Origin of the sequence: Nocardioides sp. NPDC006303, from assembly GCF_040613175.1 — a bacterium.
GTDB lineage: Bacteria > Actinomycetota > Actinomycetes > Propionibacteriales > Nocardioidaceae > Nocardioides.
Map to the genome: position 1 here is coordinate 1 of NZ_JBEXRR010000022.1, position 54,852 is coordinate 54,852.

General features: G+C 69.3%; 54 protein-coding genes (1 of these 54 only partly in view). 17 read left to right on the top strand and 37 right to left on the bottom strand.

Translation table 11 applies throughout. From position 1 onward, the window contains the following. Positions 1 to 139 precede the first annotated feature (139 nt). The 7 genes from truB to rimP all read right to left on the bottom strand — a co-directional run bounded on the left by truB (position 140) and on the right by rimP (position 7,371). Positions 140 to 1,012 carry a tRNA pseudouridine(55) synthase TruB gene (gene truB, locus ABZY89_RS17280; RefSeq protein WP_355229127.1) on the bottom strand — a complete coding sequence of 291 codons (873 nt, stop codon included), beginning with the start codon at positions 1,010 to 1,012 and terminating at the stop codon, positions 140 to 142. Further along, on the bottom strand, positions 1,009 to 1,470 hold the full coding sequence (rbfA, locus tag ABZY89_RS17285; RefSeq protein ID WP_355229129.1) for a 30S ribosome-binding factor RbfA: 462 nt from the start codon (positions 1,468 to 1,470) through the stop codon (positions 1,009 to 1,011). The genes truB and rbfA overlap by 4 nt, the downstream gene beginning before the upstream one ends. A 78-nt stretch (positions 1,471 to 1,548) precedes the next feature. Next, positions 1,549 to 4,485, bottom strand: a complete 2,937-nt coding sequence (gene infB, locus ABZY89_RS17290; protein WP_355229131.1) for a translation initiation factor IF-2 — start codon at positions 4,483 to 4,485, stop codon at positions 1,549 to 1,551. A 93-nt stretch (positions 4,486 to 4,578) separates the two neighbouring features. Next, entirely contained in the window at positions 4,579 to 4,926 is a 348-nt protein-coding gene (locus ABZY89_RS17295) for a YlxR family protein (protein WP_355229133.1), read from the bottom strand. Between the two features lie 94 nt (positions 4,927 to 5,020). Further along, the gene (locus tag ABZY89_RS17300; protein WP_355229134.1) at positions 5,021 to 5,854 is read right to left on the bottom strand and encodes an alpha/beta fold hydrolase; all 834 of its coding nucleotides are present in this window, start codon (positions 5,852 to 5,854) and stop codon (positions 5,021 to 5,023) included. A 35-nt stretch (positions 5,855 to 5,889) separates the two neighbouring features. Continuing rightward, positions 5,890 to 6,867 (bottom strand): transcription termination factor NusA, encoded by a 978-nt coding sequence (gene nusA / locus ABZY89_RS17305; protein ID WP_355229136.1) that lies wholly within the window; start codon positions 6,865 to 6,867, stop codon positions 5,890 to 5,892. A 3-nt stretch (positions 6,868 to 6,870) separates the two neighbouring features. Continuing rightward, positions 6,871 to 7,371, bottom strand: coding sequence for a ribosome maturation factor RimP (rimP, locus tag ABZY89_RS17310; RefSeq protein ID WP_355229137.1), 501 nt, complete (start codon positions 7,369 to 7,371; stop codon positions 6,871 to 6,873). Positions 7,372 to 7,520: 149 nt separating this feature from the next. Here rimP and ABZY89_RS17315 point away from each other — a divergent pair, with 149 nt between their 5' ends. After that, a complete protein-coding gene (locus ABZY89_RS17315) occupies positions 7,521 to 7,958 on the top strand; it encodes a hypothetical protein (RefSeq protein WP_355229139.1) in 438 nt (145 codons plus the stop codon). Then, complete coding sequence (locus ABZY89_RS17320; RefSeq protein ID WP_355229141.1) at positions 7,955 to 8,386, top strand: DUF4439 domain-containing protein; 432 nt, start codon at positions 7,955 to 7,957, stop codon at positions 8,384 to 8,386. Before ABZY89_RS17315 ends, ABZY89_RS17320 begins: the two co-directional genes overlap by 4 nt. Before the next feature lie 215 nt (positions 8,387 to 8,601). Here the strand turns inward: ABZY89_RS17320 and ABZY89_RS17325 are convergent, their stop codons facing one another. From ABZY89_RS17325 to ABZY89_RS17335, 3 genes are all read right to left on the bottom strand, one after another. Continuing rightward, positions 8,602 to 9,306, bottom strand: coding sequence for an HAD family hydrolase (locus ABZY89_RS17325; RefSeq protein ID WP_355229143.1), 705 nt, complete (start codon positions 9,304 to 9,306; stop codon positions 8,602 to 8,604). A gap of 45 nt (positions 9,307 to 9,351) precedes the next feature. After that, positions 9,352 to 10,596, bottom strand: coding sequence for an acetyl-CoA hydrolase/transferase C-terminal domain-containing protein (locus ABZY89_RS17330; RefSeq protein WP_355229145.1), 1,245 nt, complete (start codon positions 10,594 to 10,596; stop codon positions 9,352 to 9,354). A gap of 119 nt (positions 10,597 to 10,715) precedes the next feature. Then, a complete protein-coding gene (locus tag ABZY89_RS17335; RefSeq protein WP_355229146.1) occupies positions 10,716 to 12,476 on the bottom strand; it encodes a proline--tRNA ligase in 1,761 nt (586 codons plus the stop codon). Positions 12,477 to 12,567: 91 nt separating this feature from the next. Here ABZY89_RS17335 and ABZY89_RS17340 point away from each other — a divergent pair, with 91 nt between their 5' ends. Then, positions 12,568 to 13,575 (top strand): hypothetical protein, encoded by a 1,008-nt coding sequence (locus ABZY89_RS17340; protein WP_355229148.1) that lies wholly within the window; start codon positions 12,568 to 12,570, stop codon positions 13,573 to 13,575. A gap of 17 nt (positions 13,576 to 13,592) precedes the next feature. Here ABZY89_RS17340 and ABZY89_RS17345 read toward each other — a convergent pair whose 3' ends face one another. From ABZY89_RS17345 to ABZY89_RS17360, 4 genes are all read right to left on the bottom strand, one after another. Then, a complete protein-coding gene (locus ABZY89_RS17345) occupies positions 13,593 to 14,438 on the bottom strand; it encodes a GNAT family N-acetyltransferase (protein WP_355229150.1) in 846 nt (281 codons plus the stop codon). Positions 14,439 to 14,494: 56 nt separating this feature from the next. After that, entirely contained in the window at positions 14,495 to 15,154 is a 660-nt protein-coding gene (locus ABZY89_RS17350) for a hypothetical protein (RefSeq protein ID WP_355229152.1), read from the bottom strand. A gap of 117 nt (positions 15,155 to 15,271) precedes the next feature. Beyond that, positions 15,272 to 16,054, bottom strand: coding sequence for an SDR family oxidoreductase (locus ABZY89_RS17355; RefSeq protein WP_355229154.1), 783 nt, complete (start codon positions 16,052 to 16,054; stop codon positions 15,272 to 15,274). Then, positions 16,038 to 18,038: a hypothetical protein gene (locus ABZY89_RS17360; protein ID WP_355229156.1), complete on the bottom strand. Its 2,001-nt coding sequence runs from the start codon at positions 18,036 to 18,038 to the stop codon at positions 16,038 to 16,040. Before ABZY89_RS17360 ends, ABZY89_RS17355 begins: the two co-directional genes overlap by 17 nt. A gap of 220 nt (positions 18,039 to 18,258) precedes the next feature. Here ABZY89_RS17360 and ABZY89_RS17365 point away from each other — a divergent pair, with 220 nt between their 5' ends. The 3 genes from ABZY89_RS17365 (at position 18,259) to ABZY89_RS17375 (ending at position 20,012) form a co-directional block, all read left to right on the top strand. Beyond that, positions 18,259 to 18,411: a hypothetical protein gene (locus ABZY89_RS17365; protein ID WP_355229158.1), complete on the top strand. Its 153-nt coding sequence runs from the start codon at positions 18,259 to 18,261 to the stop codon at positions 18,409 to 18,411. Further along, positions 18,408 to 18,821, top strand: a complete 414-nt coding sequence (locus tag ABZY89_RS17370; RefSeq protein ID WP_355229160.1) for a hypothetical protein — start codon at positions 18,408 to 18,410, stop codon at positions 18,819 to 18,821. The genes ABZY89_RS17365 and ABZY89_RS17370 overlap by 4 nt, the downstream gene beginning before the upstream one ends. Before the next feature lie 624 nt (positions 18,822 to 19,445). Next, on the top strand, positions 19,446 to 20,012 hold the full coding sequence (locus ABZY89_RS17375; protein ID WP_355229162.1) for a hypothetical protein: 567 nt from the start codon (positions 19,446 to 19,448) through the stop codon (positions 20,010 to 20,012). Positions 20,013 to 20,020: 8 nt separating this feature from the next. Here the strand turns inward: ABZY89_RS17375 and ispG are convergent, their stop codons facing one another. The 5 genes from ispG to ABZY89_RS17400 form a co-directional block, all read right to left on the bottom strand. Beyond that, positions 20,021 to 21,175, bottom strand: a complete 1,155-nt coding sequence (gene ispG / locus ABZY89_RS17380; RefSeq protein ID WP_355229163.1) for a flavodoxin-dependent (E)-4-hydroxy-3-methylbut-2-enyl-diphosphate synthase — start codon at positions 21,173 to 21,175, stop codon at positions 20,021 to 20,023. 22 nt (positions 21,176 to 21,197) lie between these two features. Further along, positions 21,198 to 22,556 carry a site-2 protease family protein gene (locus ABZY89_RS17385; RefSeq protein WP_355229165.1) on the bottom strand — a complete coding sequence of 453 codons (1,359 nt, stop codon included), beginning with the start codon at positions 22,554 to 22,556 and terminating at the stop codon, positions 21,198 to 21,200. After that, positions 22,553 to 23,662: a 1-deoxy-D-xylulose-5-phosphate reductoisomerase gene (dxr, locus tag ABZY89_RS17390; RefSeq protein ID WP_355229167.1), complete on the bottom strand. Its 1,110-nt coding sequence runs from the start codon at positions 23,660 to 23,662 to the stop codon at positions 22,553 to 22,555. Before dxr ends, ABZY89_RS17385 begins: the two co-directional genes overlap by 4 nt. Before the next feature lie 193 nt (positions 23,663 to 23,855). Further along, on the bottom strand, positions 23,856 to 25,892 hold the full coding sequence (locus tag ABZY89_RS17395) for an acyltransferase family protein (RefSeq protein WP_355229169.1): 2,037 nt from the start codon (positions 25,890 to 25,892) through the stop codon (positions 23,856 to 23,858). A gap of 141 nt (positions 25,893 to 26,033) precedes the next feature. Continuing rightward, positions 26,034 to 27,476: a gamma-aminobutyraldehyde dehydrogenase gene (locus ABZY89_RS17400; protein WP_355229171.1), complete on the bottom strand. Its 1,443-nt coding sequence runs from the start codon at positions 27,474 to 27,476 to the stop codon at positions 26,034 to 26,036. A gap of 117 nt (positions 27,477 to 27,593) precedes the next feature. Between ABZY89_RS17400 and ABZY89_RS17405 the strand changes: the two genes are divergently transcribed. Beyond that, positions 27,594 to 28,982, top strand: coding sequence for an aspartate aminotransferase family protein (locus ABZY89_RS17405; protein WP_355229173.1), 1,389 nt, complete (start codon positions 27,594 to 27,596; stop codon positions 28,980 to 28,982). On the opposite strand, the gene ABZY89_RS17410 is transcribed toward ABZY89_RS17405, so the two are convergent. After that, a complete protein-coding gene (locus ABZY89_RS17410; RefSeq protein ID WP_355229175.1) occupies positions 28,969 to 30,396 on the bottom strand; it encodes an amidase in 1,428 nt (475 codons plus the stop codon). The genes ABZY89_RS17405 and ABZY89_RS17410 overlap by 14 nt on opposite strands. An 82-nt stretch (positions 30,397 to 30,478) precedes the next feature. Here ABZY89_RS17410 and ABZY89_RS17415 point away from each other — a divergent pair, with 82 nt between their 5' ends. Next, positions 30,479 to 31,123 (top strand): TetR family transcriptional regulator, encoded by a 645-nt coding sequence (locus tag ABZY89_RS17415; RefSeq protein ID WP_355229176.1) that lies wholly within the window; start codon positions 30,479 to 30,481, stop codon positions 31,121 to 31,123. On the opposite strand, the gene ABZY89_RS17420 is transcribed toward ABZY89_RS17415, so the two are convergent. Then, positions 31,094 to 31,708: a hypothetical protein gene (locus tag ABZY89_RS17420; RefSeq protein ID WP_091049772.1), complete on the bottom strand. Its 615-nt coding sequence runs from the start codon at positions 31,706 to 31,708 to the stop codon at positions 31,094 to 31,096. The genes ABZY89_RS17415 and ABZY89_RS17420 overlap by 30 nt on opposite strands. 17 nt (positions 31,709 to 31,725) lie before the next feature. Between ABZY89_RS17420 and ABZY89_RS17425 the strand changes: the two genes are divergently transcribed. Beyond that, positions 31,726 to 31,899: a hypothetical protein gene (locus tag ABZY89_RS17425; protein ID WP_168381104.1), complete on the top strand. Its 174-nt coding sequence runs from the start codon at positions 31,726 to 31,728 to the stop codon at positions 31,897 to 31,899. Between the two features lie 118 nt (positions 31,900 to 32,017). Here the strand turns inward: ABZY89_RS17425 and ABZY89_RS17430 are convergent, their stop codons facing one another. Then, positions 32,018 to 33,406: an FAD-dependent oxidoreductase gene (locus ABZY89_RS17430; protein WP_355229179.1), complete on the bottom strand. Its 1,389-nt coding sequence runs from the start codon at positions 33,404 to 33,406 to the stop codon at positions 32,018 to 32,020. 124 nt (positions 33,407 to 33,530) lie between these two features. Between ABZY89_RS17430 and ABZY89_RS17435 the strand changes: the two genes are divergently transcribed. From ABZY89_RS17435 to ABZY89_RS17450, 4 genes are all read left to right on the top strand, one after another. After that, a complete protein-coding gene (locus ABZY89_RS17435) occupies positions 33,531 to 34,004 on the top strand; it encodes an Lrp/AsnC family transcriptional regulator (RefSeq protein ID WP_008363265.1) in 474 nt (157 codons plus the stop codon). Beyond that, positions 34,001 to 35,380 carry an FAD-dependent oxidoreductase gene (locus ABZY89_RS17440; RefSeq protein ID WP_355229181.1) on the top strand — a complete coding sequence of 460 codons (1,380 nt, stop codon included), beginning with the start codon at positions 34,001 to 34,003 and terminating at the stop codon, positions 35,378 to 35,380. The genes ABZY89_RS17435 and ABZY89_RS17440 overlap by 4 nt, the downstream gene beginning before the upstream one ends. A gap of 49 nt (positions 35,381 to 35,429) precedes the next feature. Then, the gene (locus ABZY89_RS17445) at positions 35,430 to 36,737 is read left to right on the top strand and encodes a hypothetical protein (protein WP_355229183.1); all 1,308 of its coding nucleotides are present in this window, start codon (positions 35,430 to 35,432) and stop codon (positions 36,735 to 36,737) included. Positions 36,738 to 36,899: 162 nt separating this feature from the next. Then, entirely contained in the window at positions 36,900 to 37,772 is an 873-nt protein-coding gene (locus ABZY89_RS17450) for an RIO1 family regulatory kinase/ATPase (RefSeq protein WP_355229185.1), read from the top strand. A 60-nt stretch (positions 37,773 to 37,832) separates the two neighbouring features. Here the strand turns inward: ABZY89_RS17450 and ABZY89_RS17455 are convergent, their stop codons facing one another. Beyond that, positions 37,833 to 38,423 (bottom strand): hypothetical protein, encoded by a 591-nt coding sequence (locus ABZY89_RS17455; protein WP_355229187.1) that lies wholly within the window; start codon positions 38,421 to 38,423, stop codon positions 37,833 to 37,835. Beyond that, on the bottom strand, positions 38,424 to 39,017 hold the full coding sequence (locus tag ABZY89_RS17460) for a TetR/AcrR family transcriptional regulator (protein WP_355229189.1): 594 nt from the start codon (positions 39,015 to 39,017) through the stop codon (positions 38,424 to 38,426). A 71-nt stretch (positions 39,018 to 39,088) separates the two neighbouring features. Here ABZY89_RS17460 and ABZY89_RS17465 point away from each other — a divergent pair, with 71 nt between their 5' ends. Both ABZY89_RS17465 and ABZY89_RS17470 read left to right on the top strand, forming a co-directional pair. Further along, positions 39,089 to 39,967, top strand: a complete 879-nt coding sequence (locus ABZY89_RS17465; RefSeq protein ID WP_355229190.1) for an oxidoreductase — start codon at positions 39,089 to 39,091, stop codon at positions 39,965 to 39,967. Between the two features lie 18 nt (positions 39,968 to 39,985). Next, positions 39,986 to 41,098 (top strand): Rossmann fold nucleotide-binding protein, encoded by a 1,113-nt coding sequence (locus ABZY89_RS17470; protein ID WP_355229192.1) that lies wholly within the window; start codon positions 39,986 to 39,988, stop codon positions 41,096 to 41,098. Here ABZY89_RS17470 and ABZY89_RS17475 read toward each other — a convergent pair. Beyond that, positions 41,073 to 42,233 carry a glycosyltransferase family 1 protein gene (locus tag ABZY89_RS17475; protein WP_355229194.1) on the bottom strand — a complete coding sequence of 387 codons (1,161 nt, stop codon included), beginning with the start codon at positions 42,231 to 42,233 and terminating at the stop codon, positions 41,073 to 41,075. The genes ABZY89_RS17470 and ABZY89_RS17475 overlap by 26 nt on opposite strands. 187 nt (positions 42,234 to 42,420) lie before the next feature. Between ABZY89_RS17475 and ABZY89_RS17480 the strand changes: the two genes are divergently transcribed. Continuing rightward, complete coding sequence (locus ABZY89_RS17480; protein WP_355229196.1) at positions 42,421 to 42,855, top strand: hypothetical protein; 435 nt, start codon at positions 42,421 to 42,423, stop codon at positions 42,853 to 42,855. Between the two features lie 21 nt (positions 42,856 to 42,876). Here ABZY89_RS17480 and rlmN read toward each other — a convergent pair whose 3' ends face one another. From rlmN to rpsB, 8 genes are all read right to left on the bottom strand, one after another. After that, on the bottom strand, positions 42,877 to 44,001 hold the full coding sequence (gene rlmN, locus ABZY89_RS17485) for a 23S rRNA (adenine(2503)-C(2))-methyltransferase RlmN (RefSeq protein ID WP_355229282.1): 1,125 nt from the start codon (positions 43,999 to 44,001) through the stop codon (positions 42,877 to 42,879). A gap of 121 nt (positions 44,002 to 44,122) precedes the next feature. Beyond that, the gene (locus ABZY89_RS17490; protein ID WP_355229198.1) at positions 44,123 to 44,521 is read right to left on the bottom strand and encodes a hypothetical protein; all 399 of its coding nucleotides are present in this window, start codon (positions 44,519 to 44,521) and stop codon (positions 44,123 to 44,125) included. Positions 44,522 to 44,600: 79 nt separating this feature from the next. Then, positions 44,601 to 45,104 carry a histidine phosphatase family protein gene (locus tag ABZY89_RS17495; RefSeq protein ID WP_355229200.1) on the bottom strand — a complete coding sequence of 168 codons (504 nt, stop codon included), beginning with the start codon at positions 45,102 to 45,104 and terminating at the stop codon, positions 44,601 to 44,603. Between the two features lie 14 nt (positions 45,105 to 45,118). Further along, positions 45,119 to 46,027, bottom strand: a complete 909-nt coding sequence (locus ABZY89_RS17500; RefSeq protein WP_355229202.1) for a phosphatidate cytidylyltransferase — start codon at positions 46,025 to 46,027, stop codon at positions 45,119 to 45,121. Positions 46,028 to 46,173: 146 nt separating this feature from the next. Further along, positions 46,174 to 46,728, bottom strand: a complete 555-nt coding sequence (gene frr, locus ABZY89_RS17505) for a ribosome recycling factor (protein ID WP_355229283.1) — start codon at positions 46,726 to 46,728, stop codon at positions 46,174 to 46,176. Between the two features lie 62 nt (positions 46,729 to 46,790). Continuing rightward, a complete protein-coding gene (gene pyrH, locus ABZY89_RS17510; protein WP_355018075.1) occupies positions 46,791 to 47,504 on the bottom strand; it encodes a UMP kinase in 714 nt (237 codons plus the stop codon). Between the two features lie 168 nt (positions 47,505 to 47,672). After that, positions 47,673 to 48,482, bottom strand: a complete 810-nt coding sequence (tsf, locus tag ABZY89_RS17515; protein ID WP_355229204.1) for a translation elongation factor Ts — start codon at positions 48,480 to 48,482, stop codon at positions 47,673 to 47,675. 48 nt (positions 48,483 to 48,530) lie between these two features. Further along, positions 48,531 to 49,445: a 30S ribosomal protein S2 gene (gene rpsB, locus ABZY89_RS17520; RefSeq protein WP_355229205.1), complete on the bottom strand. Its 915-nt coding sequence runs from the start codon at positions 49,443 to 49,445 to the stop codon at positions 48,531 to 48,533. A 422-nt stretch (positions 49,446 to 49,867) separates the two neighbouring features. Between rpsB and ABZY89_RS17525 the strand changes: the two genes are divergently transcribed. Then, entirely contained in the window at positions 49,868 to 50,491 is a 624-nt protein-coding gene (locus ABZY89_RS17525) for a peptidoglycan DD-metalloendopeptidase family protein (RefSeq protein ID WP_355229207.1), read from the top strand. Here ABZY89_RS17525 and ABZY89_RS17530 read toward each other — a convergent pair. The 4 genes from ABZY89_RS17530 to ABZY89_RS17545 form a co-directional block, all read right to left on the bottom strand. Next, entirely contained in the window at positions 50,410 to 51,015 is a 606-nt protein-coding gene (locus tag ABZY89_RS17530) for a hypothetical protein (protein ID WP_355229209.1), read from the bottom strand. The two genes, ABZY89_RS17525 and ABZY89_RS17530, sit on opposite strands and share 82 nt — an antisense overlap. A gap of 209 nt (positions 51,016 to 51,224) precedes the next feature. Continuing rightward, positions 51,225 to 52,187, bottom strand: a complete 963-nt coding sequence (locus ABZY89_RS17535) for a tyrosine recombinase XerC (RefSeq protein WP_355229211.1) — start codon at positions 52,185 to 52,187, stop codon at positions 51,225 to 51,227. A 29-nt stretch (positions 52,188 to 52,216) separates the two neighbouring features. Continuing rightward, the gene (dprA, locus tag ABZY89_RS17540; RefSeq protein WP_355229213.1) at positions 52,217 to 53,389 is read right to left on the bottom strand and encodes a DNA-processing protein DprA; all 1,173 of its coding nucleotides are present in this window, start codon (positions 53,387 to 53,389) and stop codon (positions 52,217 to 52,219) included. Further along, positions 53,386 to 54,852 carry the 3' portion of a YifB family Mg chelatase-like AAA ATPase gene (locus tag ABZY89_RS17545; protein WP_355229215.1) on the bottom strand. Its footprint extends 117 nt past the window's final position, so 1,467 of the gene's 1,584 nt are visible here — the last part of the coding sequence; the start codon falls outside the window, past its right edge; the stop codon is at positions 53,386 to 53,388. The genes dprA and ABZY89_RS17545 overlap by 4 nt, the downstream gene beginning before the upstream one ends.

The following is a 54,852-nucleotide window of genomic DNA, read 5'->3' on the forward strand; positions in this document are numbered from 1 at the left end:
GAGATCCGGAGCGTTGCGATGTCGTCCGCCTCCGGGTCGTGTTCCTGGATCACGCCCCACGGCCCTCGTCGGATCAGCGGGTCGAGTTGGCACGGCTATGCCTACTCGACCGACCGGAGTGACGTCTCGGCGTGGGGTGTCAGCCGACGAAGACGGCGGACGCCTTGGCGGTCTCGGGTCCGACCGGCTCGTAGAGCGCGAGGAACTCGCCGTCGGGGGCGAAGACGGCGGTGAGCCCGTCGACGGCGATCTTCAGCTTCCGGCCGAAGCGGACGTCCTGCGCCTGCTCCTCGGAGAGGTCGTAAGGGGCGAACGCGGCGCGGGCAGCCTCTGCCAGGGGCAGCGCGGCGAACTCGTCGCTGAGCTCGTCGAGCGTCTTGGCGACGTCGAGACCGTAGGGCCCGACCGCGGTGCGGCGCAGCATCGTCAAGTGGCCACCGACCCCGAGCGCCTCGCCGACGTCGCGGGCGATCGCCCGGATGTAGGTGCCCGAGGAGCAGCGGACGGAGATGTCGACGTCGACCACGTCTGCCTCGCTCCGGACCTCGCCGACGGTGAGCTCGTGCACCGTGACCGGCCGGGCCTTGAGCTCGACCTGCTCCCCGTCGCGTACGCGCTGGTAGGCGCGCTTCCCGTCGACCTTGATCGCCGAGACCGCGGTGGGCACCTGGAGGATGTCGCCGACCTGGGTGGCGAAGGCGCTGCGTACGCGCTCCTCGTCGATGCCTGCGGCCGAGCGGGTCTCCACTACCTCGCCCTCGGCGTCATCCGTGGTCGTCGAGACGCCCAGCCGCACCGTCGCCGAGTAGGACTTCTCGGTCAGCATCAGGTGGCCGAGGAGCCGGGTGGCACGCTCGATCCCCAGAACGAGTACGCCGGTGGCCATCGGATCCAGGGTGCCGGCATGCCCGACCTTGCGGGTGCCGGCAAGCCGCCGTACGCGCGCGACGACGTCGTGGGAGGTGACTCCGGGGGGCTTGTCGACGATGACCAGGCCTGAGGGAGTGCTCACTCCTCGTCGTCCTCGTCCCACTCGTCCTCGGCCTCGCGCGGCTTCTTGTAGGGGTCGGGCTCGCCTGCGTAGTTCTCGACGCGCGCAGCGGCGACGGCGTCGTCCTGTGCCTTGGCGCGCGCGAGCACGTCGTCGAGGTGGCGGGCGGTCTCCGGCAGCGCGTCGTGGATGAACTCCAGCGTCGGCGCGGTGCGGGTGCCGAGCTGCTTGGCGACCTCGGAGCGGATCAGCCCCTTGGCCGACTCCAGCGCGGCGGCCGTGCCGGCCAGCTCCGCCTCCGAGTCGGCGCCCAGCACCGTGTAGAAGATCGTCGCGTTCTGGCTGTCACCGGTCACCCGCACATCGGTGATGGTGACGAAGCCGATCCGGGGATCCTTGATCCGCCGCTCCAGCATCTGAGCGACAACGACCTTGATCCGGTCAGCGATCCGACGCACCCGTGGGCTACTCATGTTCACACTCTCTCAAATAATCGAAGCAAATCGAGACGTTGGCCGGGCCGCGACTGCGACCCGGCCAACGTCAGAGGCTCATCTTCAGCCTCGGGGAATCTCCACCATCTCGAAGGCTTCGATGATGTCGCCTTCCTTGATGTCCTGGAAGTTCTTCAGGACCAGACCGCACTCGAAGCCCTCGCGGACCTCGGAGGCGTCGTCCTTCTCGCGGCGCAGCGAGGCCAGGTCGAGGTTGTCGGCCGCCACGGCGCCGTCGCGCAGGACGCGAACCTTGGCGTTGCGGCGAATGAGGCCCTCGGTGACCATACAACCGGCGATGTTTCCGGTCTTCGACGAGCGGAAGATCGCACGGATCTCCGCCTTGCCGAGGACCTTCTCCTCGTACTCCGGCTTGAGCATGCCCTTGAGGGCCGCCTCGATCTCCTCGATCGCCTGGTAGATGACCGAGTAGTAGCGGATCTCGACACCCTCGCGATCGGCCAGCTCCGTCGCCTTGCCCTGCGGGCGGACGTTGAAGCCGATGATGATCGCGTCGGAGGCAGCAGCCAGGTCGACGTTGGTCTCGGTGATCGCACCGACACCGCGGTCGATGACCCGGATGGAGACCTCGTCGCCACCCACGTCGATCTTGGCCAGTGCGTCCTCGAGCGCCTCGACCGAACCGGACACGTCGCCCTTGAGGATGAGGTTGAGCTCCTGGCTCTCGCCCTTCTCCATGGAGGCCATGAAGTCCTCCAGCGTGCGGCGTACGCGGCGCTTGGCCTGCTGCGCGGCACGCTCGCGTGCCTCGCGCTTCTCGGCGATCTGGCGAGCCATCCGGTCGTCCTCGACGACCAGGAAGCTCTGACCGGCACCCGGCACCGCCGAGAGACCCAGGACCATCGCCGGACGCGACGGGGTCGCCTCGGTGATCTCGTGGCCGTACTCGTCGATCATCGCGCGGACACGGCCGTGGGCCGGACCGGCGACGATGGACTCACCCACGCGCAGCGTGCCGCGCTGGACCAGGATGGTCGCGACGGGGCCGCGACCGCGGTCGAGGTGAGCCTCGATCACGATGCCCTGCGCGTCCTGGCTGGCGTTGGCCTGCAGGTCGAGCGAGGCGTCGGCGGTCAGCACGACGGCCTCGAGAAGGCCCTCGATGTTGATCCGCGACTTCGCCGAGATCTCGACGAACATCGTGTCGCCGCCGTACTCCTCGGGGATGAGGCCGTACTCGGTCAGCTGGCCACGGACCTTGGTCGGGTCCGCCTCCGGCTTGTCGATCTTGTTGATCGCGACCACGATCGGGACACCGGCCGCCTTGGCGTGGTTGAGGGCCTCGATGGTCTGCGGCATCACACCGTCATCGGCCGCGACCACGAGGATCGCGAGGTCCGAGGACTGCGAACCACGGGCACGCATGGCGGTGAACGCCTCGTGACCCGGGGTGTCGATGAAGGTGATCTTGCGCTCGTTGCCGTCGACCTCGGTCGAGACCTGGTAGGCACCGATGTGCTGGGTGATGCCACCGGCCTCGCCCTCGATGACGTTGGCGTCACGGATGGCGTCGAGCAGCTTGGTCTTACCGTGGTCGACGTGACCCATGACGGTGACGACCGGCGGTCGGACCGTCCAGTCGGACTCGTCGCCCTCGTCGCCGAGCTCGATGTCGAAGGACTCCAGCAGCTCGCGGTCCTCGTCCTCGGGGGAGACGACCTGGACGATGTAGTTGAGCTCCTCACCGAGCAGCTCGAGGGTCTCGTCGTTGACGGACTCGGTCGCGGTGACCATCTCACCGAGGCCGAACAGCATCTGCACCAGCTGAGCCGGGTCGACGCTGATCTTCTCGGCGAAGTCGGTCAGCGAGGCGCCACGGGCGAGACGCACGGTCTCGCCGTTGCCCTTGCGTACGCGGATGCCGCCGATGGTCGGGGCCTCCATGGCCTCGAACTCCTGGCGACGCGCCCGCTTCGACTTCCGGCCACGGCGCGAGGGACCACCCGGGCGACCGAAGGCACCCTGGGTCGTTCCGCGACCACCGGGACGACCGGCACCGGGGCGACCGCCACCGGGACCGCCGCCGAAGCCGCCGCCACCGGGACGACCGGCACCGCCGCCGCCACCGGGACGACCCGGAGCACCAGCACGGCCACCGCCGCCACCGGGACGACCCGGAGCACCGGCACGACCACCGGGACCGCCACCAGGACGGGCACCGAACGCGGCCGGGGACTTCGGCATCATCGCCGGGTTGGGACGCGGCATGCCGGGACGGCCACCTGCCTGGCCACCCTCACGGGCAGCAGCAGGACGCGGCGGACGCTGGTCGCCGCCGGCCGGGGCACCGCCCTGGCCACCTTGACCCTGGCCTCCACCCTGGCCGCCGGGACGCGGACGCCCCATGCCCTGGTTGGAGGAGAACGGGTTGTTGCCCGGGCGCGGAGCGCCGGGCTTGCCGACCGGACGCGGTCCGGGACGACCGGCACCAGCGCCGCCAGTGCCACCCGCGCCACCGCGAGCCGCAGGGGTCTGCGGACGAGCGCCGGGCTTCGGGGCACCAGGCCTGGGCGCACCCGGCTTGGGAGCGGCCGAGCGGCGGTCACCGGAGGGCGCCGCGTTCGGGCTGGGCTTGGGAGCGGCCGGAGCAGCGGACGCCGCGGGGGCGACCGGCGGGGCCTCGGCCTTCTTGGCCGGGGGCTTCGGGCCGGGCTTGGGCGCAGCCGGCTTGGACGCCGCGGGCGCCTCGGCAGGCTTCTCGGGCGCAGTGTCCGCAGCCTTCTTGGGGGCCGCGGGCCTGGGAGCTGCCGGCTTGGGGCCGGGCTTGGGGGCGGCCTTCTCGTCCGAGGACGCGGAACCACCCTTGCCGCCGGCCTTCAGGCCGGGGCCGATCTCCTTGCGGAAACGCATCTCCGCGGGGAGCTCGACGGTCGAGCTCGCCGACTTGACGAACTCACCCATCTCCTTGAACTTCTCGAGAACGAACTTGCTCTCGACTCCGAACTCTTTGGCGAGTTCGTGGACTCGGGTCTTAGCCACGTTTCTCCTTCTGGCCACAGACCCAAATCCGGGTTGAAACTGTGACCACTAATGGTTGTAGAACACGCTCATCGCGAAGTACTCATCGAGTGCTCATGAGCTTTTGCTCCAGTTCCTGGTCAGTTGACCGTCGGCGACGGTCGTGGATGTGTGGCGCGTGTCGAGGTAGTCCTCAACCGGTGCGCTGGAAAGCCCGCCCGGGGCCCGTAGGGCCCGGGTGAACGCCTTCCGGCGCACCGCGAGTTCGTAACACTCACGCGTGGGGTGCACATGCGCCCCTCGCCCGGGTGCGGTGGCTGTCGGATCGGGCACCACGGCCGGCTGGCCGTTGCGGTCCGAGCCGGCGGTCACCCGCAACAACTCGCGCTTGGCGGCTCGCTTCCGGCAACCCACGCACGTACGGACAGGTCCGTTCTGCGTAGTTTCTTCGAGGCGTGCCACCGATCCTTAACACTACCGCTTCCGGGGTTCGGTAGACGAAACCGGGGCACAGGTCGTTCTTATTCCGTGACCCGTCCTCACCAGATGGCGGCGATCACAGGATCGCGGCGATCTCCGGCCAGGCCCGCAGGCCGAGCTCGCGGTCGGCCGTCTCCGAACCACCCCACGCGAGCCGCCGGCTGAGCGGGAGCACCGGCTCGCCGGGCAGCACGACCCGGTGGCCGGCGTCGGGATGGGTTACCACGACCGTCTCCAGGTCGTGGGCCGTACGCCGCCGCCGGACCGCCTCGGCGGCGAGGACCGAGGGCCACAGCGCGTCGCCTCCCCCGGCGACCAGGACGACCTCACCGGCGATGCGCTCGACCGGGATTGTCGCGGCGGGCACACGGTCGGCGTACTTCTCCAGGGCCGAGAGGTAGGCCTCGCAGAACGACGGGAGCTCCCCGCCTGCCTCCTTCACCGCGTCATCGATCGCCTCGTCGTCGAACGGCACGAACGGCACCTGCTCGCCGCGCAGCGTCCAGGAGGACCGCTGCGGTCGCTCGTCGCTGAGGCCAGCCCAGGAGACGTACGTCGGGGAGATCCCGACCACCGCGTCGATCTCGGGGTGCAGGGTGCCGAGCAGGAGCGCGGCCTGGGCGCCCCAGGACGTCCCGAGCACCACCAGCCGCTGGTAGCGGGAGTGGAGGTCGGCGAGGACGTCGTCGAACGTCTCCAACGGGATCAGCCGAGCCTCGTCCGGCTGTCCGGGACCGCCGAAGTAGCGGATCGACGCCGCAGCCACCCCGTGCGAGGCGAGCATCCGGCACCGGTCGGTCTCGATCCGCCCCGACGACCCCGACAGCACGAGTACGCCGGTGGTGGCCCCGTCCGGCTCCAGCAGGACGCCCTCGGAGTCGGTCAGAGTGGTCTCACGCACGCTCGCCATGCCGCACAGGCTAGCGACCTGGCGAGCCGTGAAGGTCAGGCGACCGGGGTCTCCTCGTCGGAGCGGATGTCGATGCGCCAGCCGGTCAGACGGGCGGCCAGGCGGGCGTTCTGCCCTTCCTTGCCGATGGCCAGCGAGAGCTGGTAGTCGGGCACCACGACACGGGCCGATTTGGTCGCCTCGTCGATGATCTGCACCGAGGAGACCCGGGCCGGCGAGAGCGCGGAGGCGACGAGCACCTTCGGGTCCTCGGACCAGTCGACGATGTCGATCTTCTCGCCCTGCAGCTCGGACATGACCTGGCGGACCCGCTGGCCCATCGGGCCGATGCAGGCGCCCTTGGCGTTGACGCCGGGGACGGTCGACTTGACCGCGATCTTGGTGCGGTGGCCGGCCTCGCGGGCGATCGCGGAGATCTCGACGGTGCCGTCGGCGATCTCGGGCACCTCGAAGGAGAAGAGCTTCTTGACCAGGTTGGGGTGGGAGCGCGAGAGGGTGATCTGCGGTCCGCGCATGCCCTTGCGCACGCTGACCACGAGGGCCTTGATCCGGGTGCCGTGGCTGTAGTCCTCGCCCGGCACTCGCTCGGAGAGCGGGATGACGCCCTCGAGCCGGCCCAGGTCGACGAGCACGTCGTCGGGGTTGCGGCCCTGCTGGATGACGCCGGAGAGGATGTCGCCCTCCTTGCCGGAGAACTCACCGAACTTCACGTCGTCCTCGGCGTCGCGCAGCCGCTGCAGCACGATCTGCTTGGCGGTGGTGGCGGCGATCCGGCCGAAGCCCTCGGGCGTGTCGTCGTACTCCCCGACGACGTTGCCCTCGTCATCGATCTCGGCCGCCAGCACGCGTACGTGCCCGGTCTTGCGGTCCAGGTCGACCCGCGCCTTCGTCTGGGCGCCCGTGGTCTTGTGGTAGGCGGTCAGCAGCCCCTGCTCGATCGCCTCGACGAGCACATCGAGCGAGATCTCCCGCTCCCGCTCCAGCATCCGCAGGATGCTCATATCGATGTCCATGGCCTACTCCCCCTCGTCGATCCGCTTGAACTCGATCTGCACAAGCGCCTTCTTCACGTCCGCGTACGCCACATCGCGGCGCTTGCCGCTCACCTCGAGGCTCGCGCGCTCCTCGTCGGACTCCTTGACCCGCCCGGTGAACGCGGAGCCGTCGGCGGTGGTGACCTTGACCAGGCGACCCTTGTTGCGGCGCCAGTGGCGCGGCAGGGTCAGCGGCCGGTCGACCCCGGGAGAGGTGACCTCGAGCGTGTAGGGCTGCTCGCCCATGACGTCGGACTCGTCGAGGACCCGGTTGACCTCACGGGTTGCCTCGGTGACCTCCTCATGGGTGATCCCACCGTCCTTGTCGACGGCGATCCGCAGGATCCGGCGCTTGCCGGCCGGCGTGATCTCCACGGCCTCGATGTCGAAGCCCAGGGCCTGAAGCGGGTCGGCGAGCGCCTTTTCGATGGCACTCGCGATCGCGTCCTTCCGCTCAGCACTCAACGCGATCTCCCCCTGCATCCTGTTGTCCGGTCCTGTTGTATGCGCCTTTGAGCACGCAGCACTTCTGGTGACACCATACCTGTACGCCTCGGGCGTCTCGAACAGCGCGCGGCTGTGTTGGAAAGCCGCTGACGCGACTCTCGCCGGGTGTGGTTAGGGTTCCTCACGTGACCAGCGCACGTGCCCTCCGGATGCTCTCGCGGCGCACCGCTGTGGGTGTCGCCGTGGTTGCCCCGCTGGCCGCCTCGGCGTGTTCGGCCTCGGAGATGCTGGATCCTGTCAAAGCCCCTCCACCGAGCACTCCCCCGGCCCCCACCAACCCCGACCAGAGTGTGATCGACGCCACTGTCGCGAAGATCCTCGGCGCCGACGAGGGCTCCCCATCCGCGTTCGTGCAGCTCCATCGCGTGCACATCGAGGCACTGGCGCCGACCAAGGGCGTGACCGCGGCGCCGGCGACCGGGCGCTGGCAGGAGCGCCAGCTCGCCCTGGTCACGACGCTCACCGCCGCGGCCGGACGTGCGGCGGACCCGCAGCTGATCACGCTGCTCGCCTCGGCCGCCGCCGGTCAGCAGCAGCTCCTGCACGGGCGAGGTCTCGCATGACGACCGCGACCTCGGCCTCGACCGAAGCCCTCCAGGCGGCGCTCGCGGTCGAGCACTCTGCGATCTACGTCCTGGGCGCCCTGGGCGGGCGCACCTCGGCGACGTCCTCGCCGGCTCTGGCGCGGGCGCTCACCGATGCGTACGACGACCACGTGAACGCCCGGGAGGCGCTGGCCGCGCACGTGGTGGCCGCCGGGATCGAGCCGGTCGCGCCCTCTGCCGTCTACGACCTGCCCGGTCGGATCGAGTCGGAGGCCGGCATCGGCGCCGCGGCGCTGCGGCTGGAGCAGGACACCACCGCGACCTACCTCTCGCTGGCCCCGAAGGCGACCGGCACCGACCGGACTCTGCTCATCCAGCTGCTCTGCCGGGCGGCCGCGCGGCAGCTCGATCTGGGCGCGAAACCCCGGGCGTTCCCGGGGACCTGATCCTTAAAAGCCGAGATGGCCCGCGAACCGTCCGGCGCGGGAGACTCCCGAGATGTCTCCCGAGACCGGGCGGCTCGCGGGCCAGGTTTTGGCCTGGACACGAGGCCTGAGAAGTCGCCTGGGGCTGAACCTCTCTTGCAGAAGTATGCAATCCCCGCTCAGGATGGCCCAGACCCGCAAAAGCGCATTGCAAGAACTTGCAACTTTTCCCGGCGTCATTCCCAGGAGCGAACGATCTGGTGTATGTCGCTCAGTCGCTGTGCGACGGCGTCCGGAGAGCCCTCGCTGTGGCCCACCTGACTGCTCGGGATGTTGCTGTGCGGGATGTGGATCGCCCGCAGACCAGCCTCCTGTGCACCGTACACATCGTCGAAGAGCCTGTCGCCCACGTAGACGCATCGAGACGGATCCGAGACCTTCACGGCCTCCATCGCCGCGTGGAACGCCTCCGCGGCGGGCTTCGTCCAGGGAACCTCGGAGGTGTAGACGTCGCCGTCGAGCAGGTCGAGCACCCCGTCGCGCTCGAAGAACCCGCGGTGCCACGCGCGCGGCCAGATCGTGTTGGACAGCACCCCGACACGTACGCCGTCGGCGCGGAGCGCCTCCCACAGCGGCCCGACCTCGGGGTCGGTCAGGGTGTGTGGCTCCCAGAACTCGTAGTAGGCGTCGAGCAGGTCCGGGTCGTGCTCGAGGCCGGCCTCATCGAAGAGGTTGTCGATCGTCGAACTCTGCTGGTGGTCACGGCTGCGGGCCCAGATCGTCTCGCCGGCCTGGTGGAGCCTGGTCGCGTTGACCGGATGGTCGTCGTCGCAGGCACCTATCACCGCCTGGGCGAGCGCCAGCGACTCCGCGTGGAAGTCGATGTCGTGCCACTTCGTCAGCGTGCCGCCCCAGTCGAAGATCACCGCGTCGATCGCCATGGCCCCGACCCTAGCGGTGCGGCACCCGCCGACTCATCGTGATTTTCAGCGAGTCAGCTGGGCCGAGTCGACCAGATCGGTGAGCTGCGCGCGGAAGTCGGGATGGGCGCAGTGATCGATGATCCGCCGGGCGCGGGCGGCGGGAGAGATGCCGCGCAGGTCGGCTACGCCCTGCTCGGTGACGATGACCTGCACATCGTGCGCGGTGTGGTCGACGTGGCCGACGAACGGCACGATGCGCGAGACGGTGCCTCGTTCGGCGGTGGAGGGCGCGGCGAAGACGTTGAGATGGGCGTTGCTCGCGAAGTCACCCGAGCCGCCGAGGGCGTTCACGTTTCCGTGGATGTCGGCCTCGGCCATCGAGTCGATCGCGATGAGGCCGAGCCGTCGGATGACCTCGGGATGGTTCGATATCTCCTGCGGGCGCAGCAGAACCCGGCCCTTGTAGTGGTGGACGTCGTCGTTGAACCGGCGAGCGCCCGACTCGGAGAGGCCGAAGGAAGTGGCCGAGACTCCGATCAGCTTGCCGGAGTCGAGCAGGTCGAGGAGACCGTCCCGGACGGTGTCGGTGTAGGCCGTGAGGTGCTCGAACTCGGCGTCCTGGAGGCTGGCGAGAACCGCGTCGGCGACGGGACCCGTGGCAGCGTGGAGCGGAAGCAGGCTGTGGTGCAGGCGGCCGCGGCGTACCTCATGGCGGAGGAAGTCCACGACCAGCTCGGCGATCGCGCGGCTCTCGTCGTCGATCACGCGCATCGGTGAGCCTCGGTCGGGGCGATCGGTCTCGACGACGGCGACGACCTTGGCCGGGTCGACGAGCAGGAAAGGGTCACCGATCCTCTGCATCGGCGTCGTCAGCTGGATCGGCGCCCGCGCCGGCGGCAGCTGGGAGCCGTGATGGATGTCGTGGAACCCCTCGAACCCGCGCGGATGCCAGCTGTTGACCTCGAGGATCACGGCGTCGGCGACATCGAGCCACGTCTGGTTGTTGCCGACGCTGCTCCCCGGGACGAGCAGCCCGTTGGGCAGGATCGCCGCCACCTCGACCACCGCGACGTCGAGAGCGCCGTAGAACCCGGAGGCCGCGTGCTGGGCGACCCGCGAGTGACGTACGTCGACGCCCTCCGGCCACTCCCGGATCAGCCCCAGGGCCTCGGGCACTGCTTTCGGTCGTCCGATCCCGGCGAACCCCGAGAACGCCACCGTCTTCCCCGGCCCGATCCCCGCAGCCGCCTCCGCGGCGCTCGCCACCCGCCAGGCGAGCGTACGGTCAAGAATCCTGTCCCCCGTCATGGGGTCGATCTTGCCGCATTCCGGGCGGTTGGAATCCCCGGTTAACCGGGTATTCCTGCGCTTCTCAGGCGTTGCAACACCCGAGAAGCGCAGGAAACACCCGAGAAGTTCCCGTTATGTCAGCTGCGGACGATCTCGGTGAGGTGGGCGACGGCGGCGTCAAGAGCGACCTCGGTCTTCTCGCCGCTCTTGCGGTCCTTGACCTCGACCTTGCCTTCGACCAGGCCCTTGCCGACGGTGACGATGGTCGGGACGCCGATGAGCTCGGCGTCCTTGAACTTCACGCCCGGCGAGACCTTGGGGCGGTCGTCGTAGAGCACGTCGATGCCGACGGCCTCGAGCTCACCGGCCAGCTTTGCTGCGGCCTCGAAGACGGCGGCGTCCTTGCCGGTCGCGACGAGGTGGATGTCGTACGGAGCGACGTTGCGGGGCCAGGCGAGACCGATGTCGTCGAGGGTGCCCTCGGCGACGGCGGCCACGGCGCGGGTGACGCCGATGCCGTATGAGCCCATGGTGACGGTGACGAGCTTGCCGTTCTCGTCGAGCACCTGCAGCCCCAGCGCATCGGCGTACTTGCGGCCGAGCTGGAAGACGTGACCCATCTCGATGCCGCGGGCAAGCGTCAGCGGGCCGGAGCCGTCGGGAGCCGGATCGCCCTCACGGACCTCGGCGGCCTCGATGGTGCCGTCGGGGGTGAAGTCACGGCCGGCGACGAGGTCGATGACGTGCTTACCCTCGACGTTGGCGCCGGTGACCCAGCGGGTGCCGGTGACCACGCGCGGGTCGACGAGATACCGGATCCCCGATGCAGACGACTCCCCCAGCGCCTCGGGACCGATGTAGCCCTTGACGAGCTCGGGGTGCTTCTTCAGCTCGACGTCGTCCATGGGCTCGACCTCGATCGGCTCCAGCTGGCCCTCGAGACGCTTGATGTCGACGTCGCGGTCACCGGGCAGGCCGATGGCGAGCGGCTCAACGGTGCCGTCGGGGTGACGCAGCGTCACCAGCACGTTCTTCAGCGTGTCGCCGGCCTCCCAGGGACGGTCCTCGCGCGGGAACGCCTCGTTGAGGTGGTCGACGAGCGTCTGGATCGTCGGGGTGTCGGGCGTGTCCTCGGCGTGGGCGGCCGGGACATCCTCGTAGGAGAGCGGCTCGGGGGCCAGCGTCGTGACCGCCTCGACGTTGGCGGCGTAGCCGCCGGGCGAGCGTACGAAGGTGTCCTCGCCGGCCTCGGAGACGGCCAGGAACTCCTCGGAGGCCGAGCCGCCCATCGCGCCGGAGGTGGCCTTGACGATGACGTACTCGAACCCGAGGCGGTCGAAGACCTTGACGTACGCCGCGCGGTGGGCGTCGTAGGCCGCCGACAGCCCCTCGTCGGTGTAGTCGAAGGAGTAGGAGTCCTTCATGATGAACTCGCGGCCGCGCAGCAGCCCCGCGCGGGGACGCGCCTCGTCGCGGTACTTCGTCTGGATCTGGTAGATCGCCAGCGGCAGGTCCTTGTAGGAGCCGTAGAGGTCCTTGACCAGGAGCGTGAACATCTCCTCGTGCGTGGGACCGAGCAGGTAGTCGGCCTCCTTGCGGTCCTTGAGCCGGAAGATGCCGTCGCCGTACTCCGTCCAGCGGCCGGTCGCCTCGTAGGGCTCGCGCGGCAGCAGCGCCGGGAAGTGCACCTCCTGGGCGCCGATCGCGGCCATCTCCTCGCGGATGATCCCCTCGACCTTGCCGAGCACGCGCAGGCCCAACGGCAGCCAGGAGTAGATCCCCGGAGCGGCGCGGCGGATGTAGCCGGCACGGACAAGCAGCTTGTGGCTCGCGACCTCGGCGTCCGCGGGATCCTCACGCAGGGTCCGCACGAACAGGGTCGACATACGGGCGATCATGCGGGTTAGCGTACGGCGCACCGGACCGCTCTCGCGAACCGGTTGGAATTGGCGTTGCAACCGGTTCCGCGTCCGGCGCATCTTAACTTTCATGAGAGGTATCCGAATCCCGGCACTGGCCACGGCCATCCTTGCTGCTCTCATGCTCCCGGTCTCCCTGACGACACCGGCTTCTGCGGCGGCTCCGACCGTCGACGTACGTCCCCTTCCGCTCCCCGTCGGCGAGAGCCCGACGACTCCCTACCTGGCCCGCACTTCGGACATGTCGTTCGTGGTGGTCGACCCGACGACCGGCACGCAGACGCCGGTTGTCCCCGTCGGCGACGACCTCGACTTCTATGAGCTCCTGGGTCGCTCCGGGAGCGGATTCGTGCTGCGGGTCCGCAACCGCAACGTCGATCAGATCGTCCGCGCACAGCTCGATGTCCCGCAGAGGTCTCTCGCTGACATGCACTACGCGGACACCGCCAGGCTGTCGGCCGACAGCCGCTACCTGCTCAAAACGGCGACGCTGAGCAGCGGCGGGATCCAGGTCCAGGTTCGCAACACCACCACCGGCACGGTCATCGCCCGGCACACCTTCAAGGCGTCCACCAAGCCCGATCCAATCGATGTCAGCGGCACGCGCGTGCTCATCGGTGGCTACGGCACCCCGCGCACGATGGTGTGGGACTGGAAGGCGGGCACGGTGAAGACGATCGCCTCCCGGGCAGCGTACGCAGGCAGCTTCACCACCAACAGGCTGGCGACCTACACCAAGGATCCGTACGCTCCCGACGCCTGCTCGGTGGTCTCCACCATCACCGCCCCGGGGGCCACGCTGTGGCGCGGCTGCCTCGAAGCGGTGGCGTCCTTCTCGCCCGACGGTGCCCGCTTCGCGACCGATGCGATCGCCCACGAGACGAACGATGTCGTCCGGCGCCGCAGCCTCCATGGCACGCTGCTGACCACCTACCGAAACCCCAACAAGGTGTGGATGCACGCCTGGGAGACCAACAGCCGGGTTCTGCTCCGGTCCTACCCGGCTGACGGCAGCGACGCGTGGCTGGTGCGCTGCGAGGTGGACGAGTGCGAGCGCGCCGCGCGGACGTACTCCTGATTCAGAACGTCGCCGAATCAGAACATGATGGTGGAGAAGCGGGCCGTCTCGAGGAAGCCGGCCCGCTCGTAGGCGCGGCGCGCGGGGGCGTTCCACTCGTTGACGTAGAGCGAGACGCGCGGAGCGATCTCGCTGCGGACGATGTCGCAGACCGCGGCCATCCCGCGGGCGGCGAGGCCCTCGCCGCGGCGGTGCTCGGGCACCCAGACCCCCTGGATCTGGGCGGCCTCAGGGGTCGCGCAGGCGACCTCGGCCTTGAAGACGACCTCGCCGTCCTCGATCCGGGCGAAGGACCACCCGCGCGAGATCAGCTGGAGCACCCGGGCACGGTAGAGGTCGCGGCCGCCGCCGGTCTCCGGCGAGATCCCGACCTCCTCGGTGTACATCGCCACGCACGCCGGGTAGAGGGCGTCCATGTCGGCGCGGACGGTGCGGCGTACGAACGGGTCCGGCTCGACGAGACTCTGCAACTGCTGCTCGAGATGCGGCTGTTCCCAGCGCTGGTCGCGCGGCGTGCCCCAGGACTCGCCGATCGCTCCCCACAGCGCCCGCACCGCGGCCTGCCGCCCGACGACCGTCGAGACGGTGCGGACCCGGCTGCGGGCCCGCTCACCGAAGGCGTACGCATCCTCCTCGGTGGCCTGGATGGGAACCAGGTTGGCGCCGACGTGACAGGCAGCGACCAGGTCGCCGCCGTCCCACCGGCCCCAGATCTCACCGCCGAGCCAGCGCGGCTCGAGGTTGGTGGTGCGCGCCCGGTACTCCGCGAACACGTTGACCACCGGATCCTGCGCGGTCAGGTCGAGGAACGCGCTGAGATCACCCGCGTGCAGCGGGCGGATCCCCTGGCGCGTCGTCAGCATGTCACCGAGCCTAGGGCCAATCCGGTTGTACGTCGCCCTGCGGCTCGCGGACCGAGTCAGCCAAAGATGCGCTCGATCGTGTGCATACGCTCGCGGATGGTCTTGAGGCGTACGTCCTGGCCGGCTTCGCCGGTGTCTCCCCAGACCGCCCGGCCCACCATCACGCCGCGGGCGCCGAGCGCTCTGACCCGCGGTAGCCGCTCGCTGAAGTCGTCCCAGCCCATCCCGTCGGACCGTGCGACCCAGGAGGCTCTTCCGAGGTCGGCACGCTCGATGCTCTCCAAGCCCTCGTCGTTGACCTTGAGCTTGAGCACGATGCCGCCGCACGGTGACCGGGTGGCGAGGGCGGCCAGATCCTCGAGGCAGCCCGGCGTCGTGCAGTAGGGCTCGAGGAAGACCCGGTCATACCCGGGGAGACGCTCCAGGATGTCGAGCGCCATCGGCGCGCACTCGGTCTGGTGGTCGTCGAACCCGACCTTGACCGCGTCCGTCGTCCTCTGCGGCACGACGAGCTCATCGACGGACTCGATGTCCGGGAGCCCGGCGCAGGCCAGCTCGCGGCGTACGTCGCCGTGGCCCTGCGTGGGACGCACGACGATGCCCCAACCCGGGGTGTCGGCCACCAGATCGAGGATGTCGGGCCGGATGTCGGAGGAGTCCGGGGTGCGGAACAGCGCATCGTCTGCGTGATCGATGGCAAGCCAGAAATTGGTCAACGTTGTCGCCAGTCTGAAGAGGGGAAACAAAGACGTGTGGAGGCGCTAGGCGAAGCCTAGACAGCCCGGCGGCGCATCAGTTGCATCTCGGGTTAAATGCAGATTGCGCGCCGCGGGTCAGTACTCGCCGCCGTCCGCGACGACACACTGGCCGTTGATGGCGGTGGCCATGTCGGAGGCGAGGAAGACGCAGACCTTCGCGACGGCGTCGGCGGTGACGAACCGGTGTCCGGGGATGCGCGCGGCCCGGTAGGAGATGTACTGGTCGACGGTCACCCCCTCCTTGCGAGCGTGCTTGACGAAGACCTGCCGCGACGACTCGCTCCACATCGGGCCGGGAGCGACGACGTTGGCTCGGACGATGCCCTCCTCCTCCTGCGCGATCGCCTGGGCGAGCCCGGTCAGCGCGTGCTTGGACACACCGTAGGCGGCCCGTCGTGACGGCGTACGGATCCCGAAGACGGAGCTGACCAGGACGACCGCCCCGGACCTGGCCGCCCGGAGCTTCGGCAGCGCGAGCGAGGCCGTGCGCCACACCGAGGTCAGGTTGAGATCGAGGGTGAGCTGCCACTCGGACCGGTCGATCTCGGCGACCGTGTCGGGGCTGGGGTTGATGCCGGAGCAGTTGATGAGCCCCGACAGCGTCTCGAACCCGGCGAGCGTCTCGGCCAGGGCGTCCACGCCGTCGTCGGTGGTCAGGTCAGCCTCCACCCGCGCGACCGCACCGGTCTCGTCGGCCAGGTAGGCCAGCTCGGTGGTGCGGCTGTAGCCGTGCACGATCACAGGGGTGCCTTCGGCGCTCAGCCGGCGCGTAACAGCACTGCCGAGGTCGCCGGTGGCTCCGAGGACAAGCACTGGTGGCCGAGGCTGTGCGCCCGGCGACTCAGGCGATGTGCTCATGGCGCTCCTTGATCCGTTGGATCGCCGTCCTCACCACTTCCTCGTGGCTGGGCGGCAGACCAGTGAGAGCTTCAAGATGGCTCAGGCAAGAGATATCACCCATTTGCCCGAGCCGATATGCGGTTATCGGAATCGCCGGCGTGAGCACCGGGTGATCCAGCCTGCGGACCAGCGCCTCGGTGATGTCGGTGTCCACGCGGAGCGCGTCGCGCTCTCGGCCGACGGTCCGTGGATCCTCTTCACGGTCGAGGATCTGGAGGTAGCCGTCGACCGGTACCCGACCGCGCAGGATCAGCTGATACATCGCCGCCTTCCGCAGGAACAGCGACTCGAAGGCCTCCAGCACGAACTCCAGCTCGTCCCAGTAGCGCTCCGGCGCCTGGTCGAGGAGGTCGCCGTAGTCCTCGCGCTCCTCGGTCAGGTAGAGGCAGATCAGCCGGTCCATCCAGGACAGGCTCTCGCGTCCGCTCAGCTTGGCCACGGCATCCAGGTCTCCGGGCTGGAACCCGGCTTTGAGGAAGCTCATCACCATCCCGCCGAGGTGCATGTGGACGAAGCGGGCACCGTCGAGCGCCATCGCGCGTCCGTCGCGCAGCCGGTCACGGATGCTCTCGGCCACGAAGTAGCGGTAGAAGGTCTCGTGGGCGAACTCGGCCGACTCCACCGAGTCCTTGGTCCGCCCGCTCACCCCGAAGACCTCGGGGTGGTCGAGCAGGTCGGCGATCCATTCGTACGTCAGGAAGTCCCGCTGCCTGGTGATGTCGAGATCACGCTGGAGGTTGGCGAAGAGCCACTCCGAGACGCGCGGGACCGGGATCAGGTCCTGCTCCTGCGAGCCCGGTTCGTCCATCCCGGTGAACAGGTCCCAGGCGATGTCGCGGTAGGTCTGGAACCTCACCCTGCTGGGGATGCGTGAGCTCTTCCGGTCCCAGGGCTGACCGCAGATGTGCTTGAGGTGGACGGTGTAGCCGTCCCACAGCGTCCGGGGAGCAGGAGCACCCTCCTCGATGGAGGCGTAGAGCTGCTTGAGGACCAACGGCGTCGCAGGGAAGAAGCCGCCGCCGCGCTCCATCTCGGCGGCCAGGTTGCGCAGCTTCTCATCGCCCCCGCGCTCTTCGCCGAGAGCGCGCACCTCGACCGGGGAGATCGGCTCGACGCGTACGACCATCGCCGACTCGACCCCGAGGTCCTCCAGCCGGGCGGGGCTGCGCAGCTGTTCGGCGAGCTCGTCGCGCTCGGTCTGCAGGTTGCGTTTGCTGATCACCACGAACCGTCCGCCGCGGCCGAAGGCCGAGCGCAGCTCGCTCAGGTCGGGGCGGGTGACGCCGTGCTCCTCGGCGCTGGAGGAGATCAGGTCGAAGTCGTCGATGACGATCGGCGAGCGGTCCTCGTCGACGAGAGCGCCGTAGTCGACCGCGCCGTCGCGCAGGCTGATGTAGCGCACCTGCTCCTGCGAGGCGGTCCACTCCCGGGTCTCCACCGTCTTTCCCGAGCCGGAGGGGCCGGTGAGGAAGAAGAGGTTGGACTCGGGGTCATCCAGCCACCGGCCGAGCGCCTCGATGAGCGGGATCGTGGGCTGCTCAGTCGTCAGTCCGCCCAGCGCAGCCACCCGAGCCCGCGGGAAGGTCAGCCGGGATCCGGTGGCGGCCGGTGCCGCCGGTATGGCAGGTTCCAGCACGGGCCCGGGCACCGCGGCGTCCTCGCCACGCCAGGCGTACGCCTTCCACCACTTCGCCTGCCAGATGCCGGTGTTCTTCCGGATCCACTCGCCCCGATGGGCCGGGTCGAGGGTGCGGGGCACCGCGCCGCCGACCACGCGGATGAGCTCGTCGAGCGGCATCAGCTTCGAGCCGGACGTACGTCGATAGAAGGTGCTGCGGGCCATCGCCACACCGGCGCCACCGTCAGCTTTTCCGGTCACCTGCCGGACCCAGGCGCGCAATTCGCCGTTGAACTGCTCTGGTGAGAGAGATTCGTCGGTCATTGCCCCTCGCCGAGTCGTCGCGAACGCGGTTGAGAGTATCTCGCAGGCGTCCCAATTCTGTCCCAGAAACGTCCCAACTGACCTGGGACTGTCTTTACTTCGTCCCCACTCCCACCCGCCCTCTGGTGGGACGGATGTGGCCTCCGCCACCGTGGAGATGTCCCCACCGGGACAGCGCCGGCCCCACCTACGGGCCCCACCGCTGAAGGAGATGATGACCATGAGGAACCACAAGTTCAGCATCGCCACCTTCGCCGTCACGCTTCTTGTCGTGTTCGGCTTCAACCAGCTGCTCAGCGCCGAGCCGCCCAAGTGCGAGGCAGCCGCCGGCACCTCGTCCGTGTCCGTCCTCGCGGAAGGAGTGCTGTCATGATCAGCAACTTCCTGCGCCCCGGCGAAACCGTCCGGGCCCGCGGCGGCACCCGCTCCGGAAAGCGCGGTGTCGTCGTCGCCACCGCCGCAGGCCGCACCAAGGTCCGCTTCAACGGCACCAGCGGCACCCGCTGGGTGCGCACCGGCAACCTGACCTCCACCGGCAGCGGCTCGCTGTCCTGGATCCTGCCGGTCAAGGCCGCACTCGTCCTGTTCCTGGTCGTCCCGGGCATCCGGTTCGTCATCGTCCACCTGTGGACCCACGGCGGACTGGACGGGTTCGCCACGGCCCTCGGAATCCAGATGGGCCAGGCCGCACTTGCCTGGGGCCACCTGTTCACCACGGACCCTCTCGGAGCGCTGCTCCACCTCGGGTTCCTCGGCGTGGTCTCCAGGCTGATGCACTGGTGAGGCCACGAGAACTTCGAGACGTACGCACGGGGACGTCTCGGAGCATGAGGGGAAAGGCCCGGCCCGAACGGACCGGGCCTTTTCAGTGAACCGGACACGCTGTCCGGAGACTGGCGATACATTTGCGGGACTCCAGCAGGACCCGCGCAGGACTGATCCAGGACCGGAACTGAACCGACCAGGTCCGACCGGGAGGACGAGATGGCTCAGGAGCCCGACGCCCCCGCCGCTCTCAACCGGGACCTACGCACGTGGGTACGGAACTGGACAGGCCAAGGGATCGGGCAGATCGCGAAGCGCGCAAATATCAGCCACAGTCGCGCGTACGCCGCAACGGCCGACTCGAACCTCGTGCCACGTGACCTCCTACGTGCCATCGTGTGCGCCGCCGCGCCACCTTCCTTGAACGACGGACAGCGCCAAGCTTGGATCGGCGAATGGGTTCAGGAGTGGGACCGACGTTGGGAGGCTGCCGAGGCAGCCACTCGCGGTGAACAGCCTCGACCACGCCCACCGGCACCGGTCATCGAGCACGCATCGGCTCCGCCGGCCGTCCCGAACACGATCGGCCGCCTTGCGCCGGAGATCGCCCTGGCCGCGTTGGCCCCGATCACGGACGACGCAGTGCGGGAGATCGTATCCAGGCATGTTTACATCGCGCGTGAGCCGGTCCTGATCGGCCACCATGAGCAAACCTCCATCGGGGTCTACCTCGACCTGCACACCGCATCGTGCGATCCACGGAACCGAGAGACCCTCGCCCAGTTCCTCGCTGGACGGGTCGAGCGCGCGGTCGGCCGGCTCGAGCCTGCAAAGACGGTCATCGCCACCCCGCGAGAGGGCAACACACTGGTCACCAGCCGAGTTGCCGAGCTGTGCGGCGTTCCGTTCCTGATGGTGCGCACCTTCAGTCGGCCACGTTTCGGGTTCCCGGTAGAGGGCACCTTCGCCGAGGGGCACGAGGCACTGCTCGTCGACGACCTCGTCATGGGCACGCTGATCCCCCGCACTGCCAACCTGCTGCGAACGCACGCAGGTCTCGCAACCCGGCGCTGCGTCAGCATCTTCGAGCGTGCCGACGTCGGCGCACGCAGCACCGTCGCCGATGGGGACGTCCGTCTCGACGCGGCTTACGCCATCGACGACGGCTTGATCGCTGCGCTCCGGCGTACCTTCGATCAGTACGACTAGCTGGTCGATCAGCCGCTGACCGACACCTGCGCGCCGGCGCCCTCGATGGGCTCCATGCCCTCGGCGATCTTCATCGCCTCCTCGATCAGGGTCTCGACGATGGCGGCCTCGGGGACGGTCTTGATGACCTCGCCCTTGACGAAGATCTGGCCCTTGCCGTTGCCGGAGGCGACGCCGAGGTCGGCCTCGCGGGCCTCGCCGGGGCCGTTGACGACGCAGCCCATGACCGCGACGCGCAGCGGGACCTCGAGGCCGTCGAGGCCGGCGGTGACCTGCTCGGCGAGCGTGTAGACGTCCACCTGGGCGCGGCCGCAGGAGGGGCAGGAGACGATCTCGAGGCGGCGCGGCTTGAGGTTGAGCGACTCCAGGATCTGGATGCCGACCTTGACCTCGTCGACCGGCGGCGCGGAGAGCGAGACGCGGATGGTGTCTCCGATGCCCTGGCTGAGCAGGTGGCCGAAGGCGACTGCGGACTTGATCGTGCCCTGGAAGGCCGGGCCGGCCTCGGTGACGCCGAGGTGGAGCGGCCAGTCACCAGCCTCGGCGAGCAGCTCGTAGGCGCGCACCATCACGACCGGGTCGTTGTGCTTGACCGAGATCTTGAAGTCGTTGAAGCCGTGCTCCTCGAAGAGCGAGGCCTCCCAGATCGCCGACTCGACCAGCGCTTCGGGGGTGGCCTTGCCGTACTTCTCCAGCAGCCGCTTGTCGAGCGAACCCGCGTTGACGCCGATCCGGATCGAGGTGCCGTGGTCCTTGGCGGCCGCGGCGATCTCCTTGACCTGGTCGTCGAACTTGCGGATGTTGCCCGGGTTGACCCGGACAGCCGCGCAGCCGGCCTCGATGGCGGCGAAGACGTACTTCGGCTGGAAGTGGATGTCGGCGATCACCGGGATCTGCGACTTCCTCGCGATCGCGGGCAGCGCGTCGGCGTCGTCCTGGCTCGGGCAGGCCACCCGGACGATGTCGCAGCCCGACGCGGTGAGCTCGGCGATCTGCTGCAGCGTGGAGTTGACGTCGGAGGTGAGCGTGGTCGTCATCGACTGTACGGAGATGGGGCTCTCGCTGCCCACGCCCACCGAGCCGACCTTGATCTGGCGGGTCTTGCGGCGAGGGGCGAGCACCGGGGCGGGTGCCTCCGGCATACCGAGGGGGATCGACGTCATGTCTACCAATCTTACGGGCGGGTCAGGCTTGGAGATGAAGTGGGACGACGAGGTCGGCGACGATCAGGACAACGCCCATCACCAGGAGCGCCGAGGCCACCACGTACGCCACCGGCAGCAGCTTCGCAGGGTCCGCATGTCCCGGGTCGGGCCGTCGGAAGACCTTGGCGAAGGCGCGGCGTATGCCCTCCCACAGCGCGGTCGCGATGTGACCGCCGTCGAGGGGCAGCAGCGGGACGAAGTTGAAGATGCCGATGAACAGGTTGAACCCACCGACCAAGAACGCGAAGCTGGCGACCTTCTCGCCGACGTCGAGGCCCTCGTGGGCGGCGATCTCGCCGGCGATGCGGCCTCCGCCGACGATGCTGACCGGGCTGTCGGCCGAGCGCTCCTCGACACCGACGATCGCGAGCGCGACGTGCCAGACCTTGACCGGCAGCCTCAGCAGCGAGTGGACGGCGTTCTCGGCCATCACACCCATCTCCTTCAGCGCATAGACCGGCCCCTCCTTGGTGGTGACCACATGCGACTCGGGAGACATCCCGAAGAAGCCGACCTTCGCGGTCTCCGGGTCGGCGCTGGTGTCGTCGACGTCCTTGACCCGCTCCTGCACGACCGTCTGGGTGTGCAGCGTCATCCGCTCACCGTCGCGCTCGATGACGATGGTGGCATCGCCGTCCATGTTGTCGCGGATCAGCTCCTGGGCGACCGTCCACGAGGTCAGCTCGGTGCCGTTGAACGAGATCAGCTCGTCGCCGGGCTTCAGACCTGCGTCGGCGGCCGGCGTCGGCTTGTCGCTCGCGCGGCACTCGCGGCCCTGGTCCTCCCAGGTCAGCAGGCACTCCTGCAGGCTCGAGACGACCGGATGTCCCTTGTCGACGACGTTCTCGCGGACCCCGTAGATCCCGAAGACGCCCCAGAGCACGAAGAACGCGATCGCGATGTTCACCGTGGGCCCGCCGGCCATCACGATGACCTTCTTCCACCACGTCATCTTGTAGAACAGCCGCGGCTCGTCCTCGGGACGGATCAGCTCCCACTCGGCCGAACGCGCGTCGCTGATCAGCTGGGTGAACATGCCGGTGTTGGACTTGCGCACCTTGAGTGCACCGTCCTCGGTGCGCTCCCCCAGCTGGTCGGCGCCGGGAGGCAGCATCCCGAGGATCTTGACGTAGCCACCGAGCGGAATCGCCTTGAGGCCGTACTCGGTCTCGCCGACCTGCTTGGACCACACCGTCGGCCCGAAGCCGATGAAGTACTGGGTCACCTTCCCGCCGAACGCCTTCGCCGGGATCATGTGGCCGAGCTCGTGGAGCCCGATCGAGACCAGGATCGCGAGAATGAAGCCGATCACGGCCAACGTGTAGAGCAGATAGCTCATGAACGGGTCTCCAGGATCCGAGTGGTCTCCTCGCGCGCCCAGGCGTCGGCGGCGAGCACGTCCTCGATGGTGAGGGTGCTTTCAGAGCGTACGCCGTGATGCGTCGCCATCACCTCTGCAATCGTGTCCACGATGCCGGGGAACGGGATCCGGCCCTCGTGGAAGGCGTCCACGCAGATCTCGTTGGCCGCGTTGTAGACCGCGGGGTGGGTGCCGCCGCGGGTGCCGGCCTCGCGGGCGAGGCGCACCGCAGGAAAAGCGGAGTCGTCGAGCGGCTCGAAGCGCCAGTCGGCGGCCTTGGTCCAGTCGATCGGCGTCTCGGCGTCCGGCACCCGGTCGGGCCACGCCATCCCCATCGAGATCGGCACCAGCATCGTCGGCAGCCCGAGCTGGGCGACCACCGCGCCGTCGGTGAACTCGACCATCGAGTGGATGTACTGCTGCGGGTGGACGACGACCTCGATCCGGTCGAAGGGTACGTCGAAGAGCAGGTGCGCCTCGATGACCTCGAGACCCTTGTTGACCAGGGTGGCGGAGTTGGTCGTGATCACCCGTCCCATCGCGAAGTTGGGGTGCTTGAGCGCCTGCGCCGGGGTGACCTGGGCGAGCTCGTCGCGGGTGCGGCCGCGGAACGGGCCGCCGGACGCGGTCAGCACCAGCTTGCGTACCTCCTCGGCACGCCCGGCGCGCAGCGACTGGGCGATCGCGGAGTGCTCGGAGTCGACCGGGACGATCTGCCCCTCCCCTGCGACTCGCTTGACCAGCGGGCCGCCGATGATCAGCGACTCCTTGTTGGCCAGGGCGAGGGTGTTGCCGGCCTCCAGCGCGGCCAGCGTCGGGCGGAGCCCGACGGCGCCGGTGATCCCGTTGAGCACCACGTCGGCGGGCTGGGCGGCGGCCTCGACCGAGGCCTCCTCCCCCAGCCCGGAGAGCTTGGGCGCGAACTCGGCCACCTGTGCCTCGAACAGCTCCTTGTTGGCCCCGCCCGCGGTCAACGCCACGACCCGGAACCGGTCCGGGTTGGCCCGCACCAGGTCGAGGGCCTGGGTGCCGATGGACCCGGTCGAGCCGAGGATCACCACGTCGCGCGGTCGCTGCTCATTCACCCACCCATCCTCCCAGGAGAGGCTGAGAAGGCGCCAAGCGGCGACCGACATAGGTCGCGAAATAGCAACAGCCCCGGACTCCCCCACGGGTCCAGGGCTGCGCATGAAACGTTTTGCAACGTCTGCCCACAATTAAGCCACAAAGATGCACGTAAAGGCAAATCCCGAAATGCGCGTCCCAGTTAAATCCGCGTCAGATCAGTGGCGCGAGGATGACGCCGAGCCGCGGCGTGACGTGGCGGACCCAGGACTCGGTCAGGTGCGAGTTATCGTAGTAGGTGACCTTCTCCCCCACCACGAGCGGGCAGCGGTCCTCGGCGCACACGAATCGCTGGGTGTCGACGTACGCCGCCTTGGTGCCCTCCAACGCCGCCTCGGTGAGCTCGTTGCTGCTGGTCTCGCGCGAGTCCGGGTCGCTGAGGCAGGAGCTCTGGTCGGCCTCGGGGGCGCTGATGCAGTCGGCGGGGTCGTGGTCGACGGCGGGTACGTCGCCGAGGACGACGACCTTGCGGGAGATCTCCCGATAGGCCTCCACGGTGCTGCGCACCGCCCGCGACCACTGCTCGTCACGGTCCATCCCGTCGTACTGCTTCGGCATGAAGAGCTGGCCACGAGCCGTCGAGACGATCGTGTCGGGGTCGAGGCGCTCGAGGCGGTCCGCGGACCAGTCGCGGAAGTCGTCGCACTCGGCCTGGGTCATCTTCTTGCCGCGGTGCTGGACCGGGTAGGGGGCGCAGCCGACCTTCACGACCGGCACGACCCGGAAGCCGTTCTCCTTGCCGAGGTCGTCGAAGGCGGTCAGCCACATGCCGGCGTGGGAGTCGCCGACGACGGCGACGGTCTTCTTCGCGTCGGTGTCACCGAGGGTGCAGTCGGCGCCGCGGGTGTCTCCGTAGTTGGCGTAGCAGTCGCCGTACGTCTTCTGCCACCGGTCCTCGGTGATCTCCTCGCCGAGCACGGCCGGCGGGATCGGGCCACCGCGGTCGGCGATGTCGAGGGCGGCACGGAGCTCGCGCTGCACCTGCGGCGGGCCGCCGGTCTCGGCAGCGGTGTCGGGGACCTCGTTGGCCGCGAACCACGCCTGCGCCTCGGCGGCCCGCTCCTTCTCGGCGTACGCGGCGTAGCCGGTCGTCAGCCAGCCGCTGCCGGCCGCCAGCACGAGCGCTGCCGGCCACAGGGCCAGCGAGCGCAGCCCGTGGGAGAGCACTGGCACCTGCTTGCGCTGGAACGGGAGCTCGATGAAGCGGTGGCTCAGCGCGGAGAGGAGTAGCGCGGCGGCGACCGCGACCGTCATCTCGAGCGCAGCGTTGCCGAGATGGAGGAACTCAGGTGCGAGCACGATCAGCGGCCAGTGCCACAGGTAGAGGGAGTAGGAGATGTCACCGACATACCGCAGCGGCTTGATCGCGAGCAGCTTCGCGGTCGGGGCGTTGGCGCCGGAAGCCAGGAGCGCGACCGTGCCGAGGGTGGGCACCAGCGCCTGCCAGCCAGGGAACGGCGTGGCCTCGCTGAACACGACGGTGGAGACGAGGATCGCCGCGGACCCGCCAAGTCCGGCGGCGACGCCGGCGGCTCCCTTGAGCCGGCCGCCCCAGCAGGCCAGCAGCGCGCCGGCGGCGAGCTCGTAGGCGCGGGCCGGGGTGGAGAAGTAGGCAGCGGTCGGGTTCTCGGCGGTGGCGTAGACCGACCAGGCCAGGCTCGCGATCGCGATCACCGCGGCCACGATCGTGAAGCCCTTGCGCCCGAGCCTGGGGATGAGCAGGAGCGCCAGGATCGGCCAGACGAGGTAGAACTGCTCCTCCACCGAGAGCGACCAGTAGTGCTGGAAGGGCGATGGCTCGCTGGGTTGGAAGTACTGCACCCCCTCGGCCGCGAAGTGCACGTTGGCCAGGAAGAACGCCGCCCAGGTGCCGTCAGCGGCCGCGTCGGTGAGCCGGGTGGTGGGCAGCTGCCAGGCGGCGTACGCCAGGACGACCAGGATCACGAGCGTGGCCGCCGGCAGGATCCGGCGGGCGCGGCGCGCGTAGAACTGCGGGATGCTGACCGTGCCTGAGGTGTCGGCCTCGCGGAGCAGCAGGGTGGTGATCAGGAAGCCGGAGAGGACGAAGAAGACGTCGACACCGACGAACCCGCCCTCGGTGTGCGGGACGCCCGCATGGGCAGCGACGACCAGGCCTACGGCAACGGCCCGGAGACCTTGGACATCAGTCCGCCATTGCTTGGCTGACATGTGGGGTGCACCTCGTGTGGGGGTTCGGCTGCTTCCATTGCTGGGTCCGTGTCGCGGAGGTGCGCGAAACGGCCCTCGATGCTTTCACGGACATGGTCTGTTCGCATATCGAGGGTCGCCGGTCGACCTGTTCTTTTGGTGTCAGCCTCCGAAGTAGGACATCACGTGCTTGATTCGGGTGTAGTCCTCGAACCCGTAGACGGAGAGGTCCTTGCCGTAGCCGGAGTGCTTGAAGCCGCCGTGGGGCATCTCGGAGATGTAGGGGATGTGGGTGTTGATCCACACGACACCGAAGTCGAGGCGCTTGCTGACCCGCAGCGCGGTGGCGTGGTCCTTGGTCCACACGCTCGACGCGAGACCGTAGTCGACGTCGTTGGCACACCTGAGCGCCTCCGCCTCGTCGGCGAACCCCTGCACCGTGATCACCGGCCCGAAGATCTCCTGCTGGATCTGCTCGTCGTCCTGGCGGAGCCCGGCCAGGACGGTTGGCTGGTAGAAGTAGCCGTTCTCACCGCCTACGACTCGTGCCGGAGCCCCGCCGGCCGCGATCGTGGCGTGGTCCGGGAGGCGGTCGACCATGCCGGCCACCCGGGCGAGCTGGCCCGGGTTGTTGAGCGCGCCGACGTCGGTGTTGTCGGTCGGGAGGCCGACGGTGGTGTTCCGGGCCGCCTCGGCGAGAGCCGCGACGAACTCGTCGTGGATGCCGTCCTGCACCAGCACCCGGGTCGCGGCCGTGCAGTCCTGGCCGGCGTTGAAGTAGCCGGCCGCGGCGATGCCCGCGACCGCCTTGTCAATGTCGGCGTCGTCGAAGACGATGACCGGCGCCTTGCCGCCGAGCTCGAGGTGGACGCGCTTGACGTCCTGCGCCGCGGTCGCGGCGACCTCCATGCCCGCGCGCACCGAGCCGGTGATGGCGACCATCTGCGGCGTCTTGTGCCGGATCAGCGCGCGGCCGGTGCCGCGGTCGCCGGTGACAAGGTTGAGTACGCCCGGCGGCAGGAACTCCTGGGCGAGCTCGGCCAGCAGCGCGGAGCTGGCCGGGGTGGTGTCGGAGGGCTTGAGCACGATCGTGTTGCCGGCGGCCAGGGCCGGGGCGATCTTCCACGACATCATCGCGAGCGGGTAGTTCCACGGCGTGACCTGGCCGATCACGCCGATCGGCTCACGGCGGATCCAGGAGGTGTGGTCCTGTAGGTACTCCCCTGCGCTCTTCCCCTCCAGGGTCCGCGCGGCGCCCGCGAAGAAGCGGAAGTGGTCGATCGTCGGCGGCAGCTCCTCCTCCAGGGTCAGCTGGAACGGCTTGCCCGTGTCCTTGACCTCCACGGCGGTCAGCTCCTCGGCCCGGGCCTCCATCGCGTCGGCGATCCGGAGCAGAGCCAGGCTGCGCTCCTGGGGCGTGGTCTCGCCCCAGGTCTCGAAGGCCGCTGCGGCCGCGGCGTACGCCTGGTCTACGTCGGCCTCCCCCGACATCGCGGCCTGCGCGTAGACCTCGCCGGTGGCGGGGTCGACGACGTCGTACGTCGCGGCGTCGGCGGCCTCACGCAGCTCGCCGCCGATCACGTTCCTGAGGGTCTGGTCAGCCATGCGGTAGAGACTAACTCCTTCCCGTAACAGGGATGTCACAACTGAATCCGAAGTGATAATCGCACTTTGAAACGGATTCGCTTGCGAAAGCGAGAGGCGTTGGGTGACCATTGAGTCATGACCGGCAACTACGAGCAGCTGCAGCGCGACGCCAAGGGCCATCTCTGGATGCACTTCACGCGGCATTCGAGCTACGCAGAGGCAGACGTGCCGATCATCGCCAGGGGTGAGGGCGCCTACATCTACGACATCGAGGGCAACCGCTACCTCGACGGTCTCGCGGGGCTCTTCGTCTCCCAGGTCGGCCACGGGCGCGCGGAGCTCGCCGACGCGGGCGCGGAGCAGGCCAAGCAGCTGGCCTTCCACCCGCTGTGGTCCTACGCGCATGAGCCGGCGATCGAGCTGGCCGCGCGGCTGGCCTCACTCGCCCCCGGCGACCTGAACCGGGTCTTCTTCACCAACTCCGGCTCCGAAGCCGTCGAGACCGCGTGGAAGCTGGCCAAGAACTACTTCAAGCTGCGGGGAAAGCCGGGCAAGCACAAGGTGATCGGGCGCAACATCGCCTACCACGGCACCACCCACGGGGCGCTGTCGATCACCGGCCTGGCCGACATCAAGGCGCCGTTCGAGCCGTTGGTCCCCTCGACCTTCCGGGTGCCGAACACCAACATCTACCGGGCCTCGGAGATCACCGGCGGGCTGATGGACGGGAGCGACCCGGAGGCGTTCGGACGCTGGTGCGCCGACCAGATCGAGGTCGTGATCCGCGCCGAGGGCCCTGACACCGTGGCCGCAGTCTTCCTGGAGCCGGTGCAGAACTCGGGCGGCTGCTTCCCGCCTCCCCCGGGCTACTTCCAGCGGGTGCGGGAGATCTGCGACGAGTACGACGTGCTGCTCGTCTCCGACGAGGTCATCTGCGCCTACGGGCGGCTGGGCACGATGTTCGGCTGCGAGCGGTTCGGCTACGTGCCCGACATGATCACCTCCGCCAAGGGGCTGACCTCGGGCTACGCGCCGCTGGGCGCCGCGATCATCTCCGACCGGCTGATGGAGCCGTTCCTGACCGGTGAGGAGACCTTCTACCACGGCTACACCTTCGGCGGTCACCCCGTCTCCACCGCGGTGGCGATGGCCAACCTCGACCTCTTCGAGGCCGAGGACCTGCTCGGCAACGTACGCCGCAACGAGGACGCCTTCCTGGCCACGCTGTCGAAGCTGAAGGACCTGCCGGTCGTCGGCGACGTACGCGGCACCGGCTACTTCTATGGCATCGAGCTGGTCAAGGACCGCGCGACCAAGGAGACCTTCACCGAGGAGGAGTGCGAGCGGATCCTCTACGGGTACGTCTCCAAGGCGCTGTGGTCCGAGGGCCTCTACTGCCGCGCCGACGACCGCGGCGAGCCGGTCATCCAGCTCTCCCCGCCCCTCACCGTGGGCCAGGCCGAGTTCGACGAGATGGAGCAGATCCTGCGCCGGGTGCTGGAGAAGGCCTCTACGATGCTGTGATCTGCCCGTCGTGGATCCGGGGCCACGGCGACTGCTCCTCGAGGGCATAGGCGAGCTCGAGGAGCGTCCGCTCGTCGCCGTACGCCGCGGAGAGCTGGACCCCGATCGGCAGCCCCTCCTCGCTGAGCCCCATCGGCAGCGAGATCGCCGGCGCACCGGTGATGTTCTGCAGCGGCGTGAACGCGACGTGGCGAAGGAGCCGGTCGACGAGGTCCTCGAACGGCACGTTCGGGGAGAGATGACCCAGCCGCGGGGTGACACCGGCGACGACCGGGCACAGGACCACGTCGTGGTGGTCGAAGACGGAGGCGTACGCCGCGGCGGCCCGCCGCAGGCGGAGCAGTGCGGCAGGCGTCCGGCGCCAGCCGCCGGAGGCGAAGGCGCGACGCAGGCCGTCGGTGAGGCCGTCGAGGCGGTCCTGGTCGAGCGTACGGTCGATGGTCAGGCGACCGAGGTTGCCGGCGAGGAAGGCGAGCAGACCCCAGTAGCTGAGGAAGTCGTCGCCGAAGCGCGCGTCTACGGGGATCGGGACCGGCTCGACGCTGTGGCCCTGCTCCTCCAGCAGGGTCGCGGTACGTTCCACGGCCGCCTTCGTCGGCGTGTCCACGACGGCATCGGTCACCGACTCGATGATCATCGCGACGCGGAGCCGCCGTCGCGCGGGGCCCTCGACGAGCCCGAGGGGCGGCAGCGCCGGGTTGCGCCAGTGTCGCTCGAGCGCGGCATGGAAGGTCGCGGTGTCGCGGACCGTACGCGTCACCACACCTTCGCTGACCATGTTGATCGGCAGGGTGCGGGCCATCTCGCCGTCGATGTGCCGGCCGCGGCTGGGCTTGAGCCCGACCAGTCCGGCGGCCGCGGCCGGGATCCGGATGGACCCGCCGCCGTCGTTGGCGTGCGCGATCGGCACTGCTCCGGCGGCGACCAGCGCTGCCGCCCCACCGGAGGATGCGCCGACGGAATGGTCCGTGTTCCAGGGATTGGGCGTCGCCGGCCCGCTTCGGAACTCGGTGGTCGCATTCAGCCCGAACTCGGGCATCCGGCTCTTGCCCAGCACCGTCACCCCGGCGCTGAGGAACTGGGTCGTGTATCGCCCGTCGTGCGTGGCCGGACGCGCCCGGAACGCCTCCGACCCATGGTTCGTCGGCATCCCGAGCAGGTCGGTGTTGTCCTTGAGCAGGGTCGGCACACCATGGAGCAGGCCGGTGTCGGCGTCCGCACGACGGGGCGCGTCGTAGGCCTCGTACGCCATCGCGTGCAGCCCCGGGGCCACCTGTCGCAGCCGGGTGATCGCCGCCTCCTCGACCTCAGCAGCGCTCAGCTCTCTTGCCCGGATGAGGTTGGCGAGCTCGACGGCGTCGTGGTCGCCGAGGGCGTCGTCGGTGAAGGCGTGTACGCGGGCCGGTGCGGTCATGTCGGACAGCGTGCTGGATCGGCTCCTAAAAGTCTAGAAGATCTTCCAGACTTCTTGCCGGCGCGCGTGAAACACTCTGCCCATGAAGCGACGGCACGGTGACAGCGCCAGGCAGCGACGCGACGCCCTCGTCCGCGCCACGATCGAGGTGGCCGCCGAGAAGGGCATGGCCGGGGTCACCCATCGGGCCGTGACCGAGCGCGCCGGGCTGCCGCTGGCCACCGTCGGCTACTTCTTCGACTCGATCACGGACCTGGCGGCCGAAGCGATGCGCACGGGTGTCGCCGAGGACGTCGCCCGGCTGCGTGAGCTCGCCGACGAGCTCGCCGCGACGGAGTCCGGCACCGACGCGATGGCCGAGGCGTTCGCCGCGGCGCTGATGTCCCCGCCGACCGACTCGCTCGCCTTCCTCGAGGGCTTGCTCCACGCCGCCCGCGAGCCGCAGTTCCGCCCGGTGGTGGCCGAAGCGCTCACCGCCGGCCGTGCCGTCGCGGACCGCGCGGCAACCGTGGCGGGCGCGACCCGGACCGACCCCGACTCCCTCCTCGCCCTGGTGCACGGCTACCTGCTGCACGCCCTCGCGGCGCCCGACCTCGTCGACCCCGATGCCCTGCTCCGCGGGCTCCGTGCGCTCGTCGTCGGCACCCTGGTCGAGAGCGGCGAGGTCTCCGTCGCCCTCCGCCTCGCAGGCCGCGGTTCAGCCGACGACGCGTACCTCGCTACCTAGGACCGCGCCGTCCTGCAGGGTCAGGTGGTCGCCTGACCAGAAGCGACCCGGGTCGTAGTAGTTGGTCGGGCGCTCGTCATCGAGCAGGCCCATCTCCTGGTAGGTCGCAGCGACGACCTCGGCACAGAAGACCTGCTCGAGCCCGGCCTTCGAGCGCACCCTCCCCCGCGCCCAGCGTCCGGCCAGCGCGGCGGTCGAGGGGAACGGGGTGCCGTCGAGCCGGGCGATCGTCCGCAGCAGCGCGTCCTCGCGTGGGCGGTCGATGTCGGCGGTCAGCTGGCGCAGCCAGACCTGCTGCTCGTAGCGCCCCGCCCACTGCTCGACCGCGGCACGCAGATCATGGAGCTGTACGCCACGGTGGTGGGTGCCGGTATAGAGATCGAGCAGCCCCTTGCCGAGCTCTGCGTGCCACATCAGCGGCGGCAGGTCGTCGAGCACCACCGCCATCCCGACATGGTTGACCGGGGCGTTGCTGAGCATCCGGATCGCTCGATCGGCGACCGAACGCCCGCGGAAGAGCCACAGATCACCGGTCCGGGTCTGGTCCACGGCGTCGGCAAGGGAGATAGTGGTGTCGTCAGACATCGTGAGCAGGGGGTCCTATGAGTTTCGGCAGTGCACGCGTGTGGAAGATCGTCGGTCTCGCCGGACTGGCCGGAGTCACCGCGACAGGCGTCATCATCGCGCGCAACCACCGCCAGCGTACGCAGCGCACGCCGGAGGAGATCCACGCGAAGCTTCGCGAGCGGGTCGCGGCGGCGCAGGACGCTGCCTGAGCCCGGTGCAGGGATACCCGGTTAACCGGGTATCCCTGCACTTCTCTGGCAATGCAACACCCGAGAAGTGCAGGAATTGCCTGTACGCCGTGACGGATGAGGTTCGAGTGACTCGCCGCTAGGAGTCGAAGCCGAGCCCGAGCCGATCCATCGCCCGCAGGAACAGATCGCGCCGGCCACCGTTGGCATCTGCCTTGCCGAGCGAGCGGACCATCATCGAGATGCCGGCATACCGGGCAGGCTCAGGCGGGAAAGGCAACGGCTTGGAACGCACCATCTCCAGCGACGTACGTTCCGTCTGCTCGCCGCTGAGAAGGTCGAGCATGACCTGGGCGCCGAAGCGGGTGGCTCCGACGCCGAGACCGGTGTAGCCGAGGGCGTAGGCGACGCGGCCGGCGTACGCCTTGCCGAAGAACGCCGAGAAGCGGGTGCAGGTGTCGATGATGCCGGCCCAGCGGTGGGTGAAGCGCAGGCCCTCGAGCTGCGGGAAGGTCTCGAAGAAGTGGCCGGCCAACTTGTCGTGGGTGGCACCGGTCTCCAGCTCCGGTGAGATCTTCGAGCCGAAGTGGTAGATCGCGTCGTAACCGCCCCACAGGATCCGGTTGTCCCTGGTCAGGCGGTAGTAGTGGAAGTGGTTGGCGGAGTCGCTGACGCCCTGCCGGTTCGCCCAGCCGATGGCGTCCATCTGTTCAGCGGAGAGCGGCTCGGTCATGAGTACGTAGTCGTAGACCGGCACCGTCATCATCCGCAGTCGCCGCAGCAGCGGCGGGAAGGCGTTGGTGGCCAGTGCCACCCGCCCGGCCCGGACCGAGCCCGCGATCGTCGAGACCCGCATCCCCGAACCGTCACGCTCGAGACCAGTGACAGCGGATCCCTCGTGGATCACCACACCCGCATCCAGACAGGCCTGTCGCAGACCCCAGGCCAGCCGCGCCGGCTCGATCGTGGCCGTGTCACCGACCACCTCCAACCCGCCGAGGTAGGTCGGCGAGCGGAGCTCGTCCCGCACCCCGGTCTCGTCCAGCAGGCGATGCTTGATGCCGTGCTCGGTCAGCGCGGTCGACCACTCCGCGAGGTCGTCGACCTCGTGAGGGCGGGTGGCGACGTTCAGCGCGCCCGTGAGCTGCCAGTCGCAGTCGATGCCGTGCTCCTGGATGGTCGCCGCCATCTCGTCGAGATTCTGCTGGCCGAGCCGGTCCAGCGTGGCGAGCTCGTCGGGCCAGCGCTCCAGACCGTTCCAGAAGCCGTGGGTCAACGACGCCTCGGCGAAGCCGCCGTTGCGGCCCGATGCCTGGTCCCCGCACTGGCCGGCCTCCAGCAGGACAACCGACCACGACGGAAACCGCTCGCGGGCCAGCAGTGCCGTCCACAATCCCGAATACCCGCCTCCGACGACCACCAGATCCGCCGCCTCCACCCCGAGCAGAGGCGGCAGAGGCGCTGGTTTCGCAGGGTCGTCCAGCCAGTAGACGGCGGGCTTCGCATCGGTCAGCGAGACATGGTTCACGACGCCCACTATGACAACTTCAGAGCCCTTCAGCCACACACAATGTACGGAATCATGGAAATTGTTCGTTACACACGACGGATTTCGTTGCATCTGGCCACGGCAAACAGGTTGACTGGGCGCCATGACCACTCGCAAGCGCAACGGGGGCGCTCACCTCGACGAGGTCAACAAGCTGATCATCGAGCAGCTCCAGCAGGACGGGCGGCGCAGCTATGCCGCGATCGGCAAGGAGGTCGGCCTGAGCGAGGCCGCGGTGCGGCAGCGCGTGCAGCGTCTCGTCGACAGCGGCGTCATGCAGGTCGTCGCCGTCACCGACCCGCTCGAGCTCGGCTTCGCGCGGCAGGCCATGATCGGCGTACGCACCTCCGGACCGATCGAGGGGATCGCCGACGAGCTCGGCAAGCTCGACGAGGTCGACTACATCGTCATCACCGCCGGCTCCTACGACCTGCTCGTGGAGGTCGTCGCCGAGAGCGACGAGGCCCTTCTCAACCTGGTCTCCAGCAAGATCCGTGCCATCGAGGGCGTGGTGAGCACCGAGACGTTCATGTACCTCCACCTGCACAAGCAGACCTACGCCTGGGGCGTGAGGTGAGCAACTATCCCGAGATCAGCCTGTGGCACGAGACCGCCGGCGACACGTGGGAGCCGCGGCCGGCGCTGATGGGCGACATCGAGGTCGACGTCGCCATCGTGGGTGCGGGCTACACCGGCCTGTGGACGGCCTACTACCTGGCCGAGGCGAGGCCCGACCTGAAGATCGCGATCCTCGAGGCCGAGGTCGCCGGGTTCGGGGCCTCCGGCCGCAACGGCGGCTGGTGCTCGGCCCTCTTCCCCGCCTCGCTCGACAAGGTGGCCGCAGGCTCGAGCCGGGAGGCCGCTCTTGCCCAGGACCGGGCGATGCGGGCGACCGTCGACGAGGTCATCCGGGTCGCCGAGGCCGAGGGCATCGAGGCCGACATCGCCAAGGGCGGCACGGTCGTCGTAGCCCGTACGCCCGCCCAGCTCGAGCGCGCCCGCGACGAGGTCGAGCACGCCCGCTCCTGGGGGCTCGGTGACGCCGAGATCTCCCTGCTGGACCAGGCCGCTGCCGAGAAGCGGCTCGCCGCGACCAGCACCCTCGGTGCGACCTACACCCCCGACTGCGCCGCGCTCCACCCCGCCAAGCTCGTCCGTGGCCTGGCCCGCGCCGTCGAGGCCCGCGGTGTCACGATCTACGAGCAGACCCGGGTCACCGCGATCGAGCCGCACCAGGTGCGAACCGAGCGCGACGTGGTCACCGCCGACGTCGTCGTACGCGCCACCGAGGGCTACACCCCGACGCTGGCGGGCCTCGAGCGCGAGGTCATCCCGGTACGCTCCCTGATCATCGCCACCGAACCCCTCTCCGACCTGGTCTGGTCGAGCATCGGCCTGGAGGAGCGCGAGACATTCTCCGACGGCCGGCACCTGCTGATCTACGGGCAGCGCACCGCGGACGACAGACTGGTCTTCGGCGGCCGGGGCGCTCCGTACTCGTTCGGGTCGAAGATCACCCACGCGGATGCCTCCGACATGCGCACCCACCGTCGCCTGCTCGCGACCCTGATCGAGATGTTCCCGGCCGTACGCGGCCACAAGGTCACCCACCGATGGGGCGGCGTGCTCGGCATCCCGCGCGACTGGCACGCCTCGGTCGGCTACGACCCCGCCAGCGGCCTCGCGCAGGCCGGTGGTTACGTCGGAGACGGCGTCGCGACCACCAACCTCGCCGGCCGTACGCTGCGCGACCTGGTCCTCGGCACCGAGTCCGATCTCACCGCCCTCCCCTGGGTCGGTCACGTCTCACCTCGCTGGGAGCCGGAGCCGCTGCGCTGGCTCGGCGTCAACGCCGGCCTGCGCGCGATGACCATGGCCGACGCCGAGGAGACCGCCACCGGCAAGGGCTCCCTGGTCGCCCGGGCCGTCGCTCCGCTCGTCGGCGGTCACTGACGGCGAGCGGCTACGCTGCCGCTTCATACACAGAATCTCGGGGGAGGTCATGGCCGTGTCGTCCGGCGCCACGAAGGCGCTCATCTCGGGGGCGGTCGCCATCGCCGTCTGTGCGCTGGTCGTCGGGATCGCGCACTGGCGAGCCCACGACCTGGTCGCCGGTGACGTCGTGTGGCACGCCGAAGTCGGCTCCAGCGTCGATGAGACCGTCGTCGTGCGTGACCGGATCTACACCTACCAAGACGATGTGCTCACGATTCGTGACCTGGCGAGCGGGAAGATGATCGCCGAGGACCGTCTGGACGGGACCTGGGCTCGCGTCGGAGACAGCGGTGACGTGGCCGTCCTCGGCATCGCCCGGATCGCGATGTATGACCGGGACGGCAACCAGGCGTGGGCCAAGGAGCTGGATGACCTCCACATGCCGATCGCCATCACCCCCGACGGCCAACTCGACGCCATCCGGTGTTCCGAGAGCGACAAATGCGTCCTGGTCCACTTCGACTCCTCGGGCACGGTGACGTCTCGCACCCCTCGACGGGCGCTGGATCTCGGCTCCCCGGCGGTCATCGGCACCAGCACCTTCGACGACGGCCAGCTCGTTCAACGGGTCCCGACGGTCCCGGTCGACATCGACTCCAAGACCCACTCGGCCTACCAGGTGCGGGACGGCAAGCGCTGGGGCTCACCGGTCGGCGTCATGGACGAGCACACCGTGGCCCAGGTCGGCGACCTTCTCGTCGGCGTCTCCCGCAAGGACGGCACCTGCACCTTCGCCGCCGTCCGGTCCGGGGTGCCGGAATGGACGACCACCACGACCTGCCCGGACCTTGGCTTTCCCGAGGTCGACGTGTTCGCCGACCGGATCTACCTCACCAACTTCGCCGACGGCGCCTACGACGTCGTCACCTCGGATCTCGAAGGTCGACGGGCGACCGCCTTTCGCGTCGACACGGGGACGACCACCGATTCCGACCGGCAGCTGTTGGAGCCGACCCCGGATGCGGTCGTGCTCACCCAGACCGACCGGATCTCCGCCTATTCGATGACGGGGAAGCGCCTGTGGACCGAGACCCTGAGCCGTAACTCGCGTGATGCCCTCGACAAGTCGGAGAGGCTCTATCCCGGCATCGTGGTCAGCGGCCCAGTCGTCGACCGCTTCGAGAGCGGCCCTAGCGGGTTGGCCGGCCTCGCCATCGGACGGAAGGTGCCGGGATACACGCATACCTTCATCTCCTCCAGAACCGGCGAGGAGACGTCCCAGCTCGCGGCTCCGTACGGCTCCGTCCCCTACGGCCTCGACGACAGCCGAGTCCTGGTCCTCGGCAGCGACGACATGTGGCTCGTCTCGCCGTAGGTCACGAAATAACCTGTTGCGTACGCCGGTCGCGGTCCTCCACCATGGAGCGCGACCGGTGTCCTCGTCCACGAGGCGCCCCTGATCGAGAGGAGCAGACCATGACTGTCGTTGTCCTGTGCCTGCCCACAGACCACATCTCTCGTATCAGGAGCACCCGAAGTGACTCAGGAGAACATCTCCGCTGATCCTCTCCAGAGGATCGACCCGACTTTCGTCTTCGACTTCCAGGCGTACGACGACCTGGACGACGGACAACGCTGGTCCACCTGGCTCTCCGTGGAGCCGCTCTCCCGTGGACCGGAGCCACGCCCGGACTGGGTGGTGACCTCTCAGGGCGCCATCGACACCGAGCTCGGCATCCTCAAGACCGGCAAGGAGGCCGACGCCTTCCTGGTCGTACGGGCCGACCCGCTCTTCCCGGAGCAGGAGGCGCTGATGGTCGCCAAGCGCTACCGCGACGCCGACCATCGCACCTTCCACCGGGCCGCGAGCTACACCGAGGGCCGTTCGGTCAAGCGCTCTCGTGACGAGCGCGCGCTGAAGAAGGGCTCGACCTTCGGCCGCGAGGTCGCCAAGGCCGAGTGGGCCAACGCCGAGTGGAACGCGCTCGTACGCTGCTGGAACCTCGGCCTCCCGGTCCCCTATCCGGTGCAGATCGACGGGACCGAGATCCTGATGGAGTGGATTGCGGTCGACGACGGCAACGGCGAGCTCGAGACGGCGCCGCGGCTCGCCCAGACCCGGCCGGAGCACCACGTCCTGGAGATGTGGTGGGACGGGCTCGTCGAAGCGCTGGCCACAATGGTGCAGGCCGGCCTGGTCCACGGTGACCTCTCGCCGTACAACATCCTGGCCCAGCAGGACCGGCTCGTGATCATCGACCTTCCTCAGATCATCGACCTGGTCGGCAACCCGCTGGGTTTCGACTTCCTGCTCCGCGACATCACCAATGTCGCGAAGTGGTTCCAGGCCCGGGGCCTGGAGGTCGACGAGCAGGAGGTCTACGCCGACCTGATGGCGCACGCCTTCTGAGCCCGCCGCGTGCTGCCAGGAGTACGCAATGCCGCACTCCTGGCAGCACAGCGCGACGGTTCAGCCGCTGAAGGAGCAGACCTTGGGGGCTCCTTTGAAGAAGAGGTGCCCCAGGATCGAGTTGCCGAGAAGCTGCGTACGCATCGTGACGCCCGAGGGATGCTCCAGATCGGCGGAGTCGAAGTCGCGGTTGGCACTGGAGACCATGCCGTTCAGATTCTCCCGCTTGCTGATCCGCCATCCGTGGTCGGCGAGGTAGTCGAGGATCTCGACATATCCGGCAGCTCCCACCTCGCTCACCTCATCGAAGGCAACCTCCTCGGTCGCCTCCCACACGAACCAGGCACCAACCTGGACCAGATGGTGGTCCGACTCGTCGACGCGGCACTCGTCCACCACGGCATCCTCCGGCCAGCGGAGCCCCTCAGGCGTCGGGATGGAGTTGATCTGCTCGAGGTGGGGTTCGAGCTTGTCACGCCAGACCTCGAGCGCCTTCTGGTCCGTGACGACCGCGCGCTCCGCTTGTCTGCTCTCATCCACGCTCGCCCGGATGACAAGCCCGGCGAGCAGCAGGAGGGTGCAGAGGATCGCGATGCCGATCCCCACTTCCACGAGCACGCCGCGCACCGCCACCGCGCGAAGAAGACGCATCTAGCGAGCCAGGCCGCGCATCAGGGTCGCGACCACGTCCTCGAGCATCCGCTGCGACTGCTCGGGCGTCACGAAACCGGAGCCGACGAAGGTGGCCAGGCCCTGGATCGCGGCCAGGACGGTGACCCCGATGACCTCGGGGTCACCGTCGACGACCTCACCACGGGCCTGGCCGTCGGTGAGCAGGGCGGTGGGGTGGGCGAAGGCGGCGGCGACGGCCTCGGCGATCTCGGCGCCGGAGGTCTCGCTGTGCTTGCGCGCGAACATCACCGAGAGCAGCGCCGGGTTGTCGGTGGCGAACTCCAGGTAGGCCGAGGCGAAGGTCACCAGGTCGTCGGTCAGCGAGCCGTGGGTGGCCAACGCGGCGTCCATCACCTCGCCCAGCCGCCGGAATCCGGCGACCGCGAGCGCGTCGAAGAGCGCGTTCTTGTCGCGGAAGTGGGCGCTCGGCGCAGCATGGCTCACGCCCAGATCGCGGGCGATGCCGCGCAGCGAGAGCGCGTCGGTGCCCGACTCGCGCAGCACCTCCTCCGCACGGCGGAGCACCGCGGCGCGCAGGTCGCCGTGGTGGTAGCGGGTCATCGTCTCGGTCATCAGGCACACCTTATCGAGATTTGACCGATATTGGCATTGTCAAGATTCTTGGCACCGCCTAGATTGGGGTCATGACCGAACAGAAGTGGACTTCCGAACGGCTGCCGTCCTTCGAGGGCCGCACCGTCATCGTCACCGGTGCGACCAGCGGCCTGGGCCGCGTCGTCGCCACCCAACTGGGCGCGAAGGGCGCCCGCGTCGTCCTGGCCGTACGCAACGTCGCCGCCGGCGAGGAGGTGGCCGCAGGGATCGGCGGCAGCGCCGAGGTGCGGGCGCTCGACCTGGCCGACCTCGGCTCGGTGCGGCACTTCGCCGACGAGTGGGAGGGCGAGATCGACGTACTCATCAACAACGCCGGGATCATGATGGTGCCCAAGCGCCTCACGACCGACGGCTACGAGAGCCAGTTCGCCACCAACCACCTGGGGCACTTCGCGCTCACCAACCTGCTGCTCCCCCACATCACCGACCGCGTGGTGACGGTCGCCTCCTCGGCCCACCGCTGGGGCGGGTTCGACCTCGACGACCTCAACTGGGAGCGGCGCGACTACCGGACCGAGCGGGCCTACGGGCAGTCGAAGATCTCCAACCTCCTCTTCACCCTCGAGCTCCAGCGGCGCCTGGAGGGCACCGGGCTCCGCGCGTACGCCGCCCATCCGGGCTACGCCGCGACCAACCTGCAGAGCCACACCGGCAACCCGGTCAAGCACGCCCTCATGGCGCTCGGCAACCGGGTCGTCGCGCAGTCCGCGGAGGCGGGTGCCCTCCCGACCCTGTACGCGGCCAGCCAGGACCTTCCGTCGGGAAGCTACGTCGGGCCGGACGGGCTCGGCGAGTACCGCGGCAGCCCGACGCTCGTCGGCCGTACCGCGGTCGCCTCCGACCCCGAGCTCGCCCGCAAGCTGTGGACCGAGTCCGAGAGCCTGACCGGAGTCTCCTGGCCACTGTGAGTCGGTAGGTTTCTCGGTATGAAGCATCACCGCGGACGGCATGTCGACATCGAGTCGGTGGAGGAGCTCGACGGGCATCTGGCGGCGGGGGCGGGGAGCCTGAAGGGGTGGCGGCTGCGGTCGCTGGACCTGAGCTCGCGTTCCTCGACCCTGCGGGAGACCGAGCTGGCCGGGGCGACGTTCCTCGGGTGCACCTTCGCACCCGGGGACGGCGACTACGCCGAGGACGAGGGCGCGCTGGTGATGCCGGTGATCCCGGAGGCACCGGTCGACGTCTACCGCTCCCGGCTCTACACCGCCGAGGAGCTCTACGACGACCCGGTCTATGCGCGGAGCCTGGATGCGAGGGCGTACGCCTGGCTGCAGCAGCCGCTCGACGCCGACGACGAGCTCGCGATCACCCTCCACGACCACGCGATCGACGCCGCGCTCGAGGCATGGGTGCGCGCGCGACGCGACGAGGGGACGCGGATCGTCGGGATGATGGGCGGGCACGCGCTGCGGCGCGGCGAGGAGGGCTACGCGACCGCCGCACGTCTCGCCCAGCACATGGCGAGCCGTCATGTCGTCGCCACCGGCGGCGGCCCGGGAGCCATGGAGGCCGCCAACCTGGGCGCCTTCCTCGCCGGGGCGCCGAAGACGGCGCTCGACGACGCGCTCGCGGCGCTGGCCACGGTGCCGTCGTTCCGGCCCTCGATCCGGTCATGGGCGCAAGTGGCTCTGGACGTACGGAACCAGTTCGACGGCAAGCCCGGAAGGTCGCTGGGGATCCCGACGTGGCACTACGGGCACGAGCCGCCCAACGTGTTCGCCGGGGCGATCGCGAAGTACTTCCGCAACGCCACCCGCGAGGCGGTGCTGCTGGAGGTCTGCGACGGCGGGATCGTCTTCCTCCCCGGTGCCGGCGGCACCGTGCAGGAGGTCTTCCAGGACGCCTGCGAGAACTACTACGCCGACGCGAGCGCGGTCGCGCCGATGGTGCTGGTCGGGCGCAGCTACTGGACCGAGGAGCTGCCGGTCTGGCCGCTCCTGCAGGCCCTCGCCCGTGGCCGCGCGATGGAGGACCACGTCCACCTCGTCGACACCGACGAGGAGGTCCTCGACGTCATCGCAGCCGGCGCGCCCGGATGACGTCGCGGTAGTGGTCGACCAGGGCGGCATTCACCGCGCCCCAGGACTTGTGCGCGACGCTCTTGCGGGCCTCGCGCCCCATCCGCAGCCGCAGCTGCGGGTCGTTGTGGAGCAGCGCGACGTGAGAGGCGAGGTCGTCACGGCTGCCGGGCTCGTAGAAGAACCCGGTGACGCCGTCGGCGACCAGGTCCAGCGGCCCGCCCGAGCGCGGCGCGACGACCGGGACCCCGGAGGCGAGCGCCTCCTGAACCGCCTGGCAGAACGTCTCGTGAGAGCCGGTGTGCGCGAACACGTCGAGAGAGGCGTACGCAGCCCCGAGCTCCTCCCCCTGCAGCACGCCCATGAAGGTCGCGTTCGGGAGCAGGTGCCGCAGCTCGCGCTCCTGCGGGCCACCACCGACGAGCACGACCTTGTACGCCGGGTTGTGCGCGAGCGGAGCCAGCAGGTGCAGTTCCTTCTCCTGGGCGAGACGGCCGACGTACCCGACGATGGTCTCCCCGTTGGGCGCGAGCTGGGCGCGCAGGTCGTGGTCGATGCGGCTCGGGTGGAACAGCTCGACGTCGACGCCTCGCGGCCACAGCCCGGTGCGCTGTACGCCGAGGCCCTCGAGCTGGGTGAGCGCCGACGAGCTCGGTGCCAGGGTGCGGTCGGCAGCCGAGTGCGCCTGGCGGGTGAGCATCGCGGCGGCCTGCGGGCCGCCGACTGCCTTGTACTTGTCCCAGAAGCCGACCAGGTCGGTCTGGTAGATCGCCACGCTCGGGATGCCGAGCTCCTTGGCCACCAGCACCGCCTGCCGCCCGAGCAGTGCGGGCGAGGCGACGTGGATGACGTCTGGGCTGAACCGGCGCATCACCGCACGCAGCTTGCGCCGCGTCTCCAGGCCGACGCGGAAGTCCTTGTAGACCCAGAACGTCGCACCCCGGGTCCGGGTCACCGGGAAACCGGCGTACTCGGTGGGCCCGGTGGGTGCCACGACCTCGACGGTGTGGCCGTCGACCGCAAGATGCTCCAGCACGCGGCGTACAGAGTTGGTCACGCCGTTGACCTGGGGCAGGAACGACTCCGTGACGATGAGGACACGGAGCGGCTCTGAGTTGGCGGCGACCAGCGGGACCCGATCGAGGCTGATGCTCATGTTCCTGATCGTGAGCGCCGTCCGGCAACGTGACCCCCGACTTGGTTGACGGGTCGGTGAACCTCCCGTGGCCAGAACTCCGTGCTGGGCGACAGGTAGTCCGGGCGGTGTCATCAGCGGAAACGTCGCGTGACTCTCAGAAATCTGGGGCTTGCCGCCCGCCCGCTCACTTTGCCACGATCGCGGCATGACCACCGATGAGGAGCACATCCGGCCCGAAGGCGTCGACGACCTCACCGTCGAGGCGCTCGGCTCCATCAGCGAGGCGCTCGAAGCGATCGAGATCGCCCGCGGTCATCTGTACGCGATGCATCGCATCACCGGCACGGCCGACCTCACCCTCGGCAAGGGCGTCCAGCAGCTGCGCGAGGCCGGCCACACCGAGCTGGCGGACACGTTCGAGCGCGAGCTCGTAGGACGCAACGTGCTCGACGGCAGGTGGACGTTCCAGATCGTCGAGGAGTTCGACGACGGCTACTACGCCGCTTTCAAACGGCTGGAGCAGGAGGCTCGCGACACTCTCGTCGAGGGCAAGCGGCACCTGTACGAGTCGGAGATGAAGGAAGCCCGCCGCACCCAAGGCCGACACGGCCACGAGCGCCGGCCCGAGCCAGGGGCTTGAGCCGGCCGACCGCGTGTCGCGCTAGGAGACCGACTGAGCGGCGAGCTGGCCGCAGGCGCCGTCGATCTCGCGACCGCGGGTGTCGCGGACGGTGGTGGAGATGCCCTTGGCCTCGAGGCGGCGTACGAACTCGCGCTCGTCCTCCGGGTCGCTCGCGGTCCACTTGGAGCCCGGGGTCGGGTTGAGCGGGATCAGGTTGACGTGGACCCAGCCCCAGTCACCGTAGGAGTTGAGGACGTCGGCGAGCATGTCGGCGCGCCAACCCTGGTCGTTGATGCCGCGCATCATCGCGTACTCGATGGAGACCCGGCGCTTCGTCACGCGCGCGTAGTTCCAGGCGGCATCGACGGTCTCGGCGACCGAGAAGCGGGTGTTGATCGGGACGAGCTCGTTGCGCAGCTCGTCGTCGGGTGCGTGCAGCGAGAGGGCGAGGGTGACCGGGATGCCCTCCTCGGTGAGCTGCTTGATCCGGGGTACGAGGCCGACGGTGGAGACCGTCACGTGGCGCGCCGAGAGCCCCAGGCCCTCGGGTGCCGGCGAGGTGAGGCGGCGGACCGCGCCCATCAGCGCCTTGTAGTTGGCCATCGGCTCCCCCATCCCCATGAAGACCACGTTGGAGAGGCGACCGGGGCCGCCGGGGATCTCGCCGCTGGCCATCTGCCGGGCCGCGACGACGACCTGGTGGACGATCTCGGCGGTCGACATGTTGCGCTCGAGGCCGCCCTGGCCGGTCGCACAGAAGGGGCAGGCCATGCCGCAGCCGGCCTGGGAGGAGATGCAGACCGTGGCGCGATCGGTGTAGCGCATCAGCACCGACTCGACGAGCGCGCCGTCGAAGAGCTTCCACAGCGTCTTACGAGTGGTGCCCTTGTCGGCCTCCTGCTGACTGATCGGCGTCATCAGGTCGGGCAAGAAGGTGTCGACCAGCTCCTGGCGCTGGCCGGCAGGGAGGTCGGTCATCTTCTCGGGGTCGTCGACCAGCCGCTCGAAGTAGTGCACCGACAGCTGTTTGGCCCGGAACCCCGGAAGCCCGGCTTCCTTCGCTGCGTCCTGACGGCCGGCCAGGTCGAGGTCGGCCAGGTGGCGCGGCGGCTTGCCGCGGCCCTTGGGCGGCGCCATCACCAGGGGCAGGCGGCGCCCCTCCATCGCGGCAGCCTCGGCCTCAGGGCTGTGCGGGGCCGGTACGTTCGCAGGGCGGGACTCGGTCACTGCTTCATTGTCCCACCGGGGTGCGGCGTACGGCTAAACCTGGATCCGGCCCGCCCGGTCAGCCCGTCTTCAGCAGGATCCAGAAGACCAGCGAGCCGACACCGACCACCACCAGCACGGTGAGGATGATCCCCAGCCAGACGAACTCGGCCAGGCGGCGGGTCTTCCGCGGGATGAGCAGGGCCAGAGGCACCAGCAGGGTCAACGCCACCCACGGGAACAGTTCCTCGGCCCGCTCCTGCCCGACGACCCACGTCAGCAGCGCGCCCCAGGTGCCGGGCACGAGGATCGCGTACGCCAGGCCGATGTAGAAGCCGACCAGGGCCGCAACGGTCGGGTGCGAGTCGTGCAGCCATGCCGACAGGCCACTGGACCCCGAGGACTCCTCCTCCGGGCCGTGATCTGCCTCGACGTCTGGATCGGAGTCCACGTCGAGGTCCGCGGGACGCTGGGTCACTCTTCAACCGTAGCGCCGAACGACGACTTCCTTTGGTAAAGAATCGCTGCCCCGACGAACTCTGGGTGATTGCGGCCGATCAGGCGTCGACGGTGATCAGGTCCGGGAGGCCGAGGTCTCGCCACCGGGCGAGATCCGGTGGCGTGCCGGTCAGCTCGCTCACCAGGACGGTCCAGGCCGTGCCGTGGCCGATGAGCACGGCGTCTTCGCCCGCGTGGGCCGACAGGATCCCGGCGACCGCCTTCGTCACGCGGGCGCGGCACTCCTCGAGCGGCTCCCAGCCGTCGTACGCAGGCACCGTCGGCTCCGCGAACGCCCGCTCGACCGTGGCGTGGAAGTCCTCGACCCAGGCCTCGCCGCGGCGGTGCTCACGGAGAGCGTCGACCACGCCGACGTCGCCGTCGGTGAGAAGCTGGGCGGTCTGCTGTGCCTTGGGCTCGGGCGAGGAGTACCACGCGGCGCCGGCCGGGAGCCGGTCACGCAGCGCCCAGACGTCGTCGAACCCGGCCGGGTCGAGCTCCCAGTGCTCCGCGGCGACGCCGCGCACCTGGAGGGGTCGTCCGTGGCGTACGAGGAAGAGCATCGGACCGGGTCGGCTCAGAAGACGGCGTAGTGGAGGATCAGCCAGACCGGGGCGACGGTCGCCAGGAGCGAGTCGAGGCGGTCCATGAGGCCGCCGTGGCCGGGGATGATCTGGCTCATGTCCTTGATGCCGAGGTCGCGCTTGATGACCGACTCGACCAGGTCGCCGAGGACGGCCATCACGCAGGCGACCACGCCGAGCGCGACACCGACCCACCAGGCGCCGTCGAGCAGCCATACGACCAGGCCGACGCCTGTGGCGACGGTGAAGACCACCGAGCCGGCGAAGCCCTCCCACGACTTCTTCGGGGAGATCACCGGCGCCATCGGGTGCTTGCCGAAGAGGACCCCGGCCACATAACCGCCGATATCGGACATGATCGTGAGCAGGACCCAGACGATGATGCCGCGTACGCCGTCGTCGGAAAGGCCGCCCGAGGTCCAGCCGCCGCCCTCGCGGAGCATGAGCGCGACGAACGACCCCAGGAACGGCAGGTAGAACAGGGTGAGCACGGAGGCTGCCGAGGTGCGTACGTAGCCGTCGACCCCACGCCGCAGCACCCACAGCATGATCACCAGAGCGGTCACCGCGGTGGCCGTCACCAGCGCGTCGGAGCCCAGGAAGTAGGCGACCAGGACCATCACCGTGCCGCCGATCATCAGCGGCTGCTCGGGGACGTCCATGTCCTTGGCCATCAGGCCCCGGTGGAGCTCCCAGACCGCGGCCACGACACAGCCGACGACGATCAGCATGAACGCCGTCTTCACGAACATCAGGCTCAGCGCGATCGCGACCAGGAGGACGACGGCAGAGCCGATCGCCGCGGGCAGGTTGCGGCCGGCGCGGCCGTAGTCCTTCTTCGGCGGCTCGGAAGCTGGCGAAGAAGGAGACGGCGGCGTCTGGGTCACTTGTGGTTCAGCCATTCATCCGTAGTGGGTTTGCCGGCAGTGGAACTGCACCGGGAAGCGGACTGGATCTCGACACGCGGTCACGCCTTCGCAAGCTCAGGCGTGCGCTCGCTCGATCTTTTCGCGTTGTGACCCCGCTCGTTCCTCGCGGGGTCACAGGCTCAAACCTCGAGCAGCTCGGCTTCCTTGGACTTGAGCAGCTCGTCGATCGCGTCGGTGTGCTTCTTGGTGAGGCCGTCGAGGCGCTTCTCGGCACCGGTGACGTCGTCCTTGCTGGCCTCGCCGTCCTTCTCGAGCTTCTCCAGGTTCTGCTTGGCCTTCTGGCGCACCTGGCGCACCGAGACGCGACCCTGCTCGGCCTTCTCCTTGGCGAGCTTGATGTATTCCTTGCGGCGCTCCTCGGTGAGCTCGGGGAAGACCGCGCGCAGGATCTTGCCGTCGTTGGACGGGTTGACGCCGAGGTCGGAGTCGCGGATCGCCTTCTCGACGTTGGCCATCGCGCCGATGTCGAAGGGGGCGATGTTGATGATCCGGGGCTCGGGGCTGGTGAACGAGGCGAGCTGCTGGATCGGCGTCGGAGTGCCGTAGTAGTCGACCAGGATCTTGCTGAACATCTGCGGAGTGGCGCGGCCAGCACGGATGGTGGAGAAGTCCTCACGCGTGGAGTCCACCGACTTCACCATCTTGCTGTCGGCCTCGTTGAGGATGTCGTTGATCACCGGATGCTCCTGTGCGCTCGTAAGTGTTGTGTTGTGGGTGGCGTGTGGGCTCGTGCCGCTCAGCCAGCGGTGACGAGCGTACCGATCTTCTCACCCTGGACGATCCGGTAGACCGCCCCCTCGTCCTCCGCGCCGTAGACCACGATGGGCATCTTGTTCTCCATGCAGAGGGCGAACGCGGTGGCGTCGGCGATCTTGAGCTGCTTCTGCAGCGCCTCGCCGAAAGTGATCTCATCGTACTTCGTCGCCGTCGGGTCCTTCTTCGGGTCGGCGGTGTAGATCCCGTCGACGCCGTTCTTGGCCATCAGGACGACCTCGGCGTGGACCTCGAGGGCGCGCTGGGCGGCGACGGTGTCGGTGGAGAAGTAGGGCATGCCGGAGCCGGCGCCGAAGATCACGACGCGGCCCTTCTCGAGGTGACGCATGGCCTTGCGCGGGATGTAGGGCTCGGCGACCTGGCCCATCGTGATCGCGGTCTGCACGCGGGTGTCGACACCCTCCTTCTCGAGGAAGTCCTGCAGCGCGAGGCAGTTCATGACGGTGCCGAGCATGCCCATGTAGTCGGCGCGGGACCGGTCCATGCCGGCCTGCTGGAGCTCGGAGCCGCGGAAGAAGTTGCCACCGCCGACGACGATCGCGATCTGCACGCCGGAGGCGGCGACGGCGGAGATCTCCTTGGCGATCGAGGCGACCACGATGGGGTCGACACCGACCTCGCCACCGCCGAAGTTCTCTCCGGACAGCTTGATCAGGATGCGCTGGTAGCGGGTCATGCCGTGGCCTTTCCTGGGGCGACGTCTTGCGGGGTGGTGCATGTGGGGATGGCGTACGAAAGGGCCGGTCCGATGATCACCATTCGGTTCATCGGACCGGCCCCTTTCGTCGTACGTTGTTGCTCAACCTAACTGATCACGCGCTGTTCGCGCGGAATCAGGCTCGGTTCAGGCGCCGACGTCGAAGCGGGCGAACTGCTTCACCTGCGTGTTGGCGGCGTCGAGGACCTGCTTGACGGACTTCTTCGACTCGAAGACCGACTCCTGGTCGAGCAGGACGATCTCCTTGAAGAACGCCTTGATCCGACCCTCGACGATCTTGGCGACGGCAGCCTCGGGCTTGCCCTCCTCGAGCGTCTTCTTGGTGAGGACGTCCTTCTCGGCGTCGACCACGTCGGCCGGCACCTCGTCGGAGGTGAGGTACTGCGCCTTGAGCGCGGCAGCCTGCTGAGCGGCCTGCTTCGCGGCCGCCTCGTCACCCTCGTAGGCGACCAGGACGCCGAGGCTCGGCGGCAGGTCGGAGGCCTTCTTGTGCAGGTAGACCGTGGTCTCACCCTCGAAGTAGGCGACCTGGCCGAGCTCGATCTTCTCGCCGATGGTGCGGGCGAGCTCCTCGACGGTCTCACCGACGGTCTTGTCGCCGAGCGAGATGGCCTTGAGGGCCTCGAGGTCGTTGACCTTGTTGGCGTCGGCGGCCTCGGCGATCTGCTGGGCAGCAGCGACGAAGCTCTCGTTCTTGGCGACGAAGTCGGTCTCCGAGAGGAGGCTGACCAGAGCGTTGCCGGACGCGGCGACGAGGCCGGCCGAGGTGGTGCGCTCCGCGGCGCGGGCGGCGGCCTTGGCCGTGCCCTTGACGCGAAGGATCTCGACAGCCTTGTCGAAGTTGCCGTCAGCCTCGTCGAGCGCCTTCTTGCAGTCCATCATGCCGGCCTGGGTCAGCTCACGGAGCTTCTTGACGTCGGCAGCGGTGTAAGCCATGCGTGTCTTCCTCTGACTTGTTAAGTGGCTTTGGGTGGACGATGAGGCTCAGGCCTCGGCCGGGGCCTCGGGGGTCTCGGCGGGGGTCTCCTCGGCCGGAGCCTCGGTGGTCTCAGCAGCCTCAGCGGCGGGGGTCTCCTCAGCCGGGGTCTCCTCGGCGGGGGTCTCCTCGGCCTTGGCCTCCTCGGCAGCCGGGGTCGCCAGGAGCTCGCGCTCCCACTCGGCCAGCGGCTCCTCGGCGGTGGCGCCCTCGGTGCCCTCGGTCTTGCCACCGGAGCGGGCGATGAGGCCCTCGGCGACGGCGTCGGCGACCACGCGGGTCAGCAGGCCGACCGCGCGGATGGCGTCGTCGTTGCCCGGGATCGGGAAGTCGACCTCGTCGGGGTCGCAGTTGGTGTCCAGGATGCCGACGATCGGGATCCTGAGCTTGCGAGCCTCCTCGACAGCGAGGTGCTCCTTCTTGGTGTCGACGATCCAGACGGCGGACGGGGTGCGACCCATCTCGCGGATGCCGCCCAGGGTCTTCTCGAGCTTGTCGCGCTCCCGCTTCATCTGCAGGAGCTCCTTCTTCGTGCGGCCCGAGCCGGCGACGTCGTCGAAGTTGACCTCGTCGAGCTCCTTGAGGCGGTTGATCCGCTGGTGCACGGTCTGGAAGTTGGTGAGCATGCCGCCCAGCCAGCGCTGGTTGACGTAGGGCATCCCGACGCGCGTCGCCTGCTCGGCGATGGCCTCCTGGGCCTGCTTCTTGGTGCCCACGAACATGATCGTGCCGCCCTTGGCCACGGTCTCCTTGATGAAGGCGTAGCTGCGGTCGATGTAGGCCAGCGACTGCTGAAGGTCGATGATGTAGATGCCGTTGCGGTCCGTGAGGATGAACCGCTTCATCTTCGGGTTCCAGCGACGGGTCTGGTGTCCGAAGTGGACGCCGCTCTCGAGGAGCTGGCGCATGGTCACGACTGCCATGATGTTTTTTCTCCTAGGTGGTGGCCCGCGCGTGCACCGCTGGTGGCTCGACCTTGCGTTTCTCGAGGTCGGGCGGGTGTTGGCGCGAGCCGGTCGGTTTTCAGTTTCGCGCCCATCAGTGCTGATGGGCCCTGACGCCTGCACGCGGTCCGACCTGAGCGTTCTGCTCGGGACTGAGGGCCGCGCCCGCGGGCGACCGGCGTCTCGGAGCGAGGCACCGTCGCGGTCTGCTGGCGTGCGAAGTCAGCCCACAGGGGGCTGCCGGTCCAAGACTAGCCGCCGACCCGGGTCTCGGGCCAATCCTCCATGACCGGCTCCGGCGCGGGCCGATCAGTCTCCACAGGGGTGTCTCGGGATGGGGTTATCCACAGGACGTACGCCGCTCGTTGTGCGGGTCCTCGATCCGGGGTTGTCTGCTCGTCATGTCCTCGTACCGCCTCTCCGACCGGGCCCGTGCCCTCGTCGCGGCCCTTTTCCTCGTCGTCCTCATCGCCCCGGCAAGCCCAGCTCTCGGAACGCCACGTGCCGAGGTGGCGCCGTCCGGCGCCTCGCTGGGTGGGGCAGTGGGTCACGACGAGGGTCCGAGCCCGGTCGGAGAAGCCGACGAGGTCCCGCAGGGCGAATGGCCGCTTGCGCCCCAGCCGGCGGTCGTGCGCCGCTTCGACCCGCCAGATGCTCCGTGGGGTGCGGGTCATCGCGGCGTGGACCTGGCCGGGTCGCCGGGCGCGGTCGTTCGCGCCGCGATGGCCGGGACGGTCGCCTTCGTCGGAGTGATCGCCGGCAAGGCGGTGGTGAGCGTCGACCACGGGGCCACGCGAACCACCTACGAGCCGGTCGTAGCCACCGTGACCGTCGGCGATCCGGTCGCGGCCGGAGCGCCGTTGGGCCGGCTCGGGATCGCCGGCTCCCACTGCTTCCCGGCCGCCTGCCTGCACTGGGGCTGGATCCGCAATGCGGACGATGTCTACCTCGACCCGCTGCTGCTCGTCGACGCACCGCGGCCGGTCCGGCTCCTCCCCCTCTGGCGCGGTGACCCGGTCCGGTAGTCCGACCTGCCGAACCGCGTGCGTCCCCAGGGCTTGTAGACGGACAGCACGACCGCGATCGTCAACGCGGTCAACGACACCGCCGGCGGGAACCGCAGATCGCTCACGTCTCCGACCAGCTCACCGGTCGCGGCCAAGATCTCGCCGATGGTCCGCACCTCGGCCATCCCCGGCATCAGGACCAAGAGGATCAGAGCCACCAGCACAACATTGACCACCAGCTTCACCGCGACCCACCAGAACCGCACCAGCCCCCACTTGGTTCCCCAGCCGAGCACCAGTCCGGTCGCCAGCACGATGAGCCCCGCGGCGAGCATCGGGCCCGCGAGATAGGTGCCGATCACCTGCAGCGCTAAACCACGGTCGGCGGCGTCGCCTGTCCCTGTGCCGACGGCAGCCATGATGCCGACCATCACGTCGATACCGAGCCATGCTCCCACCCCGAGGAGGTGGAGCACGAGCACTGCCTTGCGTACGCCGGGTCGCAGTCGCACCGGCTTGCTGGTCGTCGAATTCCTGGTCATGCCGTCAGACTGGCTCGGCGAATCGGGCACCGCGTCCGCGCGGCGGCGTTGGCTGCGTACGTGATCTGGCGTACGCCCCGCCGAATCAGCAGTTGTGGCGGGCCGAAACCGTAGTTGTGGGCGACGAAGCTCGACTTTCGTCGCCCACAACTCACTTCTCGGCCCGCCACAACTACACACTCGGCCGACGCGGGTGACGTCTCGGCGGGTCAGGCGCGGGGGTGGGCCTGACGGTAGGCCTTGCGGAGCCGGTCGCTGCTGACGTGGGTGTATATCTGGGTGGTGGCCAGGCTGGCGTGACCGAGAAGCTCTTGGACCGAGCGCAGATCGGCGCCACCCTCGAGGAGGTGGGTGGCGGTGCTGTGGCGCAGGCCGTGGGGGCCGAGGTCGGGGGCACCGGGGACGTCGGCGAGACGGCGGTGGACGAGGGTGCGTACGGCACGCTGGTCGAGCCGGCCGCCACGGGCCCCGAGAAACAGGGCCGGCCCGGAGGACTCGGTGACCAGCTGAGGGCGGCCACGGACGACCCAACGGTCGAGCGCCCGCACCGCGGGGCCGCCGAAGGGCACCATCCGCTCCTTGCGCCCCTTGCCGAGCACCCGGATGACGCGGCGTTCGTAGTCGACATCATCCAGGTCGAGGCCGACGAGCTCACCGACGCGGGCGCCGGTCGCGTAGAGCATCTCCAGCACGGCGATGTCGCGCATCCCGACCGGCGTGCCGTCCTCGGCCGCTGTGATGGCGGCGGCGATGAGGGACTCGACCTCGTCGGGGCGCAGTACGGGCGGAAGCGTCCGGTGGGCCTTGGGCGAGCCGAGCGCGGCACCGGCGTCGACCTGCGCTAGACCGGTCCGGACCAGCCATCCGCAGAAGACTCGGGCCGCGGTGGCCCTCCGGGCCAGGGTCGTACGTGAGTGACCGGTCGTCTGCTGCTTGGCCAGCCAGCTGCGCAGCGTGCGCAGGTCGATCGCCTCGGGCTCGGTGCGGCCCATGCGGCCGGCGTGGTCGAGCAGGCTGCGGATGTCGCCCAGGTAGGCCCGGACCGTGTGGTCGGAGAGCCCGCGTTCGGCACTGAGGTGTCGCTCGTAGTCCCCGAGCAGCGCGGCGTAGACCTCGGGGAGCTCAGCATCCGCGGACCCGCCTTCCGGGTCTCCCTCGGGTTCAGCGCTCACCCGAGCCAGGATAGGTGTTTGCTCGGACCTCAGGTGCGAGCCGCGCCCGGGGCCAGCTGCCACCCGTCGGGGAACCGCTCGGCGAGACCGAGCGCCTCGAGTCGCGACAGCGCGGTGCCGGCCGTCTTCGGGTGCAGGCATGCCGACCTCGCGATGGCGAGCTGTGACGAGGGGCTGCTCACCGGGACCGCGTCGAGGACCTGCTTCTCGACGGAGGTGAGCGAGTCGCGGCGGCGTACGGGGCCACGGGGCTCCTCGGGGACCGCCTCCCCCATGTCACCGACGAGCTCGCGTACGTCGAGACCGTCGGTCACCAGGACGCCTTTGCCGCTGCGTACGAGCTCGTGGGTGCCGACCGAGGTCATCGCGCCCACCTGACCGGGCACCGCCATCACGGGTGTGTTGATGCTGTAGGCCCAGTGGGAGGTGTTGAGGGAGCCGCTGCGCGCTGCCGCCTCGACGACCACGGTGCCCCGGGCGAGGGCGGCGATGATCCGGTTGCGAGAGAGGAATCGATAGCGCGTCACGGGGAAACCGGGTGCGATCTCCGAGATCACCGCTCCGCTCTCGGCGATCGCGTCGATCAGGCGCCGGTTGCGCAGCGGGTAAGGGACGTCGACGCCACCCGCGAGTACGGCGACGGTGCTCCCCGGCGGGCCGGTGAGGGCGCCCCGGTGTGCGGCCGCATCGATGCCTACCGCTGCCCCGGAGACCGTCACGAAGTCGTTGACCGCGAGGTCCGCCGCGATCCGCGCCGCGGCGTCGGCGCCGTAGGCCGTCGCATCCCGGGACCCGACGATGGCGACCGACCGGTCGAGGTCGCTGAGCAGGAGCGGTCCCCGCACCCACAGGCCGAGTGGAGTGCCGGTGCGGTATTGAAGATGCTCCTGACCGGCGAGCCGCTCAACCTGGGTGGGCCACTCCTCGTCGCCGGGGATGACGTAGCGGAACCCGGCGTTGGCCGCCCGCTCCAGGTCGCGGTCGGGGTGGATCTGGGCCAGCCGCAGCCTTGCTTCGAAGCCGTCGTCGCCGAGGTCGGGATCCTCCTCAGCGAAGCGCCGGTAGACCTCGGTCGCAGTCGATCCCACCATGCAGGTGTCGAGCAGCGGGGTGCCGGGCTCGATCAGCTGGGTCAGCGCGATCCGGGCCAGGCGCTCGCGCTCGAGGTCGGTGAAGGTCGGTGCGACGGGCGCCGCGGTCATGCCGACCTCCCCTCGAATGCCGAGACCGTGAGCGACCCACCGTTGCGCAGCGCGAGCGCCGTCTCGGTCTCGGTGACCCCCGGCCAGTCGACCCCGGCGAGGTCGGCCACCGTCCACGCGAGGCGGTGCACCCGCACCGCGCCGCGACGGGTCAGGGCACCGGAGAAGATGCGTGAGTCGATGAGCGCCTCGGCCGAGGGCGGCAGCGGCCAGTTGTCGCGCAGCGCGATCCCGCTGGCCTGGCCGTTGAGCCGCCACCCGAAGTCGGCGTAGCGCTCACGTTGGCGGCGCCTGGCCGCCGTGACCCGTTCGCGGATGTCGGCGCTGGTCTCCGATCCCCACGGGTCGTGGTTCTGCTCCGACATCGGCCGCAGCGTGCGGATGATGTCGATGCGGTCGGTGATCGGTCCGGAGACCTTCCGCTCGTAGGACTGGCGCTCGTTGGACCTACAGATGCAGCCGTCCTTGGTGATCGAGGCGTCGAAGTTGCCGCACGGACATGGGTTGGCGGCGAGCACGACGAGGGCGCGCGCCGGGAGCGTCACCGACTCCTCTCCCCGCGAAACCGTGATGTCGCCGCTTTCCAGCGGCTCGCGCAGGCACTCGATCACGTCGCTCTTGAACAACGGGAACTCGTCGAGGAAGAGCACGCCGGCGTGGGACAGCGAGACCTGGCCCGGGCGGACCCGGCCGGTGCCACCGCCGACGATGCCGGGTTTGGAGGCGTCGTGGTGGGGAGCCGCGAACGGCGGCCGAGTCAGGAGCCCTCGGTCGACGTCGAGCACCCCGGCCAGCGACTGCACCGCCATCACCTCCAGCGACTCCTCGCGGGAGAGATCGGGCAGGATCGTCGGGATCCGCTCGGCGATCGAGGTCTTGCCGCAGCCCTTCGGTCCCTTGAGCAGCAGGTGGTGTCCACCGGCTGCCGCGACCTCGACCGCGTAGCGGGTCTCGGGCATGCCGCGAAGGTCAGACATGTCCATGTCGTCGAGCCTGCGGTCACCTCGCCAGCCAAGCAGGCTGCCGCCCGTGCCGGTCGCGACCGGCGGCGCGTCGGGCACCGGCTCGCCGCGCAGCTCGGCGACCACCTGGCCCAGCGACCGGAACCCGAGGATCTCCATCCCTGGCACCATCCGCGCCTCGGCCACCTGCGGCTCCGGCACCACCACCCGAGCGATCCCGGCGTGGGAGGCGGCGAGCACCATCGGGAGCACACCGGAGGTCGGCCGGAGCCCACCGTCGAGCGCCAGCTCCCCGATGAAGACCGTGCGTTCCAGCCCGATCGTCTCGAGCTCGCCACTGGCCGCGAGGATCGCCAACGCCATCGCGAGGTCGTAGTGTGAGCCGCCCTTCGGCAGGTCGGCCGGCGAGAGCAGCACCGTGATCCGCTTGGTCGCGGGCCACTCGAGGTCTGAGTTGATGATCGCCATCCGGACCCGGTCGCGCCCCTCGGCCAGCACGCT

What these genes read in the sequence shown, in the direction of transcription:
- ABZY89_RS17300 (WP_355229134.1), bottom strand. Translation starts at nt 5,854, where the DNA reads ATGGCGAGCGTGCGTGAGACCACTCTGACCGACTCCGAGGGCGTCCTG.
- nusA (WP_355229136.1), bottom strand. Translation starts at nt 6,867, where the DNA reads ATGGACATCGATATGAGCATCCTGCGGATGCTGGAGCGGGAGCGGGAG.
- rimP (WP_355229137.1), bottom strand. Translation starts at nt 7,371, where the DNA reads ATGCAGGGGGAGATCGCGTTGAGTGCTGAGCGGAAGGACGCGATCGCG.
- ABZY89_RS17320 (WP_355229141.1), top strand. Translation starts at nt 7,955, where the DNA reads ATGACGACCGCGACCTCGGCCTCGACCGAAGCCCTCCAGGCGGCGCTC.
- ABZY89_RS17325 (WP_355229143.1), bottom strand. Translation starts at nt 9,306, where the DNA reads ATGGCGATCGACGCGGTGATCTTCGACTGGGGCGGCACGCTGACGAAG.
- ABZY89_RS17330 (WP_355229145.1), bottom strand. Translation starts at nt 10,596, where the DNA reads ATGACGGGGGACAGGATTCTTGACCGTACGCTCGCCTGGCGGGTGGCG.
- ABZY89_RS17335 (WP_355229146.1), bottom strand. Translation starts at nt 12,476, where the DNA reads ATGATCGCCCGTATGTCGACCCTGTTCGTGCGGACCCTGCGTGAGGAT.
- ABZY89_RS17340 (WP_355229148.1), top strand. Translation starts at nt 12,568, where the DNA reads ATGAGAGGTATCCGAATCCCGGCACTGGCCACGGCCATCCTTGCTGCT.
- ABZY89_RS17345 (WP_355229150.1), bottom strand. Translation starts at nt 14,438, where the DNA reads ATGCTGACGACGCGCCAGGGGATCCGCCCGCTGCACGCGGGTGATCTC.
- ABZY89_RS17355 (WP_355229154.1), bottom strand. Translation starts at nt 16,054, where the DNA reads ATGAGCACATCGCCTGAGTCGCCGGGCGCACAGCCTCGGCCACCAGTG.
- ABZY89_RS17360 (WP_355229156.1), bottom strand. Translation starts at nt 18,038, where the DNA reads ATGACCGACGAATCTCTCTCACCAGAGCAGTTCAACGGCGAATTGCGC.
- ABZY89_RS17365 (WP_355229158.1), top strand. Translation starts at nt 18,259, where the DNA reads ATGAGGAACCACAAGTTCAGCATCGCCACCTTCGCCGTCACGCTTCTT.
- ABZY89_RS17370 (WP_355229160.1), top strand. Translation starts at nt 18,408, where the DNA reads ATGATCAGCAACTTCCTGCGCCCCGGCGAAACCGTCCGGGCCCGCGGC.
- ispG (WP_355229163.1), bottom strand. Translation starts at nt 21,175, where the DNA reads ATGACGTCGATCCCCCTCGGTATGCCGGAGGCACCCGCCCCGGTGCTC.
- ABZY89_RS17385 (WP_355229165.1), bottom strand. Translation starts at nt 22,556, where the DNA reads ATGAGCTATCTGCTCTACACGTTGGCCGTGATCGGCTTCATTCTCGCG.
- ABZY89_RS17395 (WP_355229169.1), bottom strand. Translation starts at nt 25,892, where the DNA reads ATGTCAGCCAAGCAATGGCGGACTGATGTCCAAGGTCTCCGGGCCGTT.
- ABZY89_RS17400 (WP_355229171.1), bottom strand. Translation starts at nt 27,476, where the DNA reads ATGGCTGACCAGACCCTCAGGAACGTGATCGGCGGCGAGCTGCGTGAG.
- ABZY89_RS17405 (WP_355229173.1), top strand. Translation starts at nt 27,594, where the DNA reads ATGACCGGCAACTACGAGCAGCTGCAGCGCGACGCCAAGGGCCATCTC.
- ABZY89_RS17410 (WP_355229175.1), bottom strand. Translation starts at nt 30,396, where the DNA reads ATGACCGCACCGGCCCGCGTACACGCCTTCACCGACGACGCCCTCGGC.
- ABZY89_RS17415 (WP_355229176.1), top strand. Translation starts at nt 30,479, where the DNA reads ATGAAGCGACGGCACGGTGACAGCGCCAGGCAGCGACGCGACGCCCTC.
- ABZY89_RS17420 (WP_091049772.1), bottom strand. Translation starts at nt 31,708, where the DNA reads ATGTCTGACGACACCACTATCTCCCTTGCCGACGCCGTGGACCAGACC.
- ABZY89_RS17425 (WP_168381104.1), top strand. Translation starts at nt 31,726, where the DNA reads ATGAGTTTCGGCAGTGCACGCGTGTGGAAGATCGTCGGTCTCGCCGGA.
- ABZY89_RS17435 (WP_008363265.1), top strand. Translation starts at nt 33,531, where the DNA reads ATGACCACTCGCAAGCGCAACGGGGGCGCTCACCTCGACGAGGTCAAC.
- ABZY89_RS17445 (WP_355229183.1), top strand. Translation starts at nt 35,430, where the DNA reads ATGGCCGTGTCGTCCGGCGCCACGAAGGCGCTCATCTCGGGGGCGGTC.
- ABZY89_RS17455 (WP_355229187.1), bottom strand. Translation starts at nt 38,423, where the DNA reads ATGCGTCTTCTTCGCGCGGTGGCGGTGCGCGGCGTGCTCGTGGAAGTG.
- ABZY89_RS17460 (WP_355229189.1), bottom strand. Translation starts at nt 39,017, where the DNA reads ATGACCGAGACGATGACCCGCTACCACCACGGCGACCTGCGCGCCGCG.
- ABZY89_RS17465 (WP_355229190.1), top strand. Translation starts at nt 39,089, where the DNA reads ATGACCGAACAGAAGTGGACTTCCGAACGGCTGCCGTCCTTCGAGGGC.
- ABZY89_RS17470 (WP_355229192.1), top strand. Translation starts at nt 39,986, where the DNA reads ATGAAGCATCACCGCGGACGGCATGTCGACATCGAGTCGGTGGAGGAG.
- ABZY89_RS17475 (WP_355229194.1), bottom strand. Translation starts at nt 42,233, where the DNA reads ATGAGCATCAGCCTCGATCGGGTCCCGCTGGTCGCCGCCAACTCAGAG.
- ABZY89_RS17480 (WP_355229196.1), top strand. Translation starts at nt 42,421, where the DNA reads ATGACCACCGATGAGGAGCACATCCGGCCCGAAGGCGTCGACGACCTC.
- rlmN (WP_355229282.1), bottom strand. Translation starts at nt 44,001, where the DNA reads ATGGAGGGGCGCCGCCTGCCCCTGGTGATGGCGCCGCCCAAGGGCCGC.
- ABZY89_RS17495 (WP_355229200.1), bottom strand. Translation starts at nt 45,104, where the DNA reads ATGCTCTTCCTCGTACGCCACGGACGACCCCTCCAGGTGCGCGGCGTC.
- ABZY89_RS17500 (WP_355229202.1), bottom strand. Translation starts at nt 46,027, where the DNA reads ATGGCTGAACCACAAGTGACCCAGACGCCGCCGTCTCCTTCTTCGCCA.
- pyrH (WP_355018075.1), bottom strand. Translation starts at nt 47,504, where the DNA reads ATGACCCGCTACCAGCGCATCCTGATCAAGCTGTCCGGAGAGAACTTC.
- tsf (WP_355229204.1), bottom strand. Translation starts at nt 48,482, where the DNA reads ATGGCTTACACCGCTGCCGACGTCAAGAAGCTCCGTGAGCTGACCCAG.
- rpsB (WP_355229205.1), bottom strand. Translation starts at nt 49,445, where the DNA reads ATGGCAGTCGTGACCATGCGCCAGCTCCTCGAGAGCGGCGTCCACTTC.
- ABZY89_RS17525 (WP_355229207.1), top strand. Translation starts at nt 49,868, where the DNA reads ATGTCCTCGTACCGCCTCTCCGACCGGGCCCGTGCCCTCGTCGCGGCC.
- ABZY89_RS17530 (WP_355229209.1), bottom strand. Translation starts at nt 51,015, where the DNA reads ATGACCAGGAATTCGACGACCAGCAAGCCGGTGCGACTGCGACCCGGC.
- dprA (WP_355229213.1), bottom strand. Translation starts at nt 53,389, where the DNA reads ATGACCGCGGCGCCCGTCGCACCGACCTTCACCGACCTCGAGCGCGAG.